50 protein-coding genes (2 of these 50 running past the window's edge) are annotated in these 57,671 nt (G+C 43.1%); 21 read left to right on the forward strand and 29 right to left on the reverse strand.

The annotated features are described in order from the left end of the window. Positions 1 to 35, forward strand: the final stretch of a protein-coding gene (locus ACW689_RS08110) for a histidine phosphatase family protein (RefSeq protein ID WP_476290161.1). Its footprint begins 607 nt before the window's first position; 35 of the gene's 642 nt are visible here — the last part of the coding sequence; its start codon lies off the left edge, out of view; its stop codon occupies positions 33 to 35. Between the two features lie 47 nt (positions 36 to 82). Here ACW689_RS08110 and katG read toward each other — a convergent pair whose 3' ends face one another. From katG to ACW689_RS08130, 4 genes are all read right to left on the reverse strand, one after another. Beyond that, positions 83 to 2,293: a catalase/peroxidase HPI gene (katG, locus tag ACW689_RS08115; RefSeq protein WP_476290163.1), complete on the reverse strand. Its 2,211-nt coding sequence runs from the start codon at positions 2,291 to 2,293 to the stop codon at positions 83 to 85. A 150-nt stretch (positions 2,294 to 2,443) separates the two neighbouring features. Further along, a complete protein-coding gene (locus tag ACW689_RS08120) occupies positions 2,444 to 2,821 on the reverse strand; it encodes a VOC family protein (protein ID WP_476290165.1) in 378 nt (125 codons plus the stop codon). Positions 2,822 to 2,910: 89 nt separating this feature from the next. Next, entirely contained in the window at positions 2,911 to 3,303 is a 393-nt protein-coding gene (locus tag ACW689_RS08125; RefSeq protein WP_476290167.1) for a YbaN family protein, read from the reverse strand. A gap of 101 nt (positions 3,304 to 3,404) precedes the next feature. Then, positions 3,405 to 4,628 carry a porin gene (locus ACW689_RS08130; RefSeq protein ID WP_476290169.1) on the reverse strand — a complete coding sequence of 408 codons (1,224 nt, stop codon included), beginning with the start codon at positions 4,626 to 4,628 and terminating at the stop codon, positions 3,405 to 3,407. A gap of 185 nt (positions 4,629 to 4,813) precedes the next feature. Here ACW689_RS08130 and ACW689_RS08135 point away from each other — a divergent pair, with 185 nt between their 5' ends. From ACW689_RS08135 to ACW689_RS08145, 3 genes are all read left to right on the forward strand, one after another. After that, on the forward strand, positions 4,814 to 6,772 hold the full coding sequence (locus tag ACW689_RS08135; protein ID WP_476290171.1) for a methyl-accepting chemotaxis protein: 1,959 nt from the start codon (positions 4,814 to 4,816) through the stop codon (positions 6,770 to 6,772). A gap of 120 nt (positions 6,773 to 6,892) precedes the next feature. After that, positions 6,893 to 7,744: a D-hexose-6-phosphate mutarotase gene (locus tag ACW689_RS08140; RefSeq protein ID WP_476290173.1), complete on the forward strand. Its 852-nt coding sequence runs from the start codon at positions 6,893 to 6,895 to the stop codon at positions 7,742 to 7,744. 176 nt (positions 7,745 to 7,920) lie between these two features. Beyond that, complete coding sequence (locus ACW689_RS08145) at positions 7,921 to 10,782, forward strand: TolB family protein (RefSeq protein ID WP_476290175.1); 2,862 nt, start codon at positions 7,921 to 7,923, stop codon at positions 10,780 to 10,782. Between the two features lie 157 nt (positions 10,783 to 10,939). Here the strand turns inward: ACW689_RS08145 and ACW689_RS08150 are convergent, their stop codons facing one another. Further along, positions 10,940 to 12,712 carry a PKD domain-containing protein gene (locus ACW689_RS08150; RefSeq protein ID WP_476290177.1) on the reverse strand — a complete coding sequence of 591 codons (1,773 nt, stop codon included), beginning with the start codon at positions 12,710 to 12,712 and terminating at the stop codon, positions 10,940 to 10,942. Between the two features lie 98 nt (positions 12,713 to 12,810). Beyond that, the gene (locus ACW689_RS08155; RefSeq protein WP_476290179.1) at positions 12,811 to 14,010 is read right to left on the reverse strand and encodes a tetratricopeptide repeat protein; all 1,200 of its coding nucleotides are present in this window, start codon (positions 14,008 to 14,010) and stop codon (positions 12,811 to 12,813) included. 319 nt (positions 14,011 to 14,329) lie between these two features. Between ACW689_RS08155 and ACW689_RS08160 the strand changes: the two genes are divergently transcribed. From ACW689_RS08160 to ACW689_RS08175, 4 genes are all read left to right on the forward strand, one after another. After that, on the forward strand, positions 14,330 to 15,493 hold the full coding sequence (locus tag ACW689_RS08160) for an efflux RND transporter periplasmic adaptor subunit (RefSeq protein ID WP_476290181.1): 1,164 nt from the start codon (positions 14,330 to 14,332) through the stop codon (positions 15,491 to 15,493). 15 nt (positions 15,494 to 15,508) lie between these two features. Continuing rightward, positions 15,509 to 18,658: an efflux RND transporter permease subunit gene (locus tag ACW689_RS08165; RefSeq protein ID WP_476290183.1), complete on the forward strand. Its 3,150-nt coding sequence runs from the start codon at positions 15,509 to 15,511 to the stop codon at positions 18,656 to 18,658. 124 nt (positions 18,659 to 18,782) lie between these two features. After that, positions 18,783 to 20,840 (forward strand): S9 family peptidase, encoded by a 2,058-nt coding sequence (locus ACW689_RS08170; protein WP_476290185.1) that lies wholly within the window; start codon positions 18,783 to 18,785, stop codon positions 20,838 to 20,840. A 28-nt stretch (positions 20,841 to 20,868) separates the two neighbouring features. Then, a complete protein-coding gene (locus ACW689_RS08175; protein WP_476290187.1) occupies positions 20,869 to 21,294 on the forward strand; it encodes a hypothetical protein in 426 nt (141 codons plus the stop codon). Here ACW689_RS08175 and ACW689_RS08180 read toward each other — a convergent pair. After that, positions 21,262 to 21,735 (reverse strand): Dps family protein, encoded by a 474-nt coding sequence (locus ACW689_RS08180; RefSeq protein WP_476290189.1) that lies wholly within the window; start codon positions 21,733 to 21,735, stop codon positions 21,262 to 21,264. The genes ACW689_RS08175 and ACW689_RS08180 overlap by 33 nt on opposite strands. Positions 21,736 to 22,063: 328 nt before the next feature. Between ACW689_RS08180 and ACW689_RS08185 the strand changes: the two genes are divergently transcribed. Then, positions 22,064 to 22,273, forward strand: coding sequence for a hypothetical protein (locus ACW689_RS08185; RefSeq protein WP_476290277.1), 210 nt, complete (start codon positions 22,064 to 22,066; stop codon positions 22,271 to 22,273). On the opposite strand, the gene ACW689_RS08190 is transcribed toward ACW689_RS08185, so the two are convergent. The 4 genes from ACW689_RS08190 to ACW689_RS08205 form a co-directional block, all read right to left on the reverse strand. Then, a complete protein-coding gene (locus tag ACW689_RS08190) occupies positions 22,267 to 22,890 on the reverse strand; it encodes a PGAP1-like alpha/beta domain-containing protein (protein ID WP_476290191.1) in 624 nt (207 codons plus the stop codon). The two genes, ACW689_RS08185 and ACW689_RS08190, sit on opposite strands and share 7 nt — an antisense overlap. An 8-nt stretch (positions 22,891 to 22,898) precedes the next feature. After that, entirely contained in the window at positions 22,899 to 23,435 is a 537-nt protein-coding gene (locus tag ACW689_RS08195; protein ID WP_476290193.1) for a YaeQ family protein, read from the reverse strand. 187 nt (positions 23,436 to 23,622) lie between these two features. After that, the gene (locus ACW689_RS08200) at positions 23,623 to 23,928 is read right to left on the reverse strand and encodes a helix-turn-helix transcriptional regulator (protein ID WP_476290195.1); all 306 of its coding nucleotides are present in this window, start codon (positions 23,926 to 23,928) and stop codon (positions 23,623 to 23,625) included. A 10-nt stretch (positions 23,929 to 23,938) separates the two neighbouring features. Next, positions 23,939 to 24,307 carry a hypothetical protein gene (locus tag ACW689_RS08205; protein ID WP_476290197.1) on the reverse strand — a complete coding sequence of 123 codons (369 nt, stop codon included), beginning with the start codon at positions 24,305 to 24,307 and terminating at the stop codon, positions 23,939 to 23,941. Between the two features lie 335 nt (positions 24,308 to 24,642). Here ACW689_RS08205 and ACW689_RS08210 point away from each other — a divergent pair, with 335 nt between their 5' ends. From ACW689_RS08210 to ylqF, 4 genes are all read left to right on the forward strand, one after another. Beyond that, a complete protein-coding gene (locus tag ACW689_RS08210; RefSeq protein WP_476290199.1) occupies positions 24,643 to 24,981 on the forward strand; it encodes a helix-turn-helix domain-containing protein in 339 nt (112 codons plus the stop codon). Next, complete coding sequence (locus ACW689_RS08215) at positions 24,981 to 25,613, forward strand: hypothetical protein (RefSeq protein ID WP_476290201.1); 633 nt, start codon at positions 24,981 to 24,983, stop codon at positions 25,611 to 25,613. Before ACW689_RS08210 ends, ACW689_RS08215 begins: the two co-directional genes overlap by 1 nt. Positions 25,614 to 25,672: 59 nt before the next feature. Then, a complete protein-coding gene (locus ACW689_RS08220; protein ID WP_476290203.1) occupies positions 25,673 to 25,855 on the forward strand; it encodes a hypothetical protein in 183 nt (60 codons plus the stop codon). A 738-nt stretch (positions 25,856 to 26,593) separates the two neighbouring features. After that, positions 26,594 to 27,547: a ribosome biogenesis GTPase YlqF gene (gene ylqF / locus ACW689_RS08225; protein WP_476290205.1), complete on the forward strand. Its 954-nt coding sequence runs from the start codon at positions 26,594 to 26,596 to the stop codon at positions 27,545 to 27,547. 10 nt (positions 27,548 to 27,557) lie between these two features. Here ylqF and ACW689_RS08230 read toward each other — a convergent pair whose 3' ends face one another. Beyond that, on the reverse strand, positions 27,558 to 28,973 hold the full coding sequence (locus ACW689_RS08230) for a sensor domain-containing diguanylate cyclase (protein WP_476290207.1): 1,416 nt from the start codon (positions 28,971 to 28,973) through the stop codon (positions 27,558 to 27,560). 1,187 nt (positions 28,974 to 30,160) lie between these two features. On the opposite strand from ACW689_RS08230, the gene ACW689_RS08235 reads away from it, so the two are divergent. Together ACW689_RS08235 and fusA are read left to right on the forward strand one after the other, a co-directional pair. Next, complete coding sequence (locus ACW689_RS08235; RefSeq protein ID WP_476290209.1) at positions 30,161 to 31,462, forward strand: GntP family permease; 1,302 nt, start codon at positions 30,161 to 30,163, stop codon at positions 31,460 to 31,462. A 202-nt stretch (positions 31,463 to 31,664) separates the two neighbouring features. Next, a complete protein-coding gene (gene fusA, locus ACW689_RS08240) occupies positions 31,665 to 33,752 on the forward strand; it encodes an elongation factor G (protein WP_476290211.1) in 2,088 nt (695 codons plus the stop codon). Between the two features lie 30 nt (positions 33,753 to 33,782). On the opposite strand, the gene ACW689_RS08245 is transcribed toward fusA, so the two are convergent. The 12 genes from ACW689_RS08245 to ACW689_RS08300 form a co-directional block, all read right to left on the reverse strand. Continuing rightward, positions 33,783 to 33,986, reverse strand: coding sequence for a hypothetical protein (locus tag ACW689_RS08245; RefSeq protein WP_476290213.1), 204 nt, complete (start codon positions 33,984 to 33,986; stop codon positions 33,783 to 33,785). Positions 33,987 to 33,997: 11 nt separating this feature from the next. Further along, complete coding sequence (gene hemB / locus ACW689_RS08250; protein ID WP_476290215.1) at positions 33,998 to 35,008, reverse strand: porphobilinogen synthase; 1,011 nt, start codon at positions 35,006 to 35,008, stop codon at positions 33,998 to 34,000. 9 nt (positions 35,009 to 35,017) lie between these two features. Next, the gene (locus ACW689_RS08255; protein ID WP_476290279.1) at positions 35,018 to 36,838 is read right to left on the reverse strand and encodes a sensor domain-containing diguanylate cyclase; all 1,821 of its coding nucleotides are present in this window, start codon (positions 36,836 to 36,838) and stop codon (positions 35,018 to 35,020) included. A gap of 9 nt (positions 36,839 to 36,847) precedes the next feature. Continuing rightward, positions 36,848 to 37,627: a TatD family hydrolase gene (locus ACW689_RS08260; protein WP_476290217.1), complete on the reverse strand. Its 780-nt coding sequence runs from the start codon at positions 37,625 to 37,627 to the stop codon at positions 36,848 to 36,850. Then, positions 37,627 to 38,124, reverse strand: a complete 498-nt coding sequence (locus tag ACW689_RS08265) for a hypothetical protein (protein ID WP_476290219.1) — start codon at positions 38,122 to 38,124, stop codon at positions 37,627 to 37,629. The genes ACW689_RS08260 and ACW689_RS08265 overlap by 1 nt, the downstream gene beginning before the upstream one ends. Further along, entirely contained in the window at positions 38,121 to 38,864 is a 744-nt protein-coding gene (gene tatC / locus ACW689_RS08270; protein WP_476290221.1) for a twin-arginine translocase subunit TatC, read from the reverse strand. The genes ACW689_RS08265 and tatC overlap by 4 nt, the downstream gene beginning before the upstream one ends. Before the next feature lie 22 nt (positions 38,865 to 38,886). Continuing rightward, positions 38,887 to 39,201, reverse strand: a complete 315-nt coding sequence (tatB, locus tag ACW689_RS08275; protein WP_476290223.1) for a Sec-independent protein translocase protein TatB — start codon at positions 39,199 to 39,201, stop codon at positions 38,887 to 38,889. A gap of 3 nt (positions 39,202 to 39,204) precedes the next feature. After that, positions 39,205 to 39,426 (reverse strand): Sec-independent protein translocase subunit TatA, encoded by a 222-nt coding sequence (gene tatA, locus ACW689_RS08280; protein WP_476290225.1) that lies wholly within the window; start codon positions 39,424 to 39,426, stop codon positions 39,205 to 39,207. 64 nt (positions 39,427 to 39,490) lie between these two features. Continuing rightward, positions 39,491 to 41,095, reverse strand: a complete 1,605-nt coding sequence (ubiB, locus tag ACW689_RS08285) for a ubiquinone biosynthesis regulatory protein kinase UbiB (protein WP_476290227.1) — start codon at positions 41,093 to 41,095, stop codon at positions 39,491 to 39,493. 10 nt (positions 41,096 to 41,105) lie between these two features. Beyond that, the gene (locus ACW689_RS08290; RefSeq protein WP_476290229.1) at positions 41,106 to 41,708 is read right to left on the reverse strand and encodes a ubiquinone biosynthesis accessory factor UbiJ; all 603 of its coding nucleotides are present in this window, start codon (positions 41,706 to 41,708) and stop codon (positions 41,106 to 41,108) included. An 8-nt stretch (positions 41,709 to 41,716) separates the two neighbouring features. After that, positions 41,717 to 42,472 carry a bifunctional demethylmenaquinone methyltransferase/2-methoxy-6-polyprenyl-1,4-benzoquinol methylase UbiE gene (ubiE, locus tag ACW689_RS08295; protein WP_476290231.1) on the reverse strand — a complete coding sequence of 252 codons (756 nt, stop codon included), beginning with the start codon at positions 42,470 to 42,472 and terminating at the stop codon, positions 41,717 to 41,719. A gap of 125 nt (positions 42,473 to 42,597) precedes the next feature. Further along, entirely contained in the window at positions 42,598 to 43,581 is a 984-nt protein-coding gene (locus tag ACW689_RS08300) for a GGDEF domain-containing protein (protein WP_476290281.1), read from the reverse strand. A 320-nt stretch (positions 43,582 to 43,901) separates the two neighbouring features. Here ACW689_RS08300 and ACW689_RS08305 point away from each other — a divergent pair, with 320 nt between their 5' ends. Continuing rightward, a complete protein-coding gene (locus ACW689_RS08305) occupies positions 43,902 to 45,665 on the forward strand; it encodes a DUF885 domain-containing protein (RefSeq protein WP_476290233.1) in 1,764 nt (587 codons plus the stop codon). Between the two features lie 70 nt (positions 45,666 to 45,735). Here the strand turns inward: ACW689_RS08305 and mtnK are convergent, their stop codons facing one another. After that, the gene (mtnK, locus tag ACW689_RS08310; RefSeq protein ID WP_476290235.1) at positions 45,736 to 46,938 is read right to left on the reverse strand and encodes an S-methyl-5-thioribose kinase; all 1,203 of its coding nucleotides are present in this window, start codon (positions 46,936 to 46,938) and stop codon (positions 45,736 to 45,738) included. 118 nt (positions 46,939 to 47,056) lie between these two features. Here mtnK and mtnA point away from each other — a divergent pair, with 118 nt between their 5' ends. From mtnA to ACW689_RS08325, 3 genes are all read left to right on the forward strand, one after another. Further along, positions 47,057 to 48,073 (forward strand): S-methyl-5-thioribose-1-phosphate isomerase, encoded by a 1,017-nt coding sequence (gene mtnA / locus ACW689_RS08315; protein ID WP_476290237.1) that lies wholly within the window; start codon positions 47,057 to 47,059, stop codon positions 48,071 to 48,073. 116 nt (positions 48,074 to 48,189) lie between these two features. Then, positions 48,190 to 50,151: an alpha/beta hydrolase family protein gene (locus ACW689_RS08320; protein WP_476290239.1), complete on the forward strand. Its 1,962-nt coding sequence runs from the start codon at positions 48,190 to 48,192 to the stop codon at positions 50,149 to 50,151. 241 nt (positions 50,152 to 50,392) lie between these two features. Then, positions 50,393 to 52,378: an alpha/beta hydrolase family protein gene (locus tag ACW689_RS08325; protein ID WP_476290241.1), complete on the forward strand. Its 1,986-nt coding sequence runs from the start codon at positions 50,393 to 50,395 to the stop codon at positions 52,376 to 52,378. A gap of 63 nt (positions 52,379 to 52,441) precedes the next feature. On the opposite strand, the gene ACW689_RS08330 is transcribed toward ACW689_RS08325, so the two are convergent. Genes ACW689_RS08330 through ACW689_RS08340 form a run of 3 tightly spaced genes read right to left on the reverse strand, consistent with a single transcriptional unit; the run spans position 52,442 to position 54,278 of the window. Then, the gene (locus ACW689_RS08330) at positions 52,442 to 52,984 is read right to left on the reverse strand and encodes a 1,2-dihydroxy-3-keto-5-methylthiopentene dioxygenase (RefSeq protein ID WP_476290243.1); all 543 of its coding nucleotides are present in this window, start codon (positions 52,982 to 52,984) and stop codon (positions 52,442 to 52,444) included. After that, positions 52,981 to 53,667 carry an acireductone synthase gene (mtnC, locus tag ACW689_RS08335; protein WP_476290245.1) on the reverse strand — a complete coding sequence of 229 codons (687 nt, stop codon included), beginning with the start codon at positions 53,665 to 53,667 and terminating at the stop codon, positions 52,981 to 52,983. Before mtnC ends, ACW689_RS08330 begins: the two co-directional genes overlap by 4 nt. Next, positions 53,664 to 54,278: a methylthioribulose 1-phosphate dehydratase gene (locus tag ACW689_RS08340; protein ID WP_476290247.1), complete on the reverse strand. Its 615-nt coding sequence runs from the start codon at positions 54,276 to 54,278 to the stop codon at positions 53,664 to 53,666. The genes mtnC and ACW689_RS08340 overlap by 4 nt, the downstream gene beginning before the upstream one ends. A gap of 155 nt (positions 54,279 to 54,433) precedes the next feature. Here ACW689_RS08340 and ACW689_RS08345 point away from each other — a divergent pair, with 155 nt between their 5' ends. Both ACW689_RS08345 and ACW689_RS08350 read left to right on the forward strand, forming a co-directional pair. Then, the gene (locus tag ACW689_RS08345) at positions 54,434 to 55,528 is read left to right on the forward strand and encodes a methionine aminotransferase (RefSeq protein ID WP_476290283.1); all 1,095 of its coding nucleotides are present in this window, start codon (positions 54,434 to 54,436) and stop codon (positions 55,526 to 55,528) included. Beyond that, on the forward strand, positions 55,516 to 56,301 hold the full coding sequence (locus ACW689_RS08350; RefSeq protein WP_476290249.1) for an amidohydrolase: 786 nt from the start codon (positions 55,516 to 55,518) through the stop codon (positions 56,299 to 56,301). The genes ACW689_RS08345 and ACW689_RS08350 overlap by 13 nt, the downstream gene beginning before the upstream one ends. Positions 56,302 to 56,333: 32 nt before the next feature. Here the strand turns inward: ACW689_RS08350 and ACW689_RS08355 are convergent, their stop codons facing one another. Next, positions 56,334 to 57,671, reverse strand: partial view of a methyl-accepting chemotaxis protein gene (locus tag ACW689_RS08355; RefSeq protein ID WP_476290251.1) — the final stretch only. 1,950 nt of this gene lie beyond the right edge of the window; only the last 1,338 of its 3,288 coding nucleotides appear in the window; the start codon falls outside the window, past its right edge — the gene reads right to left on this strand; the stop codon is at positions 56,334 to 56,336.

Here is a 57,671-nt window from a genome sequence, read left to right on the forward strand (position 1 = left end):
AGTGTTCTGAGTGGGGCAAAGTGCCTGGTAAGTAAGGCTTCAAGAGCACGGAAGCTCCGTGCTCTAATTGACGATAACTGGGTTATTGCAAGTCGAATCTATCCGCGTTCATGACTTTATTCCATGCCAGAATAAAGTCTTGTACAAACTTAGGTTGATTGTTCTGGCAGCCATATACCTCGGCTATAGCACGCAGTTGAGAGTTGGAGCCAAAGATCAGGTCGACTCGTGTGGCCGTCCATTTTTTTTCTCCTGTTTGTCTATGGTAACCTGTGAATGTATCCGCGCTATCATTGTCGGCACGCCATTGAATGTCCATATCAAGCAGATTTACAAAGTAGTCATTGGTTAAGGTGCCAGGCTGATGCGTGAATACACCGTGTGGACTTTGCTCATAATTGGCATTTAAAGCACGCATACCACCGACAAGTACGGTCATTTCTGGTGCGGTGAGGGTAAGCAGTTGAGCTTTATCTAACAACAGTTCTTCAGCGCTCACATTGTAGCGACCTCCAAGGTAATTTCTAAAACCATCGGCGATAGGCTCAAGCACTTCAAAAGACTCAGTGTCGGTCTGTTGCGCTTGGGCATCTGCCCGCCCAGGGGTAAACGGCACAGGTGTTTCAATACCGGCATCTTTCGCTGCTTTTTCTATGGCTGTTGCGCCAGCAAGAACGATTAAATCAGCCAAAGAAACCGCTTTGTTGGTGGTTTGAGATGCATTGAAAGATTGTTGGATCTGGCTCAAAACAGACAACACTTTCTGTAATTGTTGTGGTTGATTCACTTGCCATTGATTTTGCGGTGCTAAACGAATTCTTCCCCCATTCGCACCACCTCGACAATCAGACCCTCTGAAAGTAGAGGCTGAAGACCAAGCGGTGTAAACCAATTCGGAAATGGTTAAACCACTGCTGAAGATCTGAGCTGAGAGGAAGTCAATATCGCGTTGGTCGACTAGTTCGTGCTCGACAGTGGAAATAGGGTCTTGCCAAATTAAATCCTCATCGGGTACTTCTGAACCCAGATAGCGAGATTTGGGTCCTAAATCGCGATGAGTGAGTTTGAACCAAGCGCGGGCAAAGGCATCTGCGAATTCATCTGGGTTGTCATGGTAACGTTGGGCAATCACTCGATATTGAGGGTCTTCGCGCATTGCCATATCTGCGGTGGTCATCATAATGCCCGCCCGTTGATTCGGGTTATGCGCATCTGGCGCATGATGGTGAGCAGCAAGATTCACCGGCACCCACTGGTTAGCGCCAGCAGGGCTTTTAGAAAGAGTCCAATCATAGCCCAACAATACCTCAAAATAGCTGTTGTCCCACTGAGTTGGGGTGGGTGTCCAAGCCCCTTCAATGCCGCTGGTAATGGTACTTGCGCCTTTACCTTCACCATAGCTGTTGTGCCATCCAAAGCCCATTTCTTCGATGGGTGCGGCTTCAGGTTCAGCACCCACATGTGTGTCGGCCCCTGCACCATGGCATTTACCAAACGTATGCCCTCCTGCTGTGAGGGCAACTGTTTCTGCATCATTCATCGCCATACGTTTAAATGTTTCGCGGATATCTTTGCCTGATGCAACTGGATCTGGATTACCATCGGGCCCTTCTGGATTAACATAGATCAAACCCATTTGTACGGCGGCGAGTGGTTGCTCCAGTTCTCGACCATCACTGTAGCGACTGTTGTTTAACCATTCTTTCTCAACGCCCCAGTAAACGTCTTCTTCGGGTTCCCAAACGTCCTCACGACCACCCGCAAAGCCAAAGGTTTTGAACCCCATTGATTCTAAAGCAACATTTCCAGCCAAAATGAACAAGTCAGCCCATGAAATGCTGTTGCCATATTTTTGTTTTATAGGCCAAAGCAAGCGTCGAGCTTTATCTAGGTTGGCGTTATCAGGCCAGCTGTTGAGTGGGGCAAAGCGTTGGTTTCCCGTCGCTGCACCTCCTCGACCATCGGCAGTTCGATAAGTGCCCGCGGCGTGCCAAGCCATTCGGATCATCAGCGGACCATAATGACCAAAGTCTGCCGGCCACCAATCTTTGGAGTCAGTCATTGCATGGTTGAGATCTTGTTTAACGGCTGCCAAATTTAACTGATTAAATGCCTTTTTATAGTTGAATCCTTCACCCAAAGGGTTGGACTTTTTATCATTTAAATGAAGAATTTTTAGGTTTAGTTGATTGGGCCACCAGTCGGTGTTTTTGGTTCGTTTATCACCAACACGCGTATTACTGCCGTGCATAACGGGGCATTTAGCTGCACCACTTTGCTTGCTCTTGTTCATGCTTTATTACCTTAACAGACCGTTATGCGAGTACAGCTACAGCTGTTGCCGTCATATGCGTACGCGCAATGAAGAGTATTGATAGTAGTTTAGACTATCAGGATAAAGTTGCTATGAATCGTGCAGTTAGCAATTTGGTGCGCAGGTTGGTTAATCTTTTCGCTCAACTCGCCATGGCGGGTTGAGTCGGTTTTCTCCCGCCCAATAAAGTATGATTTGATTTCCACTCGGATCGGCCAGTTTTGCTTCGCGCCACAAATAACGTTTATCTTCTGGCAACTCTTTAAATATAACGCCTTTTTGTTGTAGCTGTTGCACCCATTTATCGAGCTGTTCGTGCTCGAAGTACAGAGTTGCACCATTGGTAAATGTATCTTCTGTCAATGATAGAGAAAAAGTAGCCCCATTTGGGCACTCAAAACGGGCATAGTGTGGTGTATCAACAATTTGCAAAAATCCTAGTTGTCGATAAAACGCGCAGGCGTCGTCCATGTTATTCACAGGTAATGTGATTTGATTTAAGTTCATATGAGTCTTGTCGATAGAGGGTAACTGCACAACAGACTAAATGTTAAGCGTATCAATAGGCAAATTTAATGTGTAACAGGGTGTCAGTTTCAATTGATATGATTAGGTGGGAATGAAGGTTTGGAAAAAATATAAACAAGTACCAAAGCTTCACAGCCAGCAACGCACAGTAAAACCCAAATAGGCGGTTGACTAAAAGCAAGGATAATAAAGCCAAGTAGCATCCCCAAGGCTGCGCCGTATTTCCCCTTAGGTGGGATCACCTGATGTGCTTGCCACTGTTGCAGCGAGGGACCAAATTGCTGGTGTTGCAAGAGCCAGTTAGCGAGTTTTGGATTAGAGCGAGTAAAGCACGCAAGCGCTAAAATGAAGAACACGGTGGTTGGCATAACCGGCAGCACAATACCCACAAAGCCTAGGGCAACAAAGGCGATGCCTGTAACGTGCAGCCAAAAACAGCGATTAAAAAGCTTATGTGCCATAGGTGTCTCTTTGTTACGTGATATTTAAAGCTTATCACAGCTTTAAAGCTTTGCGACTTTTTACGCCTGGCCTGCTTTGAATGCTAGCCTGGCGTGAGCGGTTAAAAATAATAACCAATATTAATATTGAAACGTTGCTCGGTATCATCGCTGTCGCCTGCAATAGAGCCGCCGACGAAAGGCTGGTTTTTAGCATTTACAAAATCAAAGTAAGTGAAAAAACCACCTGCTGCGACGGATACTCCGGTAACGTTCATCCATGTATCTTCGCTGTTATCAGACTTGTCGTAGATAATGCCAAAGTCATTGTAAAACTGTAATCCCGTGACCGCGCCCCACTTTATGGGTAGGCTATACGCTACATTGATATTAGAGCTAGTTGCTTGTGCCGCGATACTGTCGTAGAAGGCGTAAGCGCCCACGGCCATCCGCTCAACGTTATCTATGTCGTAGTCATATTCGCCGTGCTGAAGTTGGAAATTCCAAGCACCAATATTGGAGTTAACGTGAACAGCCCATGATTGATAGTCACCTTCGCGTTCAATACCGTTGTGCAACCCGCCTGTTTGTCCAGAAAAGCCGACTTCGGTCGTGCCACCTTTATGTTTAAAATGGTAGGCATAGCGTCCGGCTAGGGTGTTGTATTCGCCAAGCGGTTGCGTCGGATTGTCATACACACCGTCACCAGATTTACGATATCCAACTATGTCGTAGGAATAACGGTCGCTTCGGTCATCAACATAGCCGTCCACACCACCGAGTTCATCATTTTTGAAAAAGCCAATATCGAGCTGCCAGTTGTCTTTTAGTTTGCGTTTAAACAATACCCCTAAGTCATGGTCGTCTTCTAACCCAATGTAGTAGGTGGTATTAAAAAAGTAGTTGTGAGAGTTATATGGCCAGTTGCCAAAGGGTACTTTGGTGATCCCTGCTTGCACCTGCCAATCTTTCGCAAAGTCATAGCCAACATAGGCATACTTGATGGCACTCATGTAGTCGAAAAATCGGATCTCGGCATTAAGGGAAACATCACCAATTTCACCGGAGAAGTTAAACCGAAAAATATCAAAGTCGAAGTCGCCGCCGCGATTTTTATTGCCATCGTTGTATGATGTGTGGCTAAAGTTTGTACGCACGGCGCCGCCAACTTTTATGCCTGAACTTGATTTGCTGGCTTGTTTTTCTGACTTTTTTTCGAGTTGTTGGAGCTGCTTTTGCAGATCCGCCAATTGCTTTTTTAATTTCGCGATATCGGCATCATTATTTGCCTGCGCAAAGGTTGGTATTAAGCTCATTGCGAGTGCGAGAGATGTTAATTTATGCATGGTTACCCACTTTCAGTTACTGTGATAGTTACTTGTATGTATTAGGGTAGACCATTTTAAGGCCTTATCTCAACTAGGGAAGCCAATACATATTTTAAAATTCAGACGATTACGTTGCGTATGCTTGACCGTTTAGTGACTCGCTAACTATATTTTTATGAATGATAGTCAATGGTGGTATGGGTATGAGAATTTCGCAAAAGCTGCGCCTAGCATTTATTTCGGCCATTGCACTTCCCCTCATTATTATTGCAGGCTTGATGATTTCCCAAACGCGTCAAGCATCTTTGGACAACTTCACCGAAATGGCCAACCGTGAAGCGCTACAAATAGATAATGGTATTTCTATGTTTTTTGGGGAAATTGCGAAAAATGTTAACTATCTAGCAAGCCATCCAGATGTTGTCGCTGCTCGCACGGGTGTTGAAACCTACTTTGATAAAAGTGGGGCCACCAATCTTAGCTCTTTGAAAAACTCAGAAGTTGAAAAAAAAGCCTATCAAGTCTTTGAACTATTTGGTGATACGCATCCAGGCATTGCTTATATCTATATGGGCAATACAGAGGGGGGCTATATTCAATGGCCGCAAGGTGAAGTGAATGGGGGTTATGACCCAAGAACGAGGCCTTGGTATCAGACAGCAGAGCGTGGCGAAGGTGAAGCTGTACGCACCAATGCCTATTATTGGCCACCAGATGATATGGTGATTGTGTCAACTGCTAAGGCGATTATGCAAGGAGGAAGGATCATTGGCGCACAGGGGATGGATGTATCGCTGAATGACTTAACAACTATCGTTAAGAAAATCCGCTTGGGAGAAACGGGCTATCTCGTTCTGGTTGAAAACACGGGAACTGTGCTAGCTGATGCTAAATATCCTGATCATACTTTCAAGCCTTTTGATGAGGTAGCGGGTGGTGTTTTTAAAGGTTTAGCTGGTTTTGATTCGGGTTTACATGAAGTGACTTTGGCGGAGCAGGACTATTTTGCCAATATTTACACCTCAAAATCGCTCGGCTGGAAGTTTGTGGGTCTTGTTCAGAAAAAAGAAGTTATGGCATCGGCTAATGCAATGACAATTACAATAGTCGTGTTAAGCGCGATCCTCATTGCGGTATTTGTTGCTTTGGGGACTTATATATCTCGTTTGATATCAGGGCCCATCATTGAAGTCAGTGATGGACTCACTGTGATTGCTCAAGGGGGAGGTGATTTAACCCAGCGGCTAGACATTAAAACTAAGGATGAAACCGGTAAACTTGCCAATAGTTTTAATTTGTTTTTGAATCTGATAGCGCAATTGGTTACCCAAATCAATCAGTGCGCTCAGCAAGTTACCCAAACAGCGCAGGCAACTTCTTCGCAGGCGGTGGAATTGACAGAATCAACGGCACAGCAGCAACAAGCTATGGAGATGGCGGCTACCGCCATTAATGAAATGGCAGCAACCGCAAATGAAGTGGCAGCGAGTTGTGCCAATGCCGCAGAGTTGGCTTCGCAGACCCAACAATCTTCAGAAGTTGGACAAAGTGTGATTGGCGAAACAGTCGAAAGTGTTGCGCAGTTGGCTTCTGTGATTAATAACGCAACATCAGATATTACCCAGCTGGATAGCGAAAGCGAAAACATTATGTCTATTTTAAGTGTGATTAGAGGCATAGCTGAGCAAACTAACTTACTGGCACTCAACGCGGCTATTGAAGCTGCCCGTGCAGGAGAGCACGGTCGTGGTTTTGCTGTGGTTGCCGACGAAGTTAGGGCGTTGTCGCAGCGCACTTCAGAATCAACCGAAGAAATTGCTTCACAGTTAGATAAACTGCGAAAAATGACCGAGCAAGTTTCTCAAGAAATGAGTAAGAGCTTGGCGCGTACAGAGCAAACGGTGGAATTAACTCATTCGGCGCAAACCCAGTTCGCCGATATCACTCAATCAGTACAAACGATTAGTGATGTGAACATGCAAATTGCCACTGCGGCGGAACAGCAACAGCATGTTGCAGAGGACATTAACCGCAATGTGACGGAAATTAAAAATGCGGCGGATAACGTATCGGATGTGGCAAATAGTACTGCGCAAAGCGGTGAGAAAATGAAACAGCTTTCGAGCAAGCTCAGTGGTTTAGTCGGGCAATTTAAAGTCTGATTTTTGTATATAGTCTGCGGCCAAGGTGAGGATACTTCATTATTGGCCGTTTGTTGTTTACTCTCGCCCACCTTATTCGGTAATGTAATGCATAATCACATTTCAATAATAAGGTGAAATATGGAGTTATCGGCATCAGTCTCAATTTTACGAACTGACAGCGGTCTTGAATATATCAATGTTGATGGTCCAAAGTGCTCGGGTAAAGTTTTTTTACAAGGTGCGCAATTGACGGAGTATACACCTAAAGGAAAAAGGGGGTTGATTTGGGTATCGGCAGACGAAGATTATCAAGAAGGTAAAGCCATAAGAGGTGGTATTCCTATTTGTTGGCCTTGGTTTGGTGTACATGAAAACCCTGAATGGCCGATCCATGGTGTCGCACGTAAATTACTCTGGCGTGCTGAGGAAGTAATTGAAAAAGATGACTATATTTCAGTTAAGTTATCACTTCCAATGCGCTCGGTGGAGGAAACTTATTGGCCACATCACTCCAAATTGGAAGTGGAGTTTCGTTTTGCTGAAGATTTGAAGGTTAGTTTAACAAACACTAATTTGGGTACTCACGCATTTAGCCTAACGCAAGCACTGCATACTTATTTTCCTACCTCAGCCATTGAGCACACGACAGTGGACGGTTTACAAGGAGCTCAATTTATTGAGTTTGGCGAAGGGCCGTTTGAGCAACATGATATTGTGAGCTTTACACGAGAGACCGATATGGTTTACACCCAAGCAAAGGGAACGCAAACAATCAATACGCCAGAGGGCATTATTGAAGTGTCGAGAGAGAACTCAAGCTCTTGCATCCTGTGGAATCCATGGATTGAAAAAGCCAAGCGTTTGAGTAACTTTCGCGACGATGAATATCATACGATGTTGTGTTTAGAAGCGGCTAACGTGATGGATGATAAAGTCACGGTTGAACCAGGGCAAAGCCATACTTTGACAACTACGCTTCGCTGGTTGTAAATATCTCGTTTCGTATCCTGAAGATCAACACGTATTAATCTTCGGGATACGAGCAAACCTATCACGCCATCAAAGCTGTTCTGCGCGCTTTTATGTAACAATTGCAAACACTTTCACACACATAGCACCCATATCTTTGGCATACTAGTGTTATGCATAAATAAAAATGATAAATCATGGATTTCGCTAAAATCATCAAAGGGTGTTTGTTCATTATCTGTATGTGGGTTTTATCACTTAGTGCCAGTCCAAACTGGCATACAATCCACACTGAGCACTTTAACGTCCATTATTCACAAGGGCATGAACAATGGGCTCGTTCAGCCGCGACAGAATTGGAAATTGTACGCGCTAAAGTATGGCAACAGCAGCAGCGAGCCCTAGATAAGGTTGCTGATGTTGTTGTCTTTGACCCCTACCATGCTGCCAATGGCTTTGCTTTACCTAGTACAGGGAATCCACTGATGGCGCTTTTCACTACGCCACCGCAATCGGATACAGTGATCGCCAATATGGGGAGTTGGCAACAGTTATTGATCTTGCATGAGTACATCCATTTGGTCCATTTGTCTCAGCCTAGTCGACATAGCATGAAGCAATTACTAAGAAACATATGGGATGTGTATGACGTTGCACAGGCTGTTATGCCTAGATGGGTCGCTGAAGGCTATGCCACCTTGATGGAATCAAAAATGACGGGGCGGGGTCGCCTTTACGATAACCACAGTGAAGCAATTTTAAAAGAGCTTGCTCAACAAGGGGCATTGTTATCTTACGACCAGCTCAATTCGGGTAATGAAGAGTACATGTCTCAATCAATGGCCTACCTTCTGGGAGGACGGTTTTTAGCTTGGCTGGAGATTCAGTACTCTGAGCAAACGCTAGATGCAGTTTGGACGCGTATGCACGCAGTACAAACGCGAGATTTTGAGCAAGCCTTTATAGGCGCATTTGGGGAGCATCCAGGCACACTTTATCGACGTTTTATTGCTGAATTTACTTATCAAGCAATGGCAAAAGAGCAAGAAGAGCCTGCGCTGTCAGCCACACTATGGCAAGACTATGCGTTTGCTGCGAGTAGTCCCACCGTGTCACCCGATGGCAGTATGCTAGCGATTGTTGAGCGTGATAAAAAAGAGCGTGTTTGGCTTAGAGTTTATGATACGGCAGATGACCATGAGGCTCAGCAACGTTTTATTGAAAAACAACAGGCTGTATTGGCTGAGGACCCGAGCGATATCGCCGATATACCACCAAAAGTATTTGCGAAAAAGACGCGCTTTGAACTCGAACCAACGAACTTTGCGGGTATTCGCTACCCACAATGGGTGGATGACGAGACATTGTATTTTGTGGCGTCTGTTACTGATAGCCATGACAACCATGTCCGTAGGGGTGAGTTGTTTAGTTGGTCATTGACTACGGGCAATATCGAACAACTTACATATAACGCAGGCATACGGCGTTTTGCGGTAAAAAATGACAAGCGCACAGTTTATGCTGAACAAGTCGAATTTGGCTTTTCCCAGTTGGTAAAATTGGATTTAGTTACAGGTCAAAAACACAACATGGCGCATAAGAAGCTTGGTTTAGCCTTTGATTTTCCGGTCTTAAGTGCGGACGATAAGCGGCTTGCTTACCTAAAAAGAGATTTAAACCAGCATTGGCAGTTAAGCATCAAAGATTTACAAAGTGGTGAGTTGATACAGGTGCCCATGCCAAAAGGGTATCAATACCTTAGCCAGCCACGTTGGTCGCGCCAAGGGAATGAACTTTACTTCGTGGCAGGCGTGCAAGGTAATGTTGACTTATACCGCTATGAATTGTCGACTCAGGCTGTGTATCGATTGAGTGAGGGCCAGGCTATGGTCAGTTACCCCTTACCTTTGCACTCGGGTGAACTGCTGTTCTTATCCAGTCGTGCAGAAGGAGTGGATATGTATCAACTGCCAGCGACATGGCGTGGTACTTTGGTGAATGACCTAGCAGTAACACCGCAAGCTAAGCGTTTATCATCAGCACCTGTGCAGTTGCCAGACGCACAAATATATCTTAATAACAGTGCTGCACAGGCATACAACCCTTGGCAGCAGAGTACCTCTTTCGCTATGGGTTTAAGTCACTATGCAGCGAGTACGTCGTTATTGGATTTTGCTGTAAAGGGGTCCGACTTTTTAGAGCGGCTTAGCTGGCATGCGGGTGTTGCCTATGATCTTGAAAATGAAGCCTTAAAAGGTGGATTTATAAATATTCGTTACCAAAATGAACAGCTTAAATGGGATACTCAGCTATTTGATTATGAACTGACTACGCATAAGCAATCTTCATTATCAGCCCATGTTCAGCAGCAAGAATCAGGCATTTTTAGCCAAATGAGCCACGTTACACAGTGGCAGCAGCTGAAACTGATTGCAAACGTGGGTGGCCTGTATGCGCGCCAAACACACAATAACCGTAGAGCAGACAATCACTGGTGGCGTATGGGATTAACGCAGTCTTGGCAGTATGATAGGCAGTCATTTGCGGTTGGACAAAAAATATCGGCAAGGTGGCTATCAGGGGAAGCTCATGGACAGAGCTGGCAAGGCCATGACTTTTCCGCCCACCTTTTTGGGAAGGCATTTCATATGCCGCTATATGTTAACTATCAACAGAGCAAACGGGATACTGATTTGTTGAGTTTAGGTGGCTTTAGTTCGTCCCTTTTAACCAATGAACGAGAGAGCCATATTATTTATGCGCCTGAGTTACCTTTCTTTTCAACACAGGGGAGGGAGTATCAAGGGTTTGGTGCTGGATTGAGTTGGCAAGAGAATGCGCCATGGGTTTATTACATGCAACATCAGATGGATAGTCAGATATTTGCACAAACTTACGGCATAAAATGGTCTCAGCGTTTTAATGGCAGTAGTTGGCTGGCCAAATTCTCTCCTGCAGGGATAAGCGATTTACGCATAGACATCGGTTTGGGCCGTGTCGAAAGTGACACTCTAAACGATGATAATAGAGTGTGGTTGGGGTTTTGGTATGACTTGTAAAAACAGGGGTTCAGCTGCTTTTTCAAAACCCTGAAAAAGGCGACAATGAGTTGTCGCCTTGCGCATGAAACAAATATGGAGAATGATACTGCACGTCAGGTTATCATTTGACCAAAGCCAATGGGCCTTGATCTGCGTGCGAACTCCCCGATATGCCTTAGTTAGTATAGTCGGCGATTAGCTGTACGCCATTAAATGCATCAAAAGCTCGGATCATGACATGATATCGGCCAGACCCATCATTTTGTGTGCACGTTTCGCCATTGCCCCAACGATATGGGCGGCAATCGTAAGTTGATGTCGTTGGCTTTTCGCCTTTACGAACATATAAGTCTGCATCACCCGTACCACCGGCCATTTTAAAAGTAATGTTTGATGCGCCAGCTGGTACATCAAAATAGAAGAATTGCTCTGAGTATTTCTCACCGGCTAAATCTTTTTTAGCCACGCCTTTTTGTAATTGAGCCGGATCATCTGCATTGGTTACTGAAACAGTTTTGCTTACAGAGGCTGTTTGACCCTTATCATCAGTGACGGTGAGTGTAACAGAGTAATCACCCGAATTGGCGTAGCCATGAGTCACCATGCTACCAAAGTCATTATTACTGCCATCACCAAATTGCCACTCATGCTGCGCAATTGTGCCGCCGGTGACTTTTGATGCTGAGCCATCAAATTGGCAATTGAGTAGATCACAAGTGTAGGTAAAGCTAGCTACTGGAACGGGATCACCATTAGGCTGGTCACCAACTGGCACCTCATTGTTGAAGTGTGTTGCAACTTGTGGCCAAATTTTGCTGATTTTTGCACCTTTGTTAGTACAGCCACCTAAGTGATGTAGTGCAATAACATCTCGTGTATCTGCGGCCAAAACCGGTGAGCCCGATGAACCACCAATGGTGTCACAGTAGTAGCCTAAGTCGGTACCTGTGCCGCGACCATTCGCATTTGCTTCATTGACCTGACATAGACCGTTTGCGTCCTGATCTGATTCAATTGATAGCTCTTTAGGGTTACCCGCACCATGCTGAGGAATGTAAATACGTTGTCCTTGCGTTGCATCGTTTACATCAAGACCAAAGTAGCCAAATGGGGCTGTTTGTTCGAAGTTGTTCACCGTGAATAGCGTGTAATCTAGGGTATAGTCCGTTTTTAAAAAGTCTTTACCGGTTACTTTTACAACGGTTTCCTTTGTTGTGCCGTTACACGTCGTATGTTGGTAGTTAAACCACACTTCCGTTGAAGTGAGCTCTGAAGCGGTTTCTACACAGTGATTGTTTGTGAACATGCGGTTATCTGCGCCAACACGCCAGCCTGTACATAAACTACGACCGCCAATAACAAGCCGTGCGACTGGGCGGCTACGTTCAAATTCTTCGGGGTGAGAGTTTGCCCAACACTGCACATCGCGGCGTTCCATTGCCCCACAAGTAGAGTCTGTACCAATATCATCGTCACTGAGTTGGTTTTCAATGCCAAAGTGATAATAATCAACTTCAGGCGTGCCCAATGTTGTATTTAGATCTGCACCTGGTGTGTATTCAACAATCACAGAGTCACTAGACACCGACATGGCGGCGAAGTGATTAATGCCATTGTCACCCTTTTCTAAGGTCGCTTTGCGCATATCGGCTGCGGTGTATTCGTAACGTTCGCTATTATCCAAGGATCTTACTACAAGCTTACCACCTCCCTTTAGGTTAACATTTTTGAAGTGCAGTTTGATGTAGCTGGCATTGGGGTGAGAGATAGTTTGTAGCACGGTGTTTTCTTTACCGCTAAGCGCCAGGTTTAAAGTCGCAGTTTTACCGATGATGGCTTCGCTTGTTTTACTGGTGAAGCCCATCATTTGTGATTCTGTTAAAGGTGCTTGTGCAAGCGCTGTCATTGAAGCTAAGCCTAATAATGGCAGGAAATAGCGTTTTTTCATTGTTTATCCTTACATGTTTATTTTGTATTTATCTAAAAGTTAGACACATATAAGGTAGGACGAAAAAACGCCAAGGTAAATTAATTGTTAATAATAAATTAATTTCTAGTTTGATTTTGTTCTTCCATTTCGTTATAACCCTGTGAATATTGCTTGAGTGTATTGAGCTTTGCTTGGTAAACCCCTTGCTTTTCCTGATCTTCAGCTCTTGCTAATGCTTTTTCCAAGTAGCTTTGCGCTTTTCTTATGTGGCCCCTTTGATAGTAGAGTTTTGCTAATACAAAGTAAGGTTCAGGGATGTAAGGTGTATAAGTAATGATCCCTTGAAGTAAGTTTTCAGCATTCGTGTAATGCTTTTTCTCAATGAATCGTTCGGCTAACTGAAGCGAGTCAAACGGGTTTTTAGCGTTGAATTCAAGTTCCTGATCCAAGCGTGCTACCAGTGCATCATCCTGCAATTGTTGAGCAAGATAAATATAGCTATGTAATAGGTTACTACTCACAAGTTGGTTACTCATTGCATACTCAAATATTGATTGCGCTGTGTTAAGGTCCCCTTTTCGACGATGTAAAATAGCAGCTAGATTAATGAGTTCAGGGTCATAAGGGGCATAGTCGAATGCCTTAAGTAATAATGAGTAACTATGGTTGAATTGATTTTTGAGCAACGCTTCCGTGGCTAAATTAGCGTAGTATTTAGCGAGTAGATCTTGATAACTTGCTTTACCTAGAAAAAGAATGTCATTGGCAGGGAAATAGTCGATAACAGTGCCTGGTCGGATAATTACAAACCAGTTCTCGTTTTTTTCTTCTTGTGGTGCATATAGCTTAGTTTTGAAATGAGAGGAAATGAGTAGTGTGTTTTTGATTTTTGAATACACAGGCATAGAAGCAACTTCTGAAAAACTGGTTTCTAGGCCAATTAAATTGGCATAGGCCTGAGTTAATATTGCTAAGCTAATACAATTGCCTTGGTTTTGTTCTATGGTTTGACTGGCATTGAGTGTGGCGCCATCGTAGGTAAAGTTGCCCATTTTTGATTCTAGGTAATCGGCGACAATTCTATCGGCTCGTCTGTTTTGCTGTTTGGCTCGTTGCGCATAGGCTAGGAACTTTTCTTGCTCTTGCTTTGGTAGCACAAAAATGGTGTCTTCAGTTGGGACGTTAAATGTTTGAAATGCGGTATGATTAAATAAAAGAGTGGCTTTGGGTATAGACGGTTTGACTGCTTCTTTTTGCCTTTGTGAACACCCCAGTAACATCATGATAATCAATATAATAGCGATGTTTTTCTGCATGCTTTCCATTCCTTTTTTGTTTTTGAATTTAGATAATCTCGCCATTATTTGCAATACATTTTGTGCCAAGACCCATACTTTTCTATGAGAGGTGTCTGTCGCACAATAGAGTTTTAACTTGGCTATAAAATGAGCGGTTGGCTAAAATAACAGGATTGCCTAATGAGCCTGTTATTGAGTGATTACTTAGTCTGTAAAGAAAATGAGTACACTGTTAGAAAAAAGCGTGTAATCAAATAACAGAAACTTACAAATGTCACGTTTTCCTCGCGCGTAAAATTGTTACTATAGATGCAGGAAAATTATACGAGGTGAAGTCATGCAAACGAAACTTTTAAAATGGATCTTACCCTTCGCGGCACTCACTGTGGGTGCAGTAGGTGCAGCAGGAATTAATGCCGTTGCTGCGGATCCAAAAGCAAAGGAACCTGTTGATAGTCGACCCGTGGTTGAGGTAGAAGCAATTTCTGCGCTTGATCATCAAGTGGTTATTAATAGTTATGGGGAAGTAAAACCGTTTGAGCAGACGCAATTATCAGTACAGGTGTCGGGGGAAGTAACTTATTGGAATCCGAGTTTTGTTGCTGGTGGTGTGATAGCGCGTGGTGATGTGCTGATGCGCATTGAAAAAGATAATTATGAAGCTGCGGTACTTCAGGCTGAAGCTGAACTGTCTCGCTCTCAAGCTGCCCTTATTGAAGAGCAAGCTTTAGCAGAGGTCGCGGCCGATGAAGCAAGACGCTTTCCAAGCAAAAAACACACCGACTTATTTTTACGCAAACCACAGTTAATGAGTGCAAAGGCTGCTGTTAAATCTGCACAAGCAGGATTAAAGCGTGCACAACGCGATTTAGATAATTGTAATGTGGTTGCGCCTTATGACGCGCTTGTTGTATCTCGAGATGTTGGTTTAGGCCAATTTGTTAGCGTGGGTGCGCCAGTGGCCAAACTAAACAATATCGAAGTAGCTGAGGTGATCATTCCCATTGCCGGGTTTGATAGCGCCTTCTTACCTGAGCGTTTGGCAGGTACTGCTGCAACGATCAAACAAAGTGGCTTAAATGGTTTTACACGCACTGCGGTGATTGATAGAGATTTAGGCGTCGTTGATACCCAAACGCGTATGGTGAACTTGGTGGTACGAATTGATGACCCGTATGGATTGAAAAACAAACAGCCTGCGGTTAAGTTTGGTTCGTTTGTGCAAGTAGACTTTACAGGTAAGACGTTGAATCGAATTTATCGCCTACCTCAGGAGCTTGTTAATAATCAAACGGTTTGGATCTTAAAAGATGACAACACGCTTGAACCTAGGAAAGTGCAGGTTATCCGTGAAGAAAGTGAATATTTCTTTGTGAGCATTGGCCTGAATGACAACGAAAAGTTGGTCACAACAGTACCGGAATACCCGCAAGAGGGGATGTCAGTGAAAGTTGCCGGTGCTGACTCTTCAAGTGCTGGCGACGCCGCGCAGACACTTTAAAGGCAGGCTTGAGTTATGAGTACACAACAACACGCAAAGCAAACGGGACTTATCGCCTATTTTGCCAATAACCCAGTGGCTGCTAATTTATTAATGTGGTTTATCATTATTGTGGGGACGGCTTCGTATTTGACGGTACAAAGGCAAATGTTTCCTAATGTTGAACTTAACTACATTAACGTTGAGGCAAGTTACCCCGGCGCATCTCCCCAAGAAATAGAAGAAAGCATCTTAGTAAAAATAGAAGAGTCTTTGAAGGGGATCACCGAGATCGAAGAAGGGGTGTTTCGTGCATTTCGCAACGGTGGTAGCGCGACGCTTAAAATAGATCCAGATGTAGAGCTTGCCGATGTGATGGACAAGGTGAAGCTAAGGGTTGATGGCATTGCGACTTTCCCCGCTGCCATGGAGCCGCTCACGGTGAGCCAAAGAGAGTTTCAGCAAGATGTGATTGGTATGACAGTGTCGGGTAACCTGCCACTGTCCGATTTAAAACCCATTGCCAAAGCGCTAGAAGATGAATTATTACAATTAAGCAATGTATCTTTGGTCGAAGTTTTTGTGCCATCCGATGAAATTGCTATTGAAATCGATCCCGATATGCTGCGTCAATATAATTTAACCATCAATGATGTAGCACAAGCTGTACGCAGTTATTCGACTAACCTTTCTGCAGGCCAACTTCGTACAGGTTCGGGGGTGATTTCTGTTCGAGTTGAAAATCAATCATATACTGGTGAAGAGTTCCGCCAAATTCCGGTTAAAGTAGGGGCCAATGGCGCGAAGTTATATTTGAAAGATGTCGCTGTTGTAAAAGATGCATTTACTGAAGGTGAGCGTTATTTCAAGTTGAACGGCGAAAATGGCGTATATATGACGGTAAAGGCAACCAAAGATCAGGATATGATCCCCATTGCTAAAACCGTTTTAGCGTTTATTGAGCAGAAAAATCAACAACTGCCTGCCGGTGTGCATATCGATCCACTTGTTGATATGACGTACTACCTCAATGGCCGCTTAGATATGATGAAAAGCAACTTGCTTCAAGGTGCAATATTAGTTGCCATTATGCTATCTATCTTTTTACGCTTTAAGCTTGCTCTTTGGGTTATGGTGGGCCTACCTATTTGTTTCCTTGGGGCGATCATGGCTATGCCGTTGATTGGTGTCACCATCAATATCGCCTCATTATTTGCCTTTATTATGGTACTGGGGATTGTGGTAGATGATGCTATTGTCATAGGTGAGAGTGCTTATACAGAAATAGAGACTAAAGGTCCGAGTGTTGAAAACGTCATACGCGGCGCCAAACGAGTGGCAACGCCTGCGACGTTCGGGGTACTGACAACCATGGCGGTGTTTGCACCATTGATGTTCTCCAGTGGCCCAGATAGCTCTAACTTTATTGCTATTGCAGGTGTCGTACTACTGTGTTTGTTTTTCAGCTTAATTGAATCTAAGTTAATTTTACCTGCGCATATCGCCCACACAAAGTTTGAGCCGATGGCTGAAAATAGCTGGCGCGTTAAATTTAATAAACGCTTCTTTGGCTTTGTTAACGGGCCTTATAAACGCTTTATTACTTGGTGTGTACAGTGGCGCTGGACCGTGTTGTTTGCGTTTATTGGCATGTTTGTAATGAGTATGGCGTTAATTAATAGTGGCGCTGTTCGCACGGTATTTGTGCCAAAAATTCCTCATGACTTCCCTGCGATTAACCTAACAATGAATGACAACGCGTCTGATGAACAGACGATTGCTGCGATTCAAAAGCTCGAGAAGGTGATCCTTGACGTTGATAAACAAGTTGAGCAGGAGTATGGCCAAAAAATGGTGCGTGACGTGATGGTGATGAACCAAGGTCGCACCGAAGGTCGAGTGCTCGCGCCGTTGGTTGATGAAGAGCTGCGCCCTTTCAATACTTTTGAGTTAACACGTCGCTGGCGTGAACAAATGCCTGAAATTGCAGGTGTGAAATCTATTCTAATCGAAGAAGAAGTGATTAACCTTGGTAATAATGGAGACTTTGGTTATCGATTATATGGGTCAGATATTGAAACCTTGAATGCGGCTGGGCGTCAGTTGATCCGCATGCTGCAAGATGAAAAGGGTTTATTTGACATTAGCTCGAGTATTGATCCCGCAAGCAAAGAGATCCAAATCATATTAAAGCCAGTGGCGTATGACCTAGGCTTGAATCTGCAAAATATCGGCTCTCAAGTTGGTGCGAGCTTTTACGGTGGTGAAGCGCAGCGTGTGATCCGTGATGGTGAAGAAGTCAAAGTGATGGTGCGTTACCCCAAATTGACTCGTGAAGCTTTCTCCTCGCTCAAACATACGGTCATCACAACACCACAAGGCAAAGAAGTCATGTTGGGGGATGTGGTTGATTTGGTTGAAAAACCAGGGATTAGCTACATACGTCGTGAGGAAGGTTATCGTACAGTTTATGTCTACGGTAACATTGATGAAGAAGTGGTTGAGCCAAACGAGGTCACAAAGCGCATCGATGACGTTATTTTGCCTGAGTTACTTAAAACCTTCCCGTCAGTGAAAACCAAACTGGGTGGTTCTGTGGAAGAGCAACAAGAGCAAGCTAACGAGCAACTGGCGTTTTTTGTTGCGGGTATGATGATAGTTTATATCTTGCTAGCCATTCCATTGAAGAGTTATGCACAGCCATTGATAGTGATGTCGGTTATCCCATTTAGTTTAGTTGGGGCAATCTGGGGACACTTATTCTTTGGTCTAGATTTGAGCATGATGTCGAGCTATGGCGTTATCGCAGCGGCCGGGGTTGTTATTAATGATTCCTTGGTGATGACTGACTTTGTAAACCAATCGAGAAAAGAAGGTGTAGGCTTAAAAGAAGCGGTTATCAATGCAGGTTGCGCGCGCTTTAGGGCTATTACGCTAACATCAATAACGACCTTTGTGGGTGTACTACCTATTATGTTTGAAACCAGCCTACAGGCTATGTTTGTTATACCTATGGCCGTATCTCTTGGTTTCTCTGTGGTGTTTGCGACCTTGATCACCTTAGTATTGGTACCGTGTTTATACATTATTATGACTGATGTACGCGGTGTATTTAGAGGAATGGGGCGTTTTATCCCTGCACGTTTTAGTAAGCGTAATAGCATAGCCGATTCCTCGGCTTCATAGCCCAAAGCAATGATAAAAAAGGCCAGTCGTGAGATTGGCCTTTTTATTTTTGCAGGTACTTCACGCTGCCATGCGGCGGCGGCTATGTTAGACTGAATAAAAAATAAAAATAGGAACATCTATTGTGGTAGATAAAGCATCGGCACCCATTGCCAAAAAAATCCCACATTCAATGACACATCATGGACATACACGAGTTGATAATTACTACTGGATGCGTGATGACCATCGACAAGACCCTGAAATCCTTGCCCATTTGCAAAAAGAGAATGCGTATTTAGAACACCACATGTCACAGCATAAGTCGTTGCAAGAGGGGCTGTTTGAAGAGATGAAAGGCCGCATCGTTAAAGATGATAGCTCTGTGCCTGTCAAAGATGGTGCCTACTGGTATGTGAGTGATGTACAAGGTGATGATGAATATGCCAGTCATTATCGAGCGACTGATGAGGCGCTCAGTGATAAAGCTTTATTGCTTGATATTAATGAATTAGCCAAAGGTTATGAGTATTACGATGTAGGTGAGATGACGGTGAGTCCTAATGACGAATTGTTGGCCTACAGCGAAGATATTGATGGCCGCCGTATTTATACGATTCGCTTTAAAGATCTAACGAATGACGCTTATCTAGGAGATGTACTTGAGAACACAGAGGGCCAGCTGGTTTGGGGAAATGATAATAAGACCGTCTTTTACGTAAAAAAAGATGCGCAAACCCTGCTCGGCTTTCAAGTGTTTAGGCATATTCTGGGTACACCACAAAGCGATGATGTATTGGTTTATGAAGAACAAGATCGTCAGTTCTATATGGAACTTGGTAAAAGCCGAGATGATAGTGAAATCTTTGTTCATCTAGCAGCGACCCAAACCAGTGATGTATTGGTTCTGGACGCCAACGCGCCGTTCGGCGAATTCAAACGTTTATTTGCACGTACTGAGGGCCATGAATTTGGCATCGATAAACTTGCAGGCCATTACTACATTCTGTCGAACCATCAAGCAAAGAACTTTCGCTTATTAAAAGCGAGCGAACAAACAATTTCTGACATAGCGCAATGGCAGGAAATGATAGCCCACCGAGAGCAAGTTTTGATTGAAGGTATGGAGTTATTTGATTCGCACTTTGTGATCACCGAGCGAGAGATGGGCCAGATCCGGTTCGTAGTGCATAATTATCAAGGTGAAAGTTATCATTTGAGTTTTAATGATGCCTGTTTCTATGCGGGTATTGGTTACAATCCAGAACCCGGTGCGAGCACTGTGCGTATCTACTATTCCAGCCTGACTACCCCAAGCACAGTGTACGATTGCTGCTTATCAACAGGTCGTAAAATACAGCGCAAACAACAGCAAGTATTGGGGGATTTTGACGCAAGTCGGTATGCTTCAGAGCGAATATTTGTGACTGCTCGAGATGGCGTACAGGTGCCCGTTTCTTTGGTGTATCGAAAAGATACCTTCCGAAAAGATGGTACAAACCCGTTATTCCAATATGGCTATGGTGCATATGGCATCACTATCGATCCCAGCTTTACCAGTACGACGTTATCGCTTCTTGATCGAGGCGTTGTGTATGCCATTGCGCATATTCGTGGTTCAGAAATGCTGGGTCGTCACTGGTATGAGCAAGGTAAAAAAGCGCATAAACAAAATACGTTTAGCGATTTCATTGATGTGACCAAAGCCTTGGTTGAGCAGGGTTATGCAGATAAAAGTAAAGTGTTTGCCTCTGGCGGCAGTGCTGGTGGATTGCTCATGGGAGCGATTGTTAATCAGGCTCCTGAGTTGTATTTAGGCATAGGGTGTCATGTGCCATTTCTAGATGTACTGACCACCATGCTAGATGAGTCTATTCCACTGACCACCAACGAGTATGATGAGTGGGGTAACCCGAATGAAGAACAAGCTTATAAAACTATTTTAAGTTATTCTCCGTATGATAATCTGAGTGCTCAAGATTACCCGAATATTCTTGTCACCACTGGATTACACGACTCTCAGGTTCAATATTGGGAACCTATGAAGTGGGTAGCTAAGCTGCGCGAGCTAAAAACAGATAACAATTTATTGTTGTTCAAAACCGATATGGAAGCTGGGCATGGTGGCGCATCAGGGCGTTTTAAAAGCTTGCATGACAAAGCCCTTGAAATGGCTTTTTTCATCGCTTTGATAAATAAGTAGGTTAGCAATTGTAAGCAAGGTAGTTTGTATGTTCATTGCACATGGTCTTTGGCGAATACTGTTTTGTCCTCCTTATGCTTATATGGGTCTCAAAGGGGCGTTTAATAAAGAAGGCACGATCGCGTTTCAGCACGAGTTGATGACAAAGGCGGCACAACTTGCACCCAATAGCTTGTCTCATGCTGTCGTTGACTTAAGCGAGTTTGAGATGAGTACGGCCGATAGTATGGAAGAAATTAAGCAGTATTTTGCAGGGGTCACACAGCGAGGCGTTCAGCATGTCAGTTATATTGGTGCGAATGCGTTGGCTAGATATATACTGACTCAGTTGTGGCAAGATACCACAACTGAAATCAGTTTTTTTGACGATATGGATAAACTAATTGCAACGTACCCGCACCATCAACCTAATTTACTTCGCTTAGTTGAGATAAGCTTTGAGCATCCACACTAGTTTTTCTTGCTCTTTGATATAGTCACTCATTAACGCGGCGGTGCCTTCATCTTGCGCATCGCCAGCTTGTTCTAGAATGTTGCGCTGCATGGTGATCAGTGTTTTATATCCAGCTAAAATATTATCTAGTGCTTGTGTACCGTCACTGATATTTTTCGCTTCAGCAATCTGACTATTTTGCAGATAGTCGGAGAAAGCATGTAGTGGTTGACCTTCAATCGTCAAAATTCGTTCAGCAATTTCGTCCACTTTTTCGAGTAAAAGTGTGTAGATCTCTTCAAATTTTAGGTGTAATTCAAAAAAGTTACGGCCTTTGATATTCCAATGAAAACCACGGGCATTCATATATTGGATCTGATAGCTGCTTAGCAGGGTATTTAAAGCTGTAACAAGTGCTTGGCTTTTTTGATTGTCTAAACCAATTGAGTTAGTGGTAGTCATAAGTGTCTCCTTGTTTTGATGTGACCAGTATGGAACATGGCGAGTAAAAATCCAATCGAGTAAAAGCTATGCAATCAATCTAAAAAACCGATTGAAATTGTAGTTATGTTCTGAAGCTGGGCCTAAATTTGTGCATGCAAGATGTCGCTTGGAATAAAGCTTGCCAAAATTTCGAAAATTAACGCGCTTTTAACTGCTTGTTGATCCAGCGCAAGTAGGTGATTGCGGTTTAAAAATGCAGGTTCAGATTTTGATTTAGGTCAAAAATCATTCAGCATGAAGGCGCATAATCATGACAGAACAAATCAAATCAGTTAGGAGAATGATTATGCAAGGTAAAAGCGCTTCACAACATAAAACAGAGATAGTCGTTGTTGTCATTGCTCTGGTGGCATTTGTGGTTGGTCTAGTTGGTCATTTGGCTGGCGCAAGTTTTGCCAACTCGGATGCGTTTGGCTATATTGCCGCCCCTGTGCCTTTGATCACTGGGTTAATTGCTTTAGTAGCTTATAAAATTGCGGCACGAGGCGATCATTGATTGGTGTTACTCTCATCGGGTTGGCACAGCAGTTGATGGATGTAATTCATCACTTGGCGAGAGTAAATCATACTGGTATGGCTTAGGTGGAATACCTTGTGTTCAGCCATACCTTTAAGTTTGGTTTCTTCTAACAGCACTGTGCCATCTGAACTGCTGCCTTTTTTCAATAGTGGCATCAGGCCAATAGGTAGGTCTCCCGCGATACTGTATAGCTTGGCTTTAAAAGGCCAGTCTTGATTGTCGCTGAGCAAAAACTCAATGCTATATTTCAGTAGCATGTGAAAGCCCTTGTCATGCATGTGTTGGGCAATGGCACTGCCCTTGTGTGGTGTACCCAGCGTGATCACTTTTCCAACCCATTCGCTTTGTTGTGAGTGATGCTCTAAATAGGCTCTGGCAACCAGTCCACCCATGGAATGGCACACGAGCGCGGTCGGTGTATTGGCAATAAACTCATCTATTGCAGTAAAAATGGCATTTTTGTCTGGCGTTAGGCTGCTGTAACTTAAATTTAGGATCTCAAATCCATCATTGCGTAACTTGTTGCACAATGGCTGCATAACAAACCCTGACATGTATAAACCATGCAGTACAACAACCTTTTTTATCGCCATATGGGTCCTTACTTTAAAACTGCTGGTACTAAGTGTACGCTTTGCTGCTCATTGCTGACCCAAATTTCCGAGTCTTGCACGGTAATGGTCAGTGAAATAGAGCGAGCCGCCATCGTTGCTAACTGCTCAGTAGCAGAGAAAGGCAGGCTTATTACTGACAAATTGTTATAACCTGCCAACTTAGATTGGTTTTTTTGCCACCACATAGTTTGCGTATTTTCGCCATAGGCATACAGCACGACTTGTTTGGCTTTATTGCAGGCTTTTTTTAGTCGCTTTTCATCGGGTAAGCCCAGCTCAACCCAAAGCTCAATTTCATCACTATAGTTTTTCACCCAAATCTCTGGCTCATCATCGGCACACAGACCCTTGGTGAATTCCAACTGTTCCTGATATTGCAAAGCATAGGCCAGCAATCGGATCATTAATCGATGTTCATTTTCCGACGGGTGCTGTGCAACCGTTGCGGAAATATCTTGATAAACATGTCTATCCATATCACTCAGTGATAGATGTGTTTTTATAATAGTGGACTTTAACGCCATATGAATATGTAACCCTGATAATTAATGCCGCTAGTATACGCAATTTAATTTATCAATTCGGGAATTTATAAATATTGGCGTGTAAAAAATATGAATTAGAGTGTGACATGCCATAGCCAAACATGATCTACACAACAGTTTGAAAAGAGTATGCAGATCATGGTGACTATGTTATCGAGCGTGTTTATTAGTATATCGGATCTGAAAGAGGATGGTTCACTAACAACTGGTTGTTACGGGTGCTTAACGGCATTGTCAGGGCTGGGTTGGTATATTCTTTGCCAAATATTAAATATATTTCATAGGCTTGAATTAAGTTCATCACTGTTTTTCCGCTTTCAAAGTTGCTGATAGTCGCTTGATCAACCCCCAATAGCGTGGCAAGTTGCTTTTGTGTAAGGCCCTTTTCTTTTCTAAGTGTGCGGATCATGATTTGCAATTCGCTTTTAAATTGCTCTATCAGGACTTTTCTGCGCGCGGTATTATGTTTCATGCACATCTCCCTATAGCAAAATAGTGTTAACTAAATTAACCGCTTGATTGAGTGGCATGGCTCGTTGCCTTACTAGTTCACCAGATAATCCTTGTATTGCCTCATAATCGTCTAAAAAAAGCACTAAATCATACCTGCTACTATTTTGACTTTTCAAATGGACTAAGACGAAGCAACGTAGGTGTAACACATCAAGCTGGCGTATTAAGTCGATATCTTGTGCGTTCATATTAGGTTTAAGGTGGTTGCTTACCTTATTGGCAAATACATGCTTTATATAAACCGCTTGCTTGTATTTTTGATAAATAAAAGTGTTTTGAAAACCTCTCACCGGTTTGATAGTGGCATTGACGCCGTGTAATAAATTAGTACCATCCATAGTGTTTCCTCTCGTCTTGTTATGCTTGCCATGTTTTTGTGAACTAAATGTTGTATATTTCTGTGCGGGTATAGATAAATAACAACTAGCCAATCGTCATTCTGTGTTTATAGCCACAATGAAATGGAGGTTTGCTCCTTATCTCGTTCACTACTTTTGTTAGGCAAGATATTGTTAAAAATATAAAATTAGCTCTAAAGGTGCTTCGCGAAAAAATATAGCAGAGCGAAAAGGAAAAAAAATTCCGAGATGTTAACAAAGCGGTTTTTTCTCATATTTTTTACATTTATAATTGATTTATTACATTACTACGATTGTGCGAATAGGGAGAGAATTTGCGTAAGTTGCCTAAGTCACCGAATGACATGACTAGACGCTCTGCAAACGAAGTAAGGCTTATGCGCGAAGAATTAGGCTACTCTGAGCAAGACTGGGCCGCTTTAGTTGGCGTGGATGTCAGAACAGTCAGGGCGTGGGAAAACATTGAGTTAACCAACTCCCCCGATCTGCCCGAATACTTTATAATGCAGAGTATTTATAAAAGGCAAGGTGCTTCTTTTCTAACGAATGAGCATACCATTTCTCAACTTATTAATCTTTTCATGAGCTTGCCTGCCGGTCTAAAGAAAAGGCTGGTTGCCCTTTTCCAAGAAAAAATCAGAGATGAAAATTAATGGATATTCTTTTTTCACTGTTCAATTTTGTCAAAAGCTCCAATGAGCTTGCGAGCATCATAGCGCCTGCTTTTTATACAATATTATTTGCGCTTTTTATCTTTAACTACAAAGATCCACATAGAGTGTGGATAGCAGGGTCGTTTTTTATCTGGTGGACTGTAGATAATTTTGTACTCAGAGTGTTCCTCCCACAAGAGTTAATAACGAGGCAAATTGCCTACTCCATTCTTGATGGAGTATTAGTACTATTGTTGACTTACCGATTGTTTATTTGCGCTAAAATTGCCAATTTGCTTGGCATTCATAATGAAAAAAATTATTTTGCAAAAATATTGATGGATATAGGCGTTACAAAGCAAGAATATAGGTTAAGACAAGTTGTAATTTGTTCAATTTTTATTAATGCGCTGCTGTGTATCGAGCATTTAATCAGGCACCCTGAGTTCTTTAGTTCTAAATGGTTCCCTATCGAACCTAACCCTGACTTAATGAGTATCACCTATGTATATTATGCTTACCCGTACCTTAAGCTGTTCCTCGTTTTTTTACTTGTTTTAGGCCTCACTTCTATGAGCCTTGACGGTTTGGCTCTTGCGTATAAAAGAACAAAAGAGCGGTTAAACAATTGATTTTGGCTACCGTATCAGCACAATGTAGTGAATGCACAATTGATAATAGGGCAATAAATATGAAACTGGCAGTTAGGCGTCTTAAAATTTTGACTCACAAACAAGCTAAAGAAGTCGCGGGGGGCACTTCAGGCAGCTCAGATCAAGGCGGCAATCCACAACAAATGCAAGCAGGGTTTAATGTTTCCCTTTATTTATCAGGTGAGTGTATTATAAAACCTGAAATTACCATGACAAAATAGGTGAAACCCCAAATATTGTGAGGTTAGTTCATGAAAGTATCAGTAAAAAGATTATCAACAAAGGAAGTGAGTAAAGTGGCAGGTGGTGCACTTCGGCTTGAACTCGCGGGTACTTAAAAGAGCAAAAGAACGGTTAACTCATTGAGTTTTCCTACCTTATTAGCACAATTTAGTGAATGCACAATTAACAATAAGGCAATAAGCAGTTAGGCGTCTTAAAGTTTTGACTCATAAACAAGCTAAAGAAGTCGCGGGGGGCACAACTGGTGTCACAGATCAAAGCGGTAAACCACAACAAATGCAAGCAGGGTTTAATGTTTCCCTCTATTTATCAGGTGACTGTATTATAAAACCTTAAATTACCGTGAGAAAAGTAGCTGAAACCCCAAATGTTTATATCCAGACTACAGGCCAAGGTGGCAAGCCGCAGCAATTTCGAGCCGCTTACTATCCGGTAGAGGAAATGATTAAGCCTTGATAAGGGGTTTGATTGTCATATTCACTTATATGAGAGCTTATAAATGTTGTGCAAACTGCATTGCAAAAGTGCCGAGTTATAAAGTCTATCACACGTGCGCAGTACCTGATGAGCTAAGCGATTCATCAATCTTTACTTTTGTAGTAAACTTGAACGATTAACGGCAAAGCCATCATATTGAAGTGCTGTGGGCTTGGGTATTTTTATACCGCTTGACTCCCCCAAAGGCATACTTCGTACAGTAAAGGTTTATAAAACAAATGAGTAGAGCAGGTATCCAGTGGTTTCCTGGGCATATGAACAAAGCGCGCAATGAAATTAAAGAAATTATGCCGCAGATGGATGTCATTATTGAAGTGCTGGATGCACGTATCCCATATAGCAGTGAAAACCCTATGGTATCGGCACTGCGTGGTGATAAGCCGGTGATCAAAATCTTAAATAAAGCTGACTTGGCTGACCCAAACTTGACCCAACAGTGGATGACTTATTTTGAACAAGACAGTGGCGTTAAAGCCATCGCTTTTGGTCATGATAAAGCGGCTGAAGTGCACAAAATCAATGAGTTATGCAAGAAGTTAGCCCCTCATAAAGTCGGTGCCGACAAACAACTTAAAGCCATGATCATGGGCATTCCCAATGTGGGCAAGTCGACGTTGATCAATACATTGGCGGGGCGCATTGTCGCTAAGACGGGTAACGAGCCAGCGGTGACTAAAGCGCAGCAACGCATCAAGTTAGAAGATGGCATTATGCTGTACGACACGCCGGGTATGTTATGGCCGAAAGTGGAGAACGAAAACTCGGGCTATCGACTCGCTGCAACGGGGGCGATACGAGATACGGCCATTGATTACGAAGAAGTGGCCAGTTATACCGCAGAATATTTACTAGCGGCTTACCCTGACCTACTTAAAGCGCGTTACAAGCTTGATGAACTCCCTGAACAAGATTGGGAATTTGTGGAAATGGCCGGTCGCAAACGAGGCTGTATTCGTGGTGGTAATCAGGTTGATACGCACAAGATGTCAGAGATCCTGATCAACGAATTACGCGATGCGGTAATTGGCCGAATTACCATGGAAACCCCGCAAATGCGCGAAGAAGAAGAAGTGATGGTAGCGCAATTACGGGCCGAAGCCGAAGCGAAAAAAGCGGCGAAAGAGGAAGAAAAGCGTCAGCGGCGTGCTCGTGCACGTAAAAATAGACGATAATACTTGCCGCTTAAGCAGCCAGCTCAACCCTGTCTCGGCCTAACTTTTTAGCTCGATACAGGGCATCATCGGCGCGTTTTAGAAATTCATCTTCCGTTTCATTATATCTGTATTGTGCTACACCAACACTGATGGTGATGGAGACTTCACAATGGCTTGAGGCGAGTTTTTCACGCAGTCGCTCACTCAGTTGCTCTGCTTGTTTGACGTGTGCATCGGGCATTAAAATCACGAACTCTTCACCACCCCAGCGACAGATAAAATGACTACTGTGTGCCACTGTTTTACATAGCTGTGCAAAATGCTTGAGTACTTCATCACCCACTAAGTGGCCATATTGGTCGTTTACCTGCTTAAAGTGGTCGATATCGAGCAACAGGATGCTCAATGGAACGCGACCAAATTTGGCTCGACCTAATTGCTTTTGTAGTTGCGGCTCGAATGCTTGGCGGTTCAACACATTGCACAACTTATCGGTATGAGCGAGTGTTTCTAAACGGGTTTGATATTGGTTAAAGGTCAAATGGGCAATACTGAGTATACAGATGGTGATCAGCGCACCGAGTAATAAATTGGCAATCAGCGCATCAGTCAATTTGTTTTCTGTGGTAAAGGTTTGCTCAACCATCAGAAACCAACCAAGCTCTGGAATATATCGACTATTAACTAAACGTTTTTCACCATCTCGCGATATAGAGAATTTATAGTTATCGTTTTGCAAAATGGCGTGGCTATTGTCAGCAAACTCAGATGCGAGTGTACGGTTGGGCAGCAAAGAATGGTTGTAAAAGATGAGTTGCCCTTGATGATTCGCAAAATAAACTTTGCGTTTGTAGAGGCGTTCATAGTTGGTGATCAGTGTTTGTAAATCAGCTAATTGAATACCAACGCCGGTGATCCCAAGTAATTCATTGTCAACGAGTATTTTGTGATTTACATAAACAATCGCTTTAAAATTATCGATTGGCATGAGATCGACATTCAATACATAGTCGAGGTCTGGTTGTGCGATGGCTTCGTTATACCAAGTCGCATCTTGTGAGCGCGTATCCAATTTTCTAGTACGTCCATCATAGTGGTAATAAAGCTTATTTTTATGATCAACTAAAAAGCTGGTTTGGCTTTGAAATAATTCTTTGGTTTTTTTTAAAAAAGCGAAAAGTTCACTGCTATTTGCATGACTGTCTTTAAGCCAAAGGTGCACGAAGTGATTTTGCGCCATACTCCGTGCCACATAAATTGGGCCTTGCAACTGTTTTTGCAGGTCGGTACTAATTAAATGGCTGGTGAGCGGCAGCGCATCATCAATTAATCCTTCGCTGAGCGAATTATGTGCCATATAAAAGCTAAACCAACTCGTGAAAGTAAAGCCTGTTAAAAGTAATAAGGCCAAAGTAATGTTGATACGACGTCGTGCGTGGATCATGAATAGTTATTTTTATTCGGGCGCTGTGGTTCACTATGCTACACGGTGTTGAATTTATAGTCGATTACAGTCGATTACAACGGGTTGTTTTAGGCATAAAAAAAGCTCCCAAGGAGCTTTTTTTGGTTTCATATCAACCGTCACTGATATGAGCAATGTAGCAAGTAAAATAGTGAGTTGTTAAAGCAAACATGTCCGAGGCGTGGCAAGTTTGCTTTAACAGAATGTTGATATAAACCAACATCATATCAAGCGTATAACACAAACTTGGGTAACAAAACAAAATCCTTTTGTTGATATTGATTATCATTTAGATTTGGTTGGCTGTCAACTCTAAATGCGATTAATTTTCATTTAATTTTTTGAGGCGAGTGACAAATAAAAAAAGCCCACAAGGGGCTTTTTCGTGTCATATCTACCGTCACCGATATGAGCAATGTAGCAAGTAAAATAGTGAGTCGGTTGAAAGTATTCGCATCAAGGGGCGTTGTTACAAATACGCTCAACCAATGGCTGTTTACGTGCGCCACACGTTTGTTTCAGGGTCGAGAAACAATATGAATTATCGAACAAAGTGAGCCGTCAATCTCGCTTTGTTGATATTGATTATCATTTAGATATGGTTGGCTGTCAACTCTAAATGCGATTAATTTTCATTTAATTTTTTAAGGAAAGTGACAAATAAAAAAAGCCCACAAGGGGCTTTTTAGTGTCATATCTACCGTCACCGATATGAGCAATGTAGCAAGTAAAATAGTGAGTCGGTTGAAAGTATTTGCATCAAGGGGCGTTGTTACAAATACGCTCAACCAATGGCTGTTTACGTGCGCCACACGTTTGTTTCAGGGTCGAGAAACAATATGAGTTATCGAACAAAGTGAGCCGTCAATCTCTCTTTGTTGAGATTGATTATCAGTTAGATTTATATGAGTGTCAACACTTAGTTGATATTAATTTTCATTTGCATTTACTGTTGTGGTAGTCGAAATAATCATCACATTTTTGCTCTGCTTTACACTGAAAATGCGCATGTTGATCACAAAAAACCATACCTGTGCTTAGCCTGGTCCAGTACTAATAGATTGCTAGGAAGAAAATGAGTAACTGGTGATTAACGCTTGAATTTGCTGTCTTTTTGTTCAATTCTAAAGAGATACCACAATATAAAAATAACAAACAGGAATACTATGCTTAGCTTGATTGGACTTGTTGGTGCGCTCACGTTGTTAATCGTATTAACACTCAGAGGTGTCAATCTTTTTCTCTCGGCACCTCTGTGTGCCTTGCTTGTGGCTTTAACCAGTAGCGTGATGATTTTTCCAATGAGTGGGCAAACGGATTTTATTACTAGCTATATGAGTGGTTTCAGTGGGTTTATCCAAGCTTGGTTTTTTATGTTTTTGCTGGGCTCATTGTTCGGTAAATTTATGGAAGACACGGGCGCTGCAGATGCAGTAGCACATTACATTGTCGGTAAGTTAGGCATGAAGTATGCGGTACTGGCTGTGGTGTTAGCCTGTGCATTATTAACTTATGGTGGCGTGAGTGTGTTTATAGTGGCCTTCTCGGTTTATCCAATGGCTCTGAGTTTGTTTAAAGACGCGAACTTACCACGGCGCTTTATTCCAGCCACACTTGCTTTTGGCTCGGTGACTTTTACTATGACCTCTGCAGGTTCCCCAGAAATTCAAAACTGGATCCCTATCAAGTATCTAGGCACTTCTCCTTACGCTGCTTGGCAAGAAAGCTTAGTGGTGGCCATTTTGATGGCAATTTTGGGCTATGGCTTACTGATGCGGATGATCAACAAGGCTAAAGCCAATGGTGAGGTATTTGATGTACGAGCGGATGATCCGCAAGAACTTAAACGTACATTGCCGCACCCGATCACCGGTTTATTACCTCTTTTGGTGGTGTTGGGCTTGTCATTTACCCTACACGAAGCCTTGCAGCAAAGCGCGTTAATTGTTGCTTTACTGGGTGGAGTCTTAGCGATTTTAGTCGTGAACTTTAAGTATTTTGTGAATCTACAGCAGGCTGTCAATTTAGGCACTACGGGGGCTTTGGTCGCAATTGGTAACACTGCTGCTGTGGTGGGGTTTGGTGCCGTGGCAAAAGTGACGCCTGCTTTTCAAAGTGCGGTCGAAGTGATGACGCAAATTCCTGGCAATGAGCTACTCGGCGCGGCGATCGCTATTAGTGTGATTGCGGGCTTAACGGGTTCGGCTTCTGGTGGGCAAGCTATTGCATTACCTCTCGTCGCGCCACATTACATGGACTTGGGTGTGGACGCGAACCAATTGCACCGTGTCGTGGCGATCAGCTCCGGGGCGTTAGATACCTTACCGCACAATGGTTATGTGGTTACTACCGTACGAGCGATCTGCAAAGAAACCCATCAGGCGGCTTATTGGCCGTTGGCTATGCTAACGGTGGTGGTGCCTTTGATTGGGTTGGCCGTGATTTTGGGACTGTTTACCCTTTTTTAAGTAAAATGGTAAGTAACTACTCTCTTTTAATAAAATGATGTTTATACCCCTGTGATTTTCGATGGGCGATTATTGCTTATCGCCACGAATAAAAACTTTTTCGCAAATTGTGCGCATTTTAAGCGATATCAAGGATGATGTTCGCAATAAGAGGTGATATACTCCCGCCGAATAATTTTTCTACTTTAAATAGAGCAAAACAATGGCAGATTTATCGAAGTACAGAAACATTGGTATTTTCGCGCACGTTGATGCGGGTAAAACTACCACCACTGAGCGTATCCTAAAGCTTACAGGTAAGATTCACAAAACTGGTGAGGTACACGACGGTGAGTCTACTACTGACTTCATGGAACAGGAAGCTGAGCGTGGTATTACAATCCAGTCAGCTGCTGTAACGTGTGAGTGGAAAGGTCACCGTTTAAACGTTATCGACACTCCAGGACACGTTGACTTCACAGTTGAAGTATACCGTTCATTAAAAGTTCTTGACGGTGGTATCGGTGTATTCTGTGGTTCAGGTGGTGTTGAGCCACAATCAGAAACAAACTGGCGTTATGCGAACGAATCAGAAGTAGCACGTGTTATCTTCGTAAACAAACTAGACCGTATGGGTGCTGACTTCTACCGCGTAGTAGGTCAAGTTAAAAACGTACTTGCAGCTAACCCACTAGTAATGACTTTACCTATCGGTATCGAAGACGAGTTCTGTGGTGTTGTAGACGTACTGACTAAAAAAGCATACGTTTGGGATGACTCAGGTCTTCCTGAAAACTACGAAGTACAAGACGTTCCTGCAGACATGGTAGACAAAGTTGAAGAATACCATGAAATGCTAATCGAAACTGCGGTAGAGCAAGACGACGATCTAATGGAAGCGTACATGGAAGGTGAAGTACCTTCTATCGAGCAAATCAAAGCATGTATCCGTAAAGGTACTCGTGATCTAGCGTTCTTCCCAACTTACTGTGGTTCTGCGTTCAAAAACAAAGGTGTTCAACTAGTACTTGACGCAGTTGTTGATTACCTACCTGCACCTACTGAAGTTGATCCTCAGCCGCTAACTGATCCTGAAACAGGTGAGCCTACTGGTGATGTAGCAACAGTTTCTGCTGATGAGCCACTAAAAGCGCTTGCGTTTAAGATCATGGATGACCGTTTCGGTGCCCTTACTTTCATCCGTATCTACTCTGGTCGCATGAAAAAAGGTGACACAGTTCTTAACTCTGCAACAGGTAAAACTGAGCGTATCGGCCGTATGGTTGAGATGCAAGCAGACGAGCGTAACGAGCTTACAGAAGCACAAGCGGGTGACATCATCGCAGTTGTAGGTATGAAGAACGTTCAAACAGGTCACACACTTTGTGATCCTAAGAACGAGTGTACACTTGAAGCGATGATCTTCCCTGAGCCGGTAATCTCAATCGCGGTACAGCCTAAAGATAAAGGCGGTAACGAGAAGATGGGTATTGCTATCGGTAAGATGGTTGCAGAAGATCCGTCATTCCAAGTTGAGACTGATGAAGATTCAGGTGAAACTATCCTTAAAGGTATGGGTGAATTACACCTAGACATCAAGGTAGACATCCTTAAGCGTACTTACGGCGTAGACCTAATCGTTGGTCAGCCTCAGGTTGCTTACCGTGAAACTATCACGCAAGAAGTTGAAGATAGCTACACGCATAAGAAACAATCAGGTGGTTCTGGTCAGTTCGGTAAGATCGACTACCGCATCAAGCCAGGTGAGCCAAACTCAGGCTTCACGTTCTCTTCAACAGTTGTTGGTGGTAACGTACCTAAAGAATTCTGGCCTGCAGTTGAGAAAGGCTTCAAGTCAATGATGGAAGAAGGTGTTCTAGCTGGCTTCCCTGTACTAGACGTTGAAGTTGAACTTTACGACGGTGGTTTCCACGCAGTTGACTCATCAGCTATCGCGTTCGAAATCGCAGCGAAAGGCGCATTCCGTCAGTCTATCCCTAAAGCGGGTGCACAACTTCTTGAGCCAATCATGAAAGTTGACGTGTTCACGCCAGAAGACAACGTAGGTGACGTAATCGGTGACCTTAACCGTCGTCGTGGTATGATCAAAGACCAAGAAGCGGGCCTTACAGGCGTTCGTATTAAGGGTGAAGTACCACTTTCAGAAATGTTCGGTTACATTGGTCACCTGCGTACAATTACTTCAGGTCGTGGTCAGTTCTCTATGGAGTTCGCACACTACGCACCATGTCCGCAAAACGTTGCTGACACTGTAATTGCTGCAGAAAAAGAGAAAAAAGCTGCTAAGTAATAGTCGCTTTTAAGTCTTAAAAAAACCCGCTCAATTGAGCGGGTTTTTTGTGCAATACACTCTGAGCACATAATATTGAATTGATAGTAGGATGTACCAAGGGATCTTGGACTTTAAATGGGGACTTGTGGTATTATTACCGTGATTAGTCCAATAACCATTCGTATAAATATAACCTTTGTTTGTCGTGCGATAAGTTATTAGCAAAATGAAAAATGCGCCTTCACGGCGCATTTTTTATATGGCTACTTTTCGTTAAGCCAAATGGCTGCTTGTTTAGCAAAGTAAGTTAGAATGCCATCGGCACCAGCACGTTTGAATGCCAGTAAGGATTCCATAACAACCGGCTTTTCAGCCAACCAGCCGTTGTCGATGGCTGCCTTATGCATGGCATACTCACCACTAACTTGATAAGCAAAGGTTGGCACGCCGAACTCGTCTTTAACGCGACGAACCACGTCTAAGTATGGCATACCTGGTTTTACCATGACCATATCAGCGCCTTCTTGCAAATCGAGCGCGACTTCGCGTAAAGCTTCGTCTGAGTTTGCAGGGTCCATTTGGTAAGTTTTCTTATCTGCACCTTTTAAGTTGCCCGCTGAGCCAACGGCATCTCTGAATGGGCCATAGTAACTGGAGGCGTATTTAGCGGAATAAGCCATAATGCGAGTGTGAATGTGACCTTCAGCTTCTAACGCTTCGCGAATAGCACCAATGCGACCATCCATCATATCTGAAGGGGCAACCATGTCTGCGCCAGCTTGTGCATGTGATAGGGCTTGTTTGACCAACACCTCCGTCGTCACATCATTAATCACGTAGCCATTATCATCGATTATGCCATCTTGACCATGTACAGTGAATGGGTCTAGCGCGACATCGGTGATCACGCCAAGTTCAGGGAATTCAGTTTTCAGTGCGCGTACCGTGCGCTGCGCCAGGCCTTCAGGGTTATAAGCTTCTTCTGCTTCTAATGACTTTTTGTCGCTTGGTGTTACGGGAAAAATTGCGATTGCAGGCACGCCTAGCGCAACAAGTTGTGCGGCTTCTTCGAGGAGTAAATCAATCGACAAACGGTCAATACCTGGCATTGACTCTATCGCTTCACGTCGATTCTTTCCTTCTAATACGAATACAGGAAAGATCAAGTCATTAACCGAAAGCTGATTCTCGCTCATTAGACGTCTTGAAAAGTCATCACGGCGCATTCTACGCATCCGTGTGTAAGGAAATAAATCTAATCCTGATTGAGCCACATTATTCTCCTAAGATTCTTGATAGGCAATTACGCGATTTCTGCCTTGCTGTTTTGCTTGATACAAAGCTTTATCGGCGAGGTCGGTATAAATGGTTGGGTTTTTACTGTTGCTGGCAATCGCGCTATGGACACCAGCACTGAGCGTCATGTTCACTGCTACGCCACCAAAGTCAAACACAGTGCCGTCCAATGATTGACGAATTCGCTCTGCTAAGTCGATAGCACCCGTTTGATCTGTATTAGGAAGTAACAGTACGAATTCTTCCCCGCCATAGCGGAATACTTCATCGAATGGACGTTTTAAGTGCTGTTCAATGACTTTCGCGACAGCACAAATTGCTTGGTCACCAACAAGGTGACCATAATTATCATTAATCTGTTTAAAATGGTCGATATCAAGCATCACCACACTGAGCGTGGTTTGTTCTCGGCGAGAGCGACGCACTTCCATCATGATCCGTTTATCGAAGTAGCGTCGATTCTTAACTTTGGTGAGTGGATCTTCCATGTTGAGCTTTTCTAACTCTCGGTTTTTCTCTTCCAATTCACGTAATGTGACTTCCAGCTCAAACGTGCGCTCATCGATACTGCTTTCGAGTTCTTCTTGGGCTTGGGCTTGTAAAAGTAGCCGTTCTTTTAAGAGTGCGTCTTCCGCTCTTGTCTGTGCTAAGCGTGCTTGTTGTGCTTTTATTTTGTCATCGCGCTCTTGGATGTATTGCCGTGCGAGTGCGTAGCTTAATGTCATACTGATCAGTAAGTAGCACAGATAGGTTAAGGGCCTATCTAGTAATGCATCCGATAACAGACCTAACTCAAACGCACTTTGGTAGCTCAAAGCCAGTAGTTGCATGACAAACATGAGCAAGAATGCTTTGTGAGAAGAGGTGTTTAATTTCCACGCGCGTGCAGATATAAACAGAAAACATAACGTGAGAATGAGGCTGTAACTATAAGCGATAGACAAGGCGACATTGTATGGGGCAAAGCAAAGCGAAATCGTTACGAATAGTCCGATTTGCCATAGCCAAGTGAGCATTTTTTGGCTGCGTTGTGCAACTTTTGGCACCAGTAACATTTTTAATAATGGTGCAAACAACCAAGTCGAGATCAGTAAGAATAGTGCTTGACCAAACTGCTTCATCCATTGCCAATCACCGTATAAATAGCGGTGGCTGAAGCCATATAAATGAACGTTAAGCAGCCAAATAAAAGCGATTGTTAGGCCGCCAAAGAGAAAATATTGTTTTCGCGTAAAGGAATACATGGCGGCATTGGTCAGTACCATGGCCAAAATAAAGCCAGCTAATATGCCATATAGCAAGTTGAATTTGCTGGTGTACTTTAAATATTCAATCGGGTGCCATAAGCTCAGCGGAAGGTAAGTCGGTTTGCTGTTTCGAATTCTAATGTAGATAACGCTATTTGCTTTTGATGCAAGCTTAATCGGAATGAGCTGAGCTTCATGTAAAATGGGCATTGAGCTATGCTCTGCTAACAGCGAACGATTGTCCTGAGGTACAAATGCAGCGACATTATCGAGTTGGTTATTATTGATATTTATCAGAAGTGGTAAGGCTTGCTCAGTACTATTTGACAAGCTGACTCGTAACCAAACGGTTTGATTTACTTGCTTTAGTTGTAAAAAACCATTCGTAACTGGCTGCCAATTGGGGGCGCTCTCTAGTAATTCAGTGGGTGTTTTGCTGTTATTGATACTGAAATCAAACGGTAAGGTGAGTTGTTTATTGAACTGTGCATCGATTTCTATTGCTCGAGCTGGAAACAATACCAGCAAGCTGAGCATGATAAATAGACTTAAACGAGGCATAGTCACTTTTTAACCCTTTAAAAAGAGACGTTTAAAATTATTAGCACTGATAGTGGCGACATGTTCTTCTGTTTGGCCACGCAACAGCGCTATTTGTTTTACAACCGCCCGAATAAATGCAGGCTCGTTACGGCGAGATTTAGGTTTGGGTTGTAAAGTACGAGGTAGCAGATAGGGCGCATCCGTTTCTATTAACAGCCTATCATCGGGGATCTGTGGCACGAGTTGCTGTAATTGTTCTCCACGTCTTTCATCACACACCCAGCCCGTAATACCAATCATTAGGCCGTAATCCAAATAGAATTCAAGCGCGGTTTGGTCGCCTGTAAAACAGTGTAAAACCCCTCGTACCGACGCATTGTTGAGCTTTTTTTGCATCGCTTCGAAGGCTTCGCGTTCGTGTAAATAAACGGGTTTATTAAGCCGCTCAGCAAGTTTTAGTTGTTCATTGAGTACGTCTAGTTGCTGAGGCCTTGGGGAAAAATCACGATTAAAGTCGAGGCCACATTCACCGACTGCGACGACTTGATCGTGTGTCAGCAATTTTTCAATATCACTGAGAAAGTTATCTGTTGCACTTTTAGCATCGTGAGGATGGATCCCAGCCGTGCTATATAAACCATACTTTTGTGCAAGCGACAAGCTTTGCGTAGAGTCTTCGATATTACTGCCGATAAGCAGCATATCAGTTACACCCGCTAGCTTGGCGCTCGATACTATATCGTCGCGAATATCGTCGAATTGAGAACTCGTGAGGTTGACGCCCGCATCGATATATTGGCCAGACATTAGTCTACTCGCTTTACCCGAATGCTGCGGTTAGAGCCCACTTTTTTCATTAAAAATGAGCCGAGTGTACCGCGACGAATTTCGACTTTATCGCCTTCTTTCGCATAAAACGTGTCCGAGCCAATTTGATTCCATCTTTGGTTATTATCAAGCTTAAATTTACGACTGCCAAGAGGAGACTTATCAACGTGTGTCACAACCGCTTGGATCTCATCCATTTGCACTTGCTCTGTTTTCTTTTCAATTAGCCGAGCCGTCATTCCAAACTTGTCTTCTTGAGATAAAACGGGCTGCGAAGTAGGTTGTGATGTAGTTTGTTTAGGTGCAACGAATTCTCTGGCGCTAATTGGTTGGTTTGCCATGACTTTATCAAAGCAGAGTAGGCGATTAAAATCTTTTTCAATTAAGGTACAAGCTTCTAGGGCTTGAAGATTAACGGATTGTGCAAATGCCGAACTAGAGGCAAGTAAAAGGCTGAACAATGCGACAGTTTTCATTCTTGTAATTCCTGTTTTTTTGATTCTTTTTTATAAAATTTAGCCAAAATGAGCCCGAGCTCAAACAATGCAAGCATAGGGAGCGCCAGCAGGGTCTGTGATAACACATCGGGTGGTGTTAAGAACATAGCGACTACAAATGCGCCAACGACCATGTAAGGGCGTTTTTCTTTTAAACTTTGAGTGGATGTCACGCCACTCCAACATAACAGCATAATGGCAACGGGGATTTCAAATGCAACACCAAACGCAAAGAACATCTTGAGCGTAAACCCTAAATAGCTGCTGATGTCTGGAGAGAGTGTCATCATCTGTGGTCCAACACTGGTGAAAAAACCTAACACGATCGGCAGCACAACAAAATAGCAAAAGGCAATACCTGCATAAAAAAGTAAAATGCTAGAGCACAGGATAGGGATAAGCATGCGCTTTTCGTGTTGGTACAGGCCAGGTGCGATAAAGCTCCAAACCTGATGTAAAATCATAGGAACCGCAGCGAATAGAGCCACAAACAGTGTCAGCTTAAAAGGCGCGAAGAAAGGCGCAGTGACGTCTGTGGCTATCATGGTGCTTTGTTCTGGTAAGTGTGCGACTAAAGGTGCCGCAACGAAACTATATATGTCGTTGGCGAAATATACCAGAGCGAGAAATATTATTAGTACGCTGAGCAAGGCTTTCATAAGCCGGTTGCGAAGCTCAATTAAATGACTGATAAAACCGCTTTGTTGAGCATGTGACATAGGTAACTCTTACTTCTTCGTTTTAGTCACTGTCTTTAGACCGTGTGGGGGCATTCTTATAGCTGTGTTTAACCGATTCAGCCGCTTTTTTTAACTCATCGACAGACTGTTGTAAGTCACCCGACAAACCTTGCATATTTTGCTCTTCAGCTTTTTTGAGATTGCTATGTAGCTCATGTACGCGCAGCTCTTCACTGACCTCAGCTTTCACTGAGTTCGCGACTGATTTAATGGTGTTCACCCAACGGCTAACAGTGCGAATAGCAACGGGAAGACGCTCTGGTCCTAGCACAATCAAACCGACGACCAGTACAACCACTAGCTCCCACATCCCCATGGCTTATACCTTATCTTTTTTTTCTTGCTCAACTTTACTTTGTTCGGAGACTTGCTCGGTAATTTGCTCTTTTGACTTTTCTTCGTCTGACATCGCTTTTTTAAAGCCCTTTACGGCACCACCAAGATCGCTGCCAATACCACGTAGCTTTTTGGTTCCAAATAACAAAACAATGATGGCAAGAATAATGAGTAACTGCCAAATACTGATCCCACCTAAGCCCATGGTGACTCCTTAAATTCGAGAAATTTCTTTAACTGTTGTGATTATACGCCCAGTGAGCAAAATATCACCCTATTTTGCGCCACGCGCCAACAAATATCACCACGCTGCATGCGAGTGCAATACCACTGAGTAGCCACTGCTGTGCAACGTAAGTCAGGCTAGCACAGATCAGGGCTGTGCAGGAAAGCATGCCCAGTAAGACTGATTTACCATTGCTCTTTGGCGGTGTTACTAGTTGTTGTCGATTGTTGCGCTTCAAATTTTGATATACTAGGTCGGGTAATTCAGGCATTTTTTCAGCCCAAAATGGTAAATTGGCGTACATTTGTTTTAACACTGACCAAGGTCCAACTTGATCTTTAACCCATTGCTCCAAAAATGGTTTTGCTGTTTGCCACAAGTCTAATTGTGGGTACAGCTGTCGACCTAACCCTTCAACGTAAAGCAGTGTTTTTTGTAAAAGCACCAATTGCGGCTGTACTTCCATATTGAAGCGTCTAGCCGTATTAAATAGGTTGACCAGCACATGGCCAAATGAGATCTCCGCCAAAGGTTTATTGAAAATAGGCTCGCACACTGTGCGTATTGCAAACTCAAACTCTTCGACACAGGTGTCGGCTGGTACCCAACCTGAATCAACGTGCAGTTGTGCGACTTGGCGATAGTCACGATTAAAAAAGGCAATGAAGTTTTCTGCTAAATAGCGTTTATCTTCTTTGTTGAGTGTACCCACAATGCCACAGTCAATGCCGATGTATTGCGGGTTTTTAAGGTTTTCACGGGAGACAAAAATATTGCCCGGATGCATATCTGCATGGAAGAAGCTATCTCTAAATACTTGCGTGAAGAACACTTCAACGCCGCGCTCAGCCAATAACTTCATGTTAGTGCCTTGCTTAAGTAGTTCATCGGTATCCGATACTGGAATGCCGTAGATGCGCTCCATCACCAAAACATTTTTACGGGAGTGGTCACTATAAACTTCAGGAATATATAACGATTCGGAATCCGTAAAGTTGCGTTTTAATTGAATTGCATTAGCAGCTTCGCGCATTAAATCGAGTTCATCAAGCAGCGTTTTTTTATACTCACGTACGACTTCAACGGGTCGTAATCTACGGCTTTGTTTGAAGACTCTGACTAGCATACGCGCAAACCTTTCCATCAGTGCCAAGTCTGCTTTTATCTGTGCTTCAATATCAGGGCGGATCACCTTAATGACGACTTTTTGATCTACGCCCCGGTTGTGCAATGTCGCGGTATGCACCTGCGCAATGGAGGCTGAGGCTAACGGCGCTTGATCAAACTCGCTAAACAGTTCACTGATATGGCTGATCTCTAACGCCTCTTCAATCAGCTTTTGTGCTTGTACACCATCAAATGGGGCGACTTTATCTTGCAATAAAGCGAGTTCTTCAGCGATATCTTGCGGCAGTAAGTCACGTCGGGTAGAGAGCATTTGACCAAACTTAACCCATACAGGGCCTAAGCTTTGTAACGCGAGGCGCAAACGTACACCTAATGGTTTGTCTGCATGCTTGTTGGCCATCCAAAAAAGGCTACTTCTGGCAACGCGAGCATACCAAGGGCGCTTATGCGATGGAATAAACTCATCTAGTCCATAACTAAGTAAAGTGCGAGTGATATGATGTAATCGAGCAAAAGCCAAACTGGATTCCTTAGCGAGAAAGTAATTGATTAATACGTTGTTCTAAATGTGCGGTTTGCTGCTTGAGCTGCCGAGTGTGCGCCTTAAACTGCTCTAACTCTAATGGGTGGATGGTGACTTTAAGTTCATCCTGAAAAAGCCCTTGAGTCGTATCGCTGATCGTTCGCGTCACATGCTTACTTTTATTTTTGGCTGCTCGAACATGTTGAACGAGTTGTTGCGCCACAGCATCACCAAGGTAACGTGATAGATGCTCGGCCCAGTCAATACTGAGCTCAGAAAATACTTGAGCATATTTTTGTGCTAGATGAAGGTCGCCATCTAAGTCCAGCGCCTCTTGGCGGATCAGCCGAGTGAGCTGGCTTGGATCTTTTAGCTCACTCAATGTGTTGATGCTAGTGCTTATTTTGCAATCAGCCTGCTCTTGGTAGTGGCTAAACACAATGAAACTTTGTCCGGTATAGGTCAGCGCATAAGTCTGCTGCCAGTCTCGGATCTCAATTGCTAAAACTTTGTGTTGTACTGAGCCCAAAGCCAACTTTAGCTCAGGTTCAAACGCCAATAGTGCATTGAGTACTTTCTCAACACTAGCAGTGAGCAGGGTCGATATCATTGTATTCTCTAGTATTTAAAGCCACGGTGAAGGGCAACAATGCCGCCTGTCATGTTTTGATAGCTGGTTTGCTCGAAACCTGCTTCTTCCATCATACCTTTGAGTGTTTCTTGATCTGGATGCATACGGATGGACTCAGCCAAGTAACGATAAGATTCGCTGTCGTTGGCAACCAGTTTCCCCATGCCTGGCAAGAGGTTAAATGAATAGAAGTCATAGAGTTTGGACAAGGCTTCATTGTCTGTCTTTGAAAACTCCAATATTAATAGACGGCCACCAGGTTTTAAAATTCGATACATAGAGCGCAGGGCTGCGTCTTTATCGGTGACATTTCGTAAACCAAATGCGATTGTGATCACGTCGATACTGTTGTCAGGAAATGGCAAGGCTTCTGCGTTCATTTGCACATATTCAATGTTGCTGACAAGGCCTAGATCACGGAGCTTATCACGACCCACTTTAAGCATTGAGTCGTTTATATCTCCTAAGATCACTTTGCCTGTATCTCCCACTAGTTGGCTGAATTTAGAGGTAAGGTCACCCGTGCCACCGGCTAAATCGAGTACTGTATGGCCTTTTCTTACACCTGAGCATGCGATAGCTTGGCGCTTCCATAAACGATGAATACCAAATGACATTAGATCATTCATAATATCGTATTTGGCTGCGACAGAATGGAATACGTCGGCCACCATAGAGGCTTTTTCTTCTCTGGCAACGGTTTTGTATCCGAAATCGGTGGTATTTTGCTGCGACTCTTTCATGGTGCTTCTCTGCTGTGGCGGTTGCGCTAAAGTTGGCTACTAGTGTACTTGATTGCGCGCGCTAGGTGCAATTTATACGCAGCAGAAATTCAGAGTTTAGGTATTAAAATAAACCAGACCTCAGTCTATGGTGTGACGTAGCAACTTTGATTGGAGAGATATGCTTTGTGGGCAGCTAAATGCGCCTTGCGTGCCAGTTCATTAAAATCTTGCTCTGGTGTATGCGTACAGATACCAATAGATAAGGCGATACGCGGTAGCTCTACGGCACCTTTTGAACTCACAAATTTTAGTTTATCTACGCTATTTTTGATTTTCTCGGCGATCACGTTGGCAGTCTCTGAATCTATGTCTGCCAGTAAGACGGTGAACTCTTCTTTACTTGTTCTGCCTGGTAAACCGCTTTCTTGTACATACTTTTGCACTTTGCTTGCTACTCGATTGAGCACAACATCACCGACGAGCGGCCCATATTGCTCGTTGAATTCATCAAAGTTGGTAATTTGTATAGCGATCGCGCACAAAGATTTATCTTGTGCCAGCCAGATTTGTGTCTGTTGGTTGAGATAGTGTCGCTTATACAACCCAGTTTGCGGATCGATGACATGTTGTTTACGCAGTTGTTGCAATGCTTGTTGCGATTTTTGTTGTAACAAATAGGCTTTTTTTAGTTGCTCTTTGAAAGCTGTGTGGCGTTTGGCTAATTGGTCCGCACTGTTTTTTATCTTATTCAATAACACCTTAGTTTTTGACAAATTGTGTTCATCAAAGCTGTTTACGCAATTATGCACGGTGTTGGCAAATGAGGTAATGTGTCTATGTGACTCTTGGGTGTTCTTTGTCAGGTTAGTCAGTAAACCATCAACATTATCGAGTAATTCAGTCTCTTTCTTATGACCTAGATTCAGGTGTTCAAAATAGAGGTTTTCGATGAAAATGTTATCAATGCGCTGCTTGTTTTTTATTGCAGCGTCTAGAGACTGATTGAGCTGGTTGTGGGTTTTGCTGATATAGGTGTATGCAACTTGATAATTCAAGGGAGTTGGAGGCAAATGATGCAACTCTAAAAACAGGCAAACCTGTGTCATTTTTTCTTGGGCGCTCGCCATGGAGTCATGGAACATCATTTTATTTACCGCAACAATGAGATCGTTTATTGAGTTATTCAATCCTATCGCTTAACTGCGACAGTGCTTTGTTAAAGTGTTCGTACCAGAGTACTTATTCTTGTTTGTATTTAAAAGTAAAACATGAAAGGTTGAAATAAAAAAGTTAAATTTATGCGTCGGTTCACCGTTTATATCATCAATTTGTCTTAGTTTGCCTGCTTTTCCTTCGCATTGCAATTTATGGAATTGAGCTCTTTTATTTGCAGTTGCTAGATTGGCTCAGGTAAAGTCTGATAAAAATCGGTACCAAGGACAATAATGTGAATAAAAATGTGATTTCAACGTTAAATTTGTTGGTTTTTTGCTCGTTATTGTTTGGCTGTCAATTAACGCCAAACTCAGCTGATGTGCAGTTCAACAACTTAGCTGACGAAATAACCCGGTTTAATGCACAGATAAACCCATATAAGCAGTCTTCAGTTCAAGCGAATTACTTGCTATACAACTTAGATGCAGATTTTCTCGCGAAGACTAACCAGCAGAGAGAGCGCTTTTTGGCTCGTCTGTCTGAGGTTGATGTTACGAAATTAGATGAGCAAAACAAAATTAACTACGTTATTTTACGTGCTCAAGTGCAAAGCCGTGCTGATAGTTATTATTTTAATAAACACTATATGCCACTGAATTCTGAAGGAGGGTTCCACTCAGACCTGACTGAGATCATTTGGCTTAGTGACTATTCGAATGAAGAAGAGCTTAATCTATACTTGCAAAGGTTGTCGCAAATTCCCCGCTATTTTGACCAAAACATGGCGTGGATGCGTAAAGGTATGGAAGTGGAATATACGCAACCGCAAGTTGTATTAGAAGGATATGAAGAGTCAATTCAGGCCTTTATCCACGACGATGTAATCCAATCACCGTTTTATGCGCCATTTGTCAATAATTCAGCGAAATTATCAGCGCAAGAGTTTGCTGGTATGCAAAGTAAAGCGAAAGAAGTGTTATCTCGTGCCGTTATCCCGGCTTATAAAAAGTATCTTGAGTTTTTTACTCAACAATATCGCCCTGCGGCAAGAAGCGGAATTGCAATTAAAGATATTCCAAACGGTGAAGCATTTTATGCAAACCGAATCAAATACTTCACCACGACGGATATGACTGCTGAGCAGATCCATGAGCTTGGTTTAAAAGAAGTGGCACGTATTCGCGCTGAAATGGAACAGGTGATTGAGCAGGTTGGTTTTGAGGGGACATTTGCTGAGTTTATTCACTTTTTAAGAACCGATCCGCAGTTCTATGCTAAAACTCCAGTACAATTATTAAAAGAAGCTGCCTATATTTCCAAGCGCATCGACGCGCAATTACCTAAGTTGTTCCATACACTGCCGCAACGCCCATATGGGGTTAAAGCCGTACCTGAGAGTATTGCCCCTAAATATACCACTGGTCGTTATGCACCTGCTAGTAATGATAAAGAAGCGGGTTATTATTGGGTTAATACTTATGCATTAGATAAGCGCCCGCTATATGTGTTAGAGGCATTAACACTACATGAAGCTGTGCCTGGGCATCACTTGCAAATTTCAATCAATGAAGAGCTAACTCATTTGCCTGATTATCGGCGTACGGAATATATTTCAGCGTTTGGTGAAGGGTGGGGGCTCTATGCTGAGTACTTGGGCTTAGAGGTTGGGTTTTACCAAGATCCATATAGCAACTTTGGTCGATTAACCTATGAAATGTGGCGTGCCGCACGTTTGGTGGTAGATACAGGTATGCACATGTTTGGTTGGAGCCGCCAACAAGCAATGGATTTCATGAAGAACAATACCGCTTTGTCGCTACATAATGTAAAAACTGAAACAGATCGTTATATTTCATGGCCAGGTCAGGCTTTGTCATACAAAATAGGTGAACTGACCATAAAAAGGTTGCGTAAAAAGGCAGAGCAGCAATTGGGTGAGCGTTTTGATTTGAGAGAGTTCCACTATCAGGTGTTGCGTCACGGTTCGATCCCGCTCAACGTGCTTGAACAGCAAATAGATGTATATATTGCCAAGACACTTAAACAGACTCACTAGGTCGTTATTTTCAATATTCGAGTAGAAGTAAACCCAGCGATTAGCTGGGTTTACTTTTAGATTGGTTTAGTCACAACAATAGGCTAAGCAACAATTGAGACAGTTCTTGGCGAGATTGGCATTTGGGCGACTGTAAAATGAGTTGCTCACCTAATTGTAATGCTTGTGTTTGTACGGCTAACCTGCTTTGCTCATCTTCGATACTTTCAATATCAGCCACATGTGCCAAGCCAATGGTACGGCGGATCAGTTCACTACCACAATATCCATAAGCATCACGCAGTATTTGCATTACAAACAGTTCACTATAGCCCTTGGCTTGCAGTGCCAAGTCTTGCGTGTGTTGCTGTGCTAATGTTAGCCACGTGTGTTCAAACTCACCAATACAAGTTTGAATGCAGTTGAGCAAATAGGTGTGTATGTCACGTCTTTTGGGTTGTTCGGGTGTCCGTGCATAATGTGCACAGTAATTCAGTAGCAAATTACCAATGAATGAGCCTAGGTCAAAACCGATTGGCCCAAAAAAGCCAAATTCGGGATCAATTAACTTAGTGCTCTTTTGGTCAACAAAAATACTGCCTGTATGTACATCCCCATGCAGAAGCGCTTGGGGAGAGCTTAAGAATTTTGCTTTGAGCTGTGCCACGGCCAATTTAAGAGCATCGTTATTTTGTAGTCGCTTAACTTCATCATTTAGTGTGTTAGGAAAGTCGTTTCTGTCGCTTTCTCTGTATGGGTCATCAAAGAAAAGTGCTTCTGTAATGGCACATAACTCTGGGTTGGTGAATTCTTTGACTAGTGCTTTTTTATCTTGAGGGTTTAAGTAAAAATCACTAGTAAAAAAGCTGGATTTGGCAAGATATTGCGCCACATCTTGCGCTAAATTTTCAAACTTTATGCCTTTGCATAGCTCACCGCGAAGTATCCGCATATGACCAAGATCTTCCAAAACCGTGATGGCCAAATTATCGTCTTTATGCAGTACTTTCGCTGTGATTTCAGGACATATTTCGCCATGTTTGAGCAGCACACTTGCTTCTATACGTGCTCGATCAAGCGTCAGTGGCCAGGACTCGCCAACACATCGAGCATAGGGTAGCGCTTGTTTCAAAATAATACTGTGGCCTTGTTGGTCAGCCACTCTGAATACAAGATTGAGATTACCATCACCAAATTCGTAGCAAGTAAGCTGCGCTTGCGAAGCGAAAAACACTCCAAGCTGCTTGATATAGTCGAGTGCTCGGTCATTATCGAATGCAATATAATCGTTCATGGCTCACCATCATTAGTAAAAGATCCTATAGAATTCTAAACTTTTAAATGTTTAGATGTCTATGCTTCTTTTTCTTATTCGGTAAAATGGCATCGTTCAGCTAATTGAGAGAATCAACATGCAACCTTTAGTAGCGCGCAGTCTTAAGTACACCGAAAATAAGTTATATGTGTTAGATCAATATCTTTTGCCTCATGAAGAGGTTTGGCATCAGTGTGAAAATGTTGCGCAGATGGAAGAACTCATTGTCTCATTAAAGGTGCGAGGTGCTCCCCTAATTGGGTTGGCGGCTACATTGCTGGTTGCTATGCTGGCTGAAAGAGGTCAGAGCAAAGCGCAATTAGCGCAAGCGATAAACGAGCTGGAGGCAACCCGCCCAACTGCGGTGAATTTAATGTATTGTATGGCGCGCATGCGTGAAGCGTTATTGAAAGATGATTTTGTGAACACCTTAGTACACACCGCTGAACAATTGTTTTTAGAAGATGTGGCTTTGTGTGATGCAATGGCAAGCTTTGGCGCTGAGTTAGTGCAAAGTGGCGACCGAATCCTAACGCATTGTAATACTGGTGCGCTCGCGACTGCTGGTATTGGCACCGCATTGGGTGTGATTTACAAAGCACACCAACGTCACGGTGATATTCATGTGTGGGTCGATGAGACCCGTCCTTTGCTGCAAGGTGGTCGATTAACCGCGTACGAATTAGCCTCATGGCAAATTCCTTATACACTCATCTGTGACAACATGGCAGCCAGCCTTATGGCATCAGGACACGTAGATAAAATCTTTGTGGGAGCGGATAGGATAGCCGCCAATGGCGATTTTGCAAACAAAGTGGGGACTTATAACTTAGCAGTATTGGCACATTATCATAACATTCCATTTTATGTAGTTGCGCCATATACCACGGTCGATTTGGCATGTAAAAATGGCAAGACCATTCCAATCGAGCAGCGTAATCCGAGTGAAGTAACTGGAGTCAGTGGTAGTTTTGGGTCGTGTCATTGGGCGCCGGAGAATACTGAGGTATTCAATCCTGCCTTTGATGTAACACCCGCCAAGTTAGTCACTGGCTGGATATTAGATAAAGGCCACTTTACAGAGGATGACATTATCCAAGGCGCATTTACTTAGCATTACAATATATGAACATTGTTATATTGATTAAAGGTATAATTGGCACCTTTTTGCGAAGTTGTCTATTTACTATGGCGATTCGTTTAATAACGTAATATGGATAAATAAGTTAGATGTTCAGAACAGTTTTTGTTGTTTTGGTTTTGATGGCCTCAATGCTTTTTAGCACGATGGCCGCTGCGAAGCAGCTACTACCGATTGATATTTTCAGTAAAGGTAGAGAATATAATCAAGTTAAAATTTCTCCTACCGGCAAATACTTGGCGTTTGTTTCAAAACATGACGGCAAGAATGTTTTAATTTTTCTTGGGTTGAATGACTTCAAAGTTCGATACATTGTTAATTTCCCAAATGATGGTGAAGTAGGCAATTATGAATGGGTCAGTGAAGATCGTGTTGTATTGCAAAAGCAATATATCAGTGGCTGGGAAGCACAACCAAAATATTATGGTGAGCTATTTGGCATTAATGCCGATGGTAGTCGTGCTAAATATTTAGTGGGTTACAAAGGGACGACTAATACTGGTACACGAGCCCGCAAAGCCACTTCTTTGTATGGTACTTCATACATTCTAGACCCACTGGTGCATGATGACGATAAGGCATTGATTGTGACTTACCCTTGGTCTGGTTCCTCTGAGCCTGTCACTCATGTGTATGAATTGAACATTCATACCGGTAAAAGAAATCGTATTGCAGCATCACCAAAAAAGAGTGGTCATTTTCTTACCGACCATCAGGGCGAAGTTCGCATCGTTTGGGTGTCGGCAGACGATGGTGTGAGTTCAGAGATTCATGTACGCAGTCGTAAAGAGCCGGATTGGAAAGCATTAAAAGTACCGCAAAAGCTGGCTGAAATAGACATACACGGTTTTGATAAAAGCGGTGAGCGTGTATACGTGACAGGTTCCTATGAAGGTGAGCCTAAAGGCGTATTCTCACTTAATTTAACTACCAATGAACTGGAGTCTATATACCAAGATAAACAGGTTGACCCCACACAGTTATGGATAGATCCAGCTGATAAGACATTGTTTGCGATTGAGTTGGACCCTGGTTATCCAACCTATGCGTTCCCTAAAGAAAATTCGGTCAGAAAACAGCAGCTAAAGTCCTTATTGGCTTCTATTCCTGGCAATCAGGTGCAAATTGTAAGCGCGACTAAAGATGGTAGTCAGGTTGTGGTGTTTGCACACAGTGATGTGAATCCGGGTAACTATTACTTATATGATACTAAGAAAAATAGCCTAGGTTATCTCGCTTCAAGCCGAAAATGGATAGACCCAAAGCAAATGTCGGCTATGGAACCTGTCGAATATCAATCACGAGATGGTAAGACTATCCACGGTTACCTGACAGTACCCAATGGAATGGATAAGAAAAATTTACCTTTAGTTGTTATGCCACATGGTGGGCCGCATTATGTTCGAGATATGTGGTTATTTGATTCTCAAGTTCAGTTACTTGCCAGTCGTGGGATTGCGGTATTGCAAGTTAACTTTAGAGGTTCTGAAGGCTATGGCACAAGCTTTGAACGTGCAGGTTTTCGTAAATGGGGCAAAGAAATCCAACATGACATCATTGATGGCGTAAAGTACTTGTTTGATAAGGGCATTGCCGATAAAAAGCGTGCTTGTATTATGGGTGCCAGTTTTGGCGGCTATTCAGCATTGCAAAGTGCTATTTTGGAGCCAGAGATGTTTCAATGTGCGATTGGCGTGATGGGTGTATATGACTTACCTATGATGTTTGAAGAAGGGGACGTTGCAGAACGTGATTCAGGTATTGCTTATTTGAACACGGTACTTGGACAAAACGAGGCACAGCTCAAAGCTTTTTCACCTGTATACAATGTTGATAAGCTAATAGCGCCAGTCTTTATTGTTCACGGTGGTGAAGATGAGCGAGCTCCAATAGAACATGCAGAAGTGCTCGTAAAAGCGTTGAAAAAGGCTGATAAAGAATACAATTATTATGTACTTGAAAGCGAAGGCCATGGTTTTTACAAACCAGAGCATAGAAAGGTCTACTACGAGAAAGTGTTAGCGTTTTTGTCGCAGCACCTTAAACTCTAAATCTCTCTTTTGGGCAGCGCAAATCTAGCTTTGCGCTGCCTTATTTTCCTCTAAACTCTCTATTTCCAAACCGCGATCAAAATTCACAGCCCGTTGTGATAACGGAAGATTTTCTCTAAAAGTGATTTATTGACGTACAAAATATGAACATTATCATATTTTGATACCTTACATTGAATAATTAAGTCTTAGTTTCAATGTGGTTACCCATAATTTATTGCTAACGGATGAGAGAAATAAAATGAAAAAAATACTATTAGTAGTGAGTGTCATACTTGGGGTGGTATTGTTTAGCCCTTCAAGCTATGCCAGTAAACCTCTACCTATTGAAACGTTCAGTAAAGGGCGCGAATACAACCAAGTAAAAATTTCACCGACGGGTAAATACTTGGCGTTCATTTCCAAGCACGCAGGTAAGAATGTGCTTGTCTTCTTAGAGTTAAACAAGTTTACAGTACTTCACGTTGTCAATTTTCCAGATAATGGTCAAGTCGGTGATTATGAGTGGGTGAGTGAAGAGCGTGTTGTGCTTCAAAAGCAATATGTTGATGGCTGGGAAACACAGCCGAAATATTATGGAGAACTCTTTGGGATTAATGCCGATGGCAGTCGCTCCGAATATTTAATTGGTTATCGTGGCAAGATGAAAACGGGCTCTAATGTGAGAGAGGCAACAGCATTACGGGCAACCTCTTATCTCTTGGACCCACTCGTCAGTGACGAAGATAAAGCGCTGATCGTCAGCTATCCGTGGGCATCTTCGGATAAGATGTTACCAGATAACATGTTAACTGAGGCGGTAGCCCTCGTTTACGAACTCAATGTGCATACGGGGAAAAGGCGAAAAGTTGCAGCGGCTCCAAATAGAAAAGGTCGCTTTTTAACTGATAATCAAGGACAAGTGAAGATTGCTGTTTCTGCACAAAACAATGATCAAGATAGTATCTTTGTGCGCACAGCGGATAAATCAGACTGGAAAGAACTACAATTATCTGAAAAATTATCTAAGGTTCAAGTCCATGCATTTGATGGATCAGGTGAGAATGTTTATATCTCGGGCTCACACAATGGACTGCCTCAGGGGGTTTATTCTCTAAATTTAAAAAGTGGTGCAACTAAGCTCATTTTTCAAGATAAAAAAGTTGATCCGTCACAATTGTGGGTTGATCCGGTTGAGAAAAGCTTATTCGCGATTGAGTTAGAGCTGGGGTATCCAACTTACGCATTTACTAGAGAAAATGTGTCTAGAAGTGCGCAGCTAAAATCATTGCTTGCATCAATTCCTGGAAACCAAGTACAAATTATTAGTGCCACAACGGATGGTAGTAAAGTTATTGTATTGGCGCACAGTGATGTGAATCCAGGAGATTACTACCTTTTTGATACGCAAAAGAATGAGCTTAAATATCTAGCATCTAGCAGAAAGTGGGTGGACCCAAATCAAATGTCAGCCATGGAGCCTATTGCGTATAAGTCGAGAGATGGACTCACAATCCATGGTTATTTAACTGTGCCTAAAGGCAAAGAAAAGCAAAACCTGCCCTTAGTTGTATTGCCTCATAAAGGCCCTCATGGTGAGCGAAATGTCTGGGAGTTTGATCCTCAGGTGCAACTGTTGGCCAGTCGTGGTTTAGCAGTTCTTCAAGTTAACTATAGAGGTTCGAGTGGTTATGGTAGCGAGTTTGAAGAAGCAGGTTATCGTCACTGGGGAGGGGCGGTTCAGCACGATATCATTGATGGGGTAAACTTCTTGTTCGATAAAGGCATTGCTGATAAGAAGCGGGTTTGCATTATGGGGGCGAGTTTTGGTGGTTACTCGGCATTGCAAAGCGCAATTTTGGAGCCTGATATGTTTCAATGTGCCGTTGGGGTGATGGGGATGTACGACTTGCCTAAAATGTTTGAAACAGGCGAGCTGTCCGAAAGTGACGCTGGTTTGAGTTATCTGAAAAAAGTACTCGGCGATGAACCAGCGAAGTTGAGCGCAATTTCACCCAGCTATAATGTAGATAAACTGAAAGTCCCAGTGTTTATTGTCCATGGCGGAGAAGATAAGAAAGCGCCCATTGAACAAGCAGAGTCATTAGTCAACGCTTTGAAAAAAAATGACAAAGATTACAGTTATTATGTGCTTGAGAATGAGGGGCATGGCTTTTATACAGCAAAAAGCAGAACGCAATATTATGAGCAAGTTTTAGCATTCTTATCGCAGCATCTAAAGCTTTAAAGCAATACTTTACCATGCAAAATGAAGCGAAAAAGCAGTAACAGGAGTTACTGCTTTTTTTGATTAATCGAGTAGCGGAAAGAGTTTAGCAATGTCAGAGTCGGTGCCTTGCGCAACCCAGCCTTCTTGGTTGTTAAATAATCGAATTGCCGTAAATTCAGGGTCACTTCCCATATCAAACCAATGCGAAGTATTTGCAGGCACTGAGATTAAATCCCCTTGCTGACATAGTACTTGATACACCTTGTCTTGCAGGTGTAAGCAAAAAAGTCCTTGCCCGTTAACAAAAAAGCGCACTTCATCTTCTGAGTGTGTGTGTTCAAATAAAAATTTCTCTCGAAGCTGTGCTGCATTTGGGTTGCCTTTTGCAAATGAGATCACATCCACAGTTTGATAACCATCTTTTGCTTTGAGCCTGTCTATGTCAGTTTGATAGGCAGAAATGATGTCATCTTGAGACATGTCAGCGTGGATATCCGTCACCGTTTGCCATTGTTCAAAGCGAACGCCTTGTTGTGCTAATTTTTTGGCAATTGCATTTGGGTTGTTTTCTTTTTCAAGTGGTGTATTAGGCGTGTTCTCGTTATAAATACTTAATAGGCTCACAGTAATGCTCCTTCATCAAATTTTGTAAAGTCGCTGACAACTGGGTGTGCGTTTGATGTCGCTTGCCCATCTCGCAGCAGTTGTAATGTTTTGAGGCCCACTTCTTTAGCGGCATCAAGCTCAGCAACAACGTCACTTAAAAAAAGCACTTCTTCGGCTGTGAAAGGTAGTTTTGATAGAATATTCTGATACGCCTCGGGGTCTTGCTTGGCACCCACTTTGGTGTCGAAAAAATCACTGAATAATGCTTGAATATCACCAAAGTCTGAATGTGCAAACAACAACTGTTGTGCTTTGACAGAGCCTGAAGAGTAAACATACAGCTGACGACCGCTCGCTTTCTGTTGCTCCAAAAACTGGTAGGCATCGTCATATAAATGGCCAGTAAAATCACCGTTTTCATAGCCAAATTGCCACACTAACCCTTGCAGCTGTTTTAGAGGTGTTATTTTTCTATCTTCCGCAATCCAAGTAAGCAAGGCGCTAATGACAGTATTTATATCTGCATTTGGGCTCTTTAGCTCCTGTTTAACCGCTTCAATTTGTGTTTTCACTTGGGCATTATTTTGATGCTCACTCACAAAATCAGGCATGCGTTTTGCCGCATAAGGGAAAAGCACGTCTTTGACAAAAGAAATGCGGGTAATTGTGCCTTCAATGTCCGTTAAAATCGCTTTGATCACGATGACTTCTCCAATTTTATGCGCTCTAATTCGCACGCAAATAAAAACTCTAACCCCTCGATGTGACGTCGAGTTTCATTGACACTACTGCCTATAGCATAAAGGCCGTGACCACGAATAAGTACGCCATGGGTCACAGGACTGTGATTGTGGTACTTGGCTACCTGCTCTGCAAGTTTATCAATGTCTTGATCGTTGTCGAAAATAGGGATGTTTACAGGGGTATGATGACTTGAAATGCCGGTGAGAGACTTTTGCATCTCGTAACCATGGACAGACAGTACACTGCTTTGCTCATACCGAGATAATACGGTTGCGGCAACAGAATGTGTATGCAATACACATTCTGTACTAGGCACAAGTTGGTATAGTTTTAGGTGCAGTGCCGTTTCTGCTGATGGCTTTCCTAAGCCATGTACAATTGTGCCTTGTTCGTCTAATTCTAAGAAGTGCTCGTTATTGAGGTAGCCTTTATCATGGCCACTGGCGGTGACTACAAAGCCAGTTTGTGTTTTAACCGAGAAGTTGCCACCGGTAGCTGGTACCCAACCACGCTGGCTCACCCATTGGCCAGTTTCAATGAGCTCTGATTTTGCAGCATCACTGTTCATCCTGTGTTACCTTGTGTTAAAGCTAAAAAATATTTTAGACGGCTATACATCTATTTGTGTAATGATACCATTGCTTTTAGTTTTGCACCATCATCAAAGAGAGACGGACATTGGAAAGTAAATTACCGCATGTAGGCACCAGTATTTTTAGTCAGATGACTGCACTGGCCAATCAATATCAAGCCATTAATTTATCTCAGGGTTTTCCTGAGTTTGATGCGCCAAATTTTCTCAAACAGCAGCTTGCCCACTACAGTGAACAAGGGTGCAATCAATATTCACCCTCATCTGGTCTGCCGGCATTACAGCAAGAAATAGCCAACCTGATAAATCACTGTTATGACCGTGACGTTGATTTACACAGCATGATCACTGTGACCAGTGGTGCGACCGAAGCTTTGTTTGTGGCAATACAAGCAATCACACGTAAGGATGATGAAATTATCATTTTTGATCCTGCTTATGATAGCTATGCACCAGCGATTGAATTGGCAGGTGGTAAGCCTGTGCATATCGCTCTGCGTGCTCCTGATTACTACGTTGATTGGCAGCAAGTCGAGGATGCCATTACCCAAAATACACGAGCACTGATTGTCAATACACCGCATAACCCCAGTGCGAAGGTGCTAAAGCCTGCTGACTTGGTCGCCTTAAAAAGCTTGTTAGTAAAGCATGATTTGCTACTGATAAGCGATGAAGTGTATGAGCACATTACTTTTGATAATCAAGCGCACTTAAGTGCCTTGTCTGACGACGTACTTTTTGAACGTAGTTTCGTGGTCTCCAGTTTTGGTAAAACATTTCACTGCACTGGTTGGAAAATGGGGTACTGTGTTGCGCCACCGACTTTGATGGCTGAGTTTAAAAAAATTCATCAATATGTGACGTTTTCTAGTTTTACGCCTGCGCAGTTGGCTTTGGCAGATATGCTAAAAGTTCAACCGCAGCATGTTGGTGAGTTAGCCTCGTTTTACCAGCAAAAGCGAGATACGTTAGTGGCGGCGCTTGCCAATAGCCGTTTTAAGGTCCTCCCGAGTGAAGGCACTTACTTTCTGTTGCTTGATTATTCTGAAATATCACAGCAAGCGGATACGGAGTTTTGTGAATTCCTCGTTAAAGAAGTTGGTGTAGCTGCCATTCCACTGAGTGTGTTTTATCAAACGCCAGTCGGTGACAAAGTAATCCGCCTTTGCTTTGCAAAGGAAACTTCAACTCTGTTAGAGGCTGCAAACAAATTATGTCAATTGTAGAAAATACGCTGAAAGTCGCGTTGTTACAAACCCATATTCATTGGTGTAACATCGAAAAAAATCTACTTCACCTTGATGAGCTTTTGTCACAATGTGGGCAAGTAGACTTAGTGCTGTTGCCAGAGACTTTTTCTACTGGCTTTGCCATTGACTTAGATGTGGCACAAGCGGTGGAAAATGGGCACACGCTAAACTGGATGAAAGCAACAGCTCAACGCTTAAATTCGGTTGTTGCAGGCTCGGTTTTGGTTCAGTTGGAAAAGAAAAAGCGCAATCGTTTTTATTGGGTTTGGCCTGATGGGCAAGTTAAGTTTTACGATAAACGTCACTTATTTCGCCTAGGCAACGAAGGTGAGTATGTTGGTGCGGGGCAAGTCCGTGAAATTTACACGATTAACGGGTTTAGAATTCTTCCGCAGGTATGTTATGACTTGAGGTTCCCCGTATTTCAAAGAAATCGTAACGACTATGATGTGATGGTGAATGTTGCAAATTGGCCTGCAGCAAGGCGTTATGCTTGGGATCATTTGCTTATCGCCCGCGCAATAGAGAATCAAAGCTACGTGTTAGGGTGCACACGTATTGGGGAAGATGGTAAAGGAGTGGCACACTCTGGTGGCACAGCGGCTTATGATTTCTTAGGGCAACCGCTTATGCAAGCAAGTGATGATCTAGAGAGTATTAATATCGTCACTCTCAGTTTGAATGAGCTGAACAAGTTTAGGGCACATTTTCCAGCTTATCTCGATGCCGATGAGTTTGAATTAGTTTAAAGAAGAAAGGGCCCATAATGGGCCCTTGTTTGTTACACGTTAAACTGATGCACCAGCAAAGTCGCATTCGATGTCTGTTTGTCTAGATTGAAGTAATCAAGTAGTCGCTTCATCTCGCGCGATTGCTCAGCCATTTGCTTAGCAGCGGCCATGGTTTCTTCGGTAATGGCCGAGTTTTCTTGGATCAAGTCAGTCAATCGTTGTACGACTTGATCGACTTCCTTAATTGCTTGCTGCTGAGTGACGGTCGATTGATTGATGTTCACAATGGTATCACTTACTTCCGCAACCGCAGCAACAATATGGTCAAGCTTTTGACCTGAAGTATTTGCCATTTCAATACCTTGGCCTACTTTGTCATTACTGTTGGCGATAATTTCTTTGATTTGTTTAGCCGATGCAGCGCTGCGTCCCGCCAGTTCACGCACTTCATTGGCAACGACTGCAAAGCCTCGGCCGTTTTCGCCTGCTCTTGCAGCTTCAACTGCTGCATTGAGGGCCAATAAATTGGTTTGGAAAGCAAGGCCATCAATCACCGAGACAATCTCATTGATATTTTTACTGGCTTTTTCAACATCATCGATTGCGGCAACGGTGTCCTTTGACAAAGCGCCGCCTTGTCTAGCCGTATCTTCTGCCTTATGAGCAAGCTGCACAGCGACACCAGAGCGTTTAGATACATGAGTAAGTGCATCTAGCATATTACTGGTGCTTGCACTGGCTTCTTCCAAGTTGGCAGCCTGCTCTTCGGTACGCGCACTGATCTCGGTGTTACTGTCAGCGATTTCTGAAGCGCTTTGCGACACATTATTGGCTGATAATTGAATGCCTTCTATTACCTCAGTGAGCTTTTCAATAGTCGTATTGACATCCACTTTCAACGTAGCAAATACGCCTTCGTACTCCCCTTGAATCGAGTGAGTGAGATCACCTTTAGCCAGTGCACTAAGCACCTGTGTGACTTCGCAGATCGCATCGTTGATAATTGCGGTTGAACCATTGACGTCGTTTTTTAATTGCAGTAGTTCACCTTGTAATTCAGAGGTTATTTGTAGACTAAAGTTACCTTGGCACATCGCAGCCATGACACTTCCAAGTTCAGCAATGACCTGATTTAGATTACTGACAGAGCGGTTAATGTCAGTTTTTAAACTATCAAGCTGCCCTGTCATCGGAGAGCTAATCGTTCTGTCAAAACGGCCAAAGCTAATTGCAGTCATCACAGACGAAATCTCACTGACTGCACAATCGAGTGATTCAATAGATAAATTGATGTCTTTTTTTAACTTGCCAAGCTGGCCATTTGCAGCACAATTTACGGTGTGTTTGAAGTCTCCTTGGCTAACTGATGCCATCACGTTACTGATGTC

The organism is Pseudoalteromonas sp. ABE4_541 (assembly GCF_056312285.1).

What these genes read in the sequence shown, in the direction of transcription:
- katG (WP_476290163.1), bottom strand. Translation starts at nt 2,293, where the DNA reads ATGAACAAGAGCAAGCAAAGTGGTGCAGCTAAATGCCCCGTTATGCAC.
- mtnA (WP_476290237.1), top strand. Translation starts at nt 47,057, where the DNA reads ATGCAACCTTTAGTAGCGCGCAGTCTTAAGTACACCGAAAATAAGTTA.
- ACW689_RS08125 (WP_476290167.1), bottom strand. Translation starts at nt 3,303, where the DNA reads ATGGCACATAAGCTTTTTAATCGCTGTTTTTGGCTGCACGTTACAGGC.
- ACW689_RS08135 (WP_476290171.1), top strand. Translation starts at nt 4,814, where the DNA reads ATGAGAATTTCGCAAAAGCTGCGCCTAGCATTTATTTCGGCCATTGCA.
- ACW689_RS08175 (WP_476290187.1), top strand. Translation starts at nt 20,869, where the DNA reads ATGTTCATTGCACATGGTCTTTGGCGAATACTGTTTTGTCCTCCTTAT.
- ACW689_RS08340 (WP_476290247.1), bottom strand. Translation starts at nt 54,278, where the DNA reads ATGAACAGTGATGCTGCAAAATCAGAGCTCATTGAAACTGGCCAATGG.
- ACW689_RS08165 (WP_476290183.1), top strand. Translation starts at nt 15,509, where the DNA reads ATGAGTACACAACAACACGCAAAGCAAACGGGACTTATCGCCTATTTT.
- ACW689_RS08230 (WP_476290207.1), bottom strand. Translation starts at nt 28,973, where the DNA reads ATGATCCACGCACGACGTCGTATCAACATTACTTTGGCCTTATTACTT.
- ACW689_RS08150 (WP_476290177.1), bottom strand. Translation starts at nt 12,712, where the DNA reads ATGAAAAAACGCTATTTCCTGCCATTATTAGGCTTAGCTTCAATGACA.
- mtnK (WP_476290235.1), bottom strand. Translation starts at nt 46,938, where the DNA reads ATGAACGATTATATTGCATTCGATAATGACCGAGCACTCGACTATATC.
- ACW689_RS08215 (WP_476290201.1), top strand. Translation starts at nt 24,981, where the DNA reads ATGGATATTCTTTTTTCACTGTTCAATTTTGTCAAAAGCTCCAATGAG.
- ACW689_RS08120 (WP_476290165.1), bottom strand. Translation starts at nt 2,821, where the DNA reads ATGAACTTAAATCAAATCACATTACCTGTGAATAACATGGACGACGCC.
- tatB (WP_476290223.1), bottom strand. Translation starts at nt 39,201, where the DNA reads ATGGGGATGTGGGAGCTAGTGGTTGTACTGGTCGTCGGTTTGATTGTG.
- ACW689_RS08140 (WP_476290173.1), top strand. Translation starts at nt 6,893, where the DNA reads ATGGAGTTATCGGCATCAGTCTCAATTTTACGAACTGACAGCGGTCTT.
- ACW689_RS08195 (WP_476290193.1), bottom strand. Translation starts at nt 23,435, where the DNA reads ATGGCGTTAAAGTCCACTATTATAAAAACACATCTATCACTGAGTGAT.
- ACW689_RS08290 (WP_476290229.1), bottom strand. Translation starts at nt 41,708, where the DNA reads ATGATATCGACCCTGCTCACTGCTAGTGTTGAGAAAGTACTCAATGCA.
- ACW689_RS08300 (WP_476290281.1), bottom strand. Translation starts at nt 43,581, where the DNA reads ATGGCGAGCGCCCAAGAAAAAATGACACAGGTTTGCCTGTTTTTAGAG.
- ACW689_RS08155 (WP_476290179.1), bottom strand. Translation starts at nt 14,010, where the DNA reads ATGCAGAAAAACATCGCTATTATATTGATTATCATGATGTTACTGGGG.
- ACW689_RS08265 (WP_476290219.1), bottom strand. Translation starts at nt 38,124, where the DNA reads ATGAAAACTGTCGCATTGTTCAGCCTTTTACTTGCCTCTAGTTCGGCA.
- ACW689_RS08235 (WP_476290209.1), top strand. Translation starts at nt 30,161, where the DNA reads ATGCTTAGCTTGATTGGACTTGTTGGTGCGCTCACGTTGTTAATCGTA.
- ACW689_RS08220 (WP_476290203.1), top strand. Translation starts at nt 25,673, where the DNA reads ATGAAACTGGCAGTTAGGCGTCTTAAAATTTTGACTCACAAACAAGCT.
- ACW689_RS08260 (WP_476290217.1), bottom strand. Translation starts at nt 37,627, where the DNA reads ATGTCTGGCCAATATATCGATGCGGGCGTCAACCTCACGAGTTCTCAA.
- ACW689_RS08255 (WP_476290279.1), bottom strand. Translation starts at nt 36,838, where the DNA reads ATGCCTCGTTTAAGTCTATTTATCATGCTCAGCTTGCTGGTATTGTTT.
- tatA (WP_476290225.1), bottom strand. Translation starts at nt 39,426, where the DNA reads ATGGGCTTAGGTGGGATCAGTATTTGGCAGTTACTCATTATTCTTGCC.
- ACW689_RS08350 (WP_476290249.1), top strand. Translation starts at nt 55,516, where the DNA reads ATGTCAATTGTAGAAAATACGCTGAAAGTCGCGTTGTTACAAACCCAT.
- ylqF (WP_476290205.1), top strand. Translation starts at nt 26,594, where the DNA reads ATGAGTAGAGCAGGTATCCAGTGGTTTCCTGGGCATATGAACAAAGCG.
- ACW689_RS08160 (WP_476290181.1), top strand. Translation starts at nt 14,330, where the DNA reads ATGCAAACGAAACTTTTAAAATGGATCTTACCCTTCGCGGCACTCACT.
- fusA (WP_476290211.1), top strand. Translation starts at nt 31,665, where the DNA reads ATGGCAGATTTATCGAAGTACAGAAACATTGGTATTTTCGCGCACGTT.
- ACW689_RS08130 (WP_476290169.1), bottom strand. Translation starts at nt 4,628, where the DNA reads ATGCATAAATTAACATCTCTCGCACTCGCAATGAGCTTAATACCAACC.
- ACW689_RS08205 (WP_476290197.1), bottom strand. Translation starts at nt 24,307, where the DNA reads ATGGATGGTACTAATTTATTACACGGCGTCAATGCCACTATCAAACCG.
- ubiE (WP_476290231.1), bottom strand. Translation starts at nt 42,472, where the DNA reads ATGAAAGAGTCGCAGCAAAATACCACCGATTTCGGATACAAAACCGTT.
- ACW689_RS08185 (WP_476290277.1), top strand. Translation starts at nt 22,064, where the DNA reads ATGCAAGGTAAAAGCGCTTCACAACATAAAACAGAGATAGTCGTTGTT.
- ACW689_RS08325 (WP_476290241.1), top strand. Translation starts at nt 50,393, where the DNA reads ATGAAAAAAATACTATTAGTAGTGAGTGTCATACTTGGGGTGGTATTG.
- tatC (WP_476290221.1), bottom strand. Translation starts at nt 38,864, where the DNA reads ATGTCACATGCTCAACAAAGCGGTTTTATCAGTCATTTAATTGAGCTT.
- ACW689_RS08190 (WP_476290191.1), bottom strand. Translation starts at nt 22,890, where the DNA reads ATGGCGATAAAAAAGGTTGTTGTACTGCATGGTTTATACATGTCAGGG.
- ACW689_RS08320 (WP_476290239.1), top strand. Translation starts at nt 48,190, where the DNA reads ATGTTCAGAACAGTTTTTGTTGTTTTGGTTTTGATGGCCTCAATGCTT.
- ACW689_RS08245 (WP_476290213.1), bottom strand. Translation starts at nt 33,986, where the DNA reads ATGCGCCGTGAAGGCGCATTTTTCATTTTGCTAATAACTTATCGCACG.
- ACW689_RS08180 (WP_476290189.1), bottom strand. Translation starts at nt 21,735, where the DNA reads ATGACTACCACTAACTCAATTGGTTTAGACAATCAAAAAAGCCAAGCA.
- ACW689_RS08345 (WP_476290283.1), top strand. Translation starts at nt 54,434, where the DNA reads ATGACTGCACTGGCCAATCAATATCAAGCCATTAATTTATCTCAGGGT.
- ACW689_RS08200 (WP_476290195.1), bottom strand. Translation starts at nt 23,928, where the DNA reads ATGAAACATAATACCGCGCGCAGAAAAGTCCTGATAGAGCAATTTAAA.
- ACW689_RS08145 (WP_476290175.1), top strand. Translation starts at nt 7,921, where the DNA reads ATGGATTTCGCTAAAATCATCAAAGGGTGTTTGTTCATTATCTGTATG.